At 63.4% G+C, this 43,195-nt stretch carries 45 protein-coding genes, 2 tRNA genes and 2 pseudogenes; 35 read left to right on the top strand and 14 right to left on the bottom strand.

The annotated features are described in order from the left end of the window. The 5 genes from ACR2J1_RS01435 to ACR2J1_RS01415 form a co-directional block, all read right to left on the bottom strand. Positions 1 to 257 (bottom strand): hypothetical protein (locus ACR2J1_RS01435; RefSeq protein ID WP_434017571.1); only part of this gene is annotated, 257 nt, incomplete at its 3' end. 61 nt (positions 258 to 318) lie between these two features. Further along, on the bottom strand, positions 319 to 465 hold the full coding sequence (locus tag ACR2J1_RS01430) for a hypothetical protein (protein WP_434017570.1): 147 nt from the start codon (positions 463 to 465) through the stop codon (positions 319 to 321). Positions 466 to 547: 82 nt separating this feature from the next. Further along, positions 548 to 802: a hypothetical protein gene (locus tag ACR2J1_RS01425; protein WP_434017569.1), complete on the bottom strand. Its 255-nt coding sequence runs from the start codon at positions 800 to 802 to the stop codon at positions 548 to 550. Between the two features lie 4 nt (positions 803 to 806). After that, entirely contained in the window at positions 807 to 1,313 is a 507-nt protein-coding gene (locus tag ACR2J1_RS01420; protein ID WP_434017577.1) for a sigma-70 family RNA polymerase sigma factor, read from the bottom strand. 47 nt (positions 1,314 to 1,360) lie between these two features. Beyond that, on the bottom strand, positions 1,361 to 1,570 hold the full coding sequence (locus tag ACR2J1_RS01415) for a NepR family anti-sigma factor (protein WP_434017568.1): 210 nt from the start codon (positions 1,568 to 1,570) through the stop codon (positions 1,361 to 1,363). A gap of 280 nt (positions 1,571 to 1,850) precedes the next feature. On the opposite strand from ACR2J1_RS01415, the gene ACR2J1_RS01410 reads away from it, so the two are divergent. After that, positions 1,851 to 2,660, top strand: a complete 810-nt coding sequence (locus tag ACR2J1_RS01410) for a response regulator (RefSeq protein WP_434017567.1) — start codon at positions 1,851 to 1,853, stop codon at positions 2,658 to 2,660. A gap of 82 nt (positions 2,661 to 2,742) precedes the next feature. Here the strand turns inward: ACR2J1_RS01410 and ACR2J1_RS01405 are convergent, their stop codons facing one another. Both ACR2J1_RS01405 and ACR2J1_RS01400 read right to left on the bottom strand, forming a co-directional pair. After that, positions 2,743 to 2,901 (bottom strand): DUF3309 family protein, encoded by a 159-nt coding sequence (locus ACR2J1_RS01405; RefSeq protein WP_434017575.1) that lies wholly within the window; start codon positions 2,899 to 2,901, stop codon positions 2,743 to 2,745. Between the two features lie 226 nt (positions 2,902 to 3,127). Further along, positions 3,128 to 3,325 carry a CsbD family protein gene (locus ACR2J1_RS01400; protein ID WP_434017565.1) on the bottom strand — a complete coding sequence of 66 codons (198 nt, stop codon included), beginning with the start codon at positions 3,323 to 3,325 and terminating at the stop codon, positions 3,128 to 3,130. A gap of 192 nt (positions 3,326 to 3,517) precedes the next feature. Between ACR2J1_RS01400 and ACR2J1_RS01395 the strand changes: the two genes are divergently transcribed. The 5 genes and pseudogenes from ACR2J1_RS01395 (at position 3,518) to ACR2J1_RS01375 (ending at position 7,137) form a co-directional block, all read left to right on the top strand. Next, complete coding sequence (locus tag ACR2J1_RS01395) at positions 3,518 to 3,862, top strand: response regulator (RefSeq protein WP_434017564.1); 345 nt, start codon at positions 3,518 to 3,520, stop codon at positions 3,860 to 3,862. 113 nt (positions 3,863 to 3,975) lie between these two features. Next, positions 3,976 to 4,130, top strand: a pseudogene (locus tag ACR2J1_RS01390) (DUF1328 domain-containing protein). A gap of 370 nt (positions 4,131 to 4,500) precedes the next feature. Continuing rightward, complete coding sequence (locus ACR2J1_RS01385) at positions 4,501 to 5,937, top strand: sensor histidine kinase (protein WP_434017563.1); 1,437 nt, start codon at positions 4,501 to 4,503, stop codon at positions 5,935 to 5,937. 152 nt (positions 5,938 to 6,089) lie between these two features. After that, positions 6,090 to 6,593 carry a peptide-methionine (R)-S-oxide reductase MsrB gene (gene msrB, locus ACR2J1_RS01380; RefSeq protein ID WP_434017562.1) on the top strand — a complete coding sequence of 168 codons (504 nt, stop codon included), beginning with the start codon at positions 6,090 to 6,092 and terminating at the stop codon, positions 6,591 to 6,593. A 163-nt stretch (positions 6,594 to 6,756) separates the two neighbouring features. After that, the gene (locus tag ACR2J1_RS01375) at positions 6,757 to 7,137 is read left to right on the top strand and encodes a bactofilin family protein (RefSeq protein WP_434017561.1); all 381 of its coding nucleotides are present in this window, start codon (positions 6,757 to 6,759) and stop codon (positions 7,135 to 7,137) included. A gap of 393 nt (positions 7,138 to 7,530) precedes the next feature. On the opposite strand, the gene csgH is transcribed toward ACR2J1_RS01375, so the two are convergent. Both csgH and ACR2J1_RS01365 read right to left on the bottom strand, forming a co-directional pair. Next, a complete protein-coding gene (gene csgH / locus ACR2J1_RS01370; RefSeq protein ID WP_434017559.1) occupies positions 7,531 to 7,941 on the bottom strand; it encodes a curli-like amyloid fiber formation chaperone CsgH in 411 nt (136 codons plus the stop codon). 31 nt (positions 7,942 to 7,972) lie between these two features. Beyond that, positions 7,973 to 8,404 carry a curlin gene (locus ACR2J1_RS01365; protein ID WP_434017557.1) on the bottom strand — a complete coding sequence of 144 codons (432 nt, stop codon included), beginning with the start codon at positions 8,402 to 8,404 and terminating at the stop codon, positions 7,973 to 7,975. 824 nt (positions 8,405 to 9,228) lie between these two features. Between ACR2J1_RS01365 and ACR2J1_RS01360 the strand changes: the two genes are divergently transcribed. After that, the gene (locus ACR2J1_RS01360; protein WP_434017556.1) at positions 9,229 to 9,651 is read left to right on the top strand and encodes a hypothetical protein; all 423 of its coding nucleotides are present in this window, start codon (positions 9,229 to 9,231) and stop codon (positions 9,649 to 9,651) included. 447 nt (positions 9,652 to 10,098) lie between these two features. On the opposite strand, the gene ACR2J1_RS01355 is transcribed toward ACR2J1_RS01360, so the two are convergent. Further along, positions 10,099 to 10,174 (bottom strand) — tRNA-Asn (locus ACR2J1_RS01355). 187 nt (positions 10,175 to 10,361) lie between these two features. On the opposite strand from ACR2J1_RS01355, the gene ACR2J1_RS01350 reads away from it, so the two are divergent. Next, entirely contained in the window at positions 10,362 to 10,643 is a 282-nt protein-coding gene (locus ACR2J1_RS01350; RefSeq protein ID WP_434017554.1) for a hypothetical protein, read from the top strand. 12 nt (positions 10,644 to 10,655) lie between these two features. Here ACR2J1_RS01350 and ACR2J1_RS01345 read toward each other — a convergent pair. Further along, positions 10,656 to 10,729 (bottom strand) — tRNA-Cys (locus ACR2J1_RS01345). Positions 10,730 to 10,845: 116 nt separating this feature from the next. On the opposite strand from ACR2J1_RS01345, the gene ACR2J1_RS01340 reads away from it, so the two are divergent. From ACR2J1_RS01340 to ACR2J1_RS01315, 6 genes are all read left to right on the top strand, one after another. Further along, positions 10,846 to 11,565: a protein-L-isoaspartate O-methyltransferase family protein gene (locus tag ACR2J1_RS01340; protein WP_434017553.1), complete on the top strand. Its 720-nt coding sequence runs from the start codon at positions 10,846 to 10,848 to the stop codon at positions 11,563 to 11,565. 234 nt (positions 11,566 to 11,799) lie between these two features. Then, complete coding sequence (locus ACR2J1_RS01335; RefSeq protein ID WP_434017552.1) at positions 11,800 to 13,218, top strand: TolC family outer membrane protein; 1,419 nt, start codon at positions 11,800 to 11,802, stop codon at positions 13,216 to 13,218. 150 nt (positions 13,219 to 13,368) lie between these two features. Further along, a complete protein-coding gene (locus ACR2J1_RS01330) occupies positions 13,369 to 14,391 on the top strand; it encodes a DUF2497 domain-containing protein (RefSeq protein ID WP_434017551.1) in 1,023 nt (340 codons plus the stop codon). 110 nt (positions 14,392 to 14,501) lie between these two features. Continuing rightward, entirely contained in the window at positions 14,502 to 17,231 is a 2,730-nt protein-coding gene (locus ACR2J1_RS01325) for a valine--tRNA ligase (RefSeq protein ID WP_434017550.1), read from the top strand. 307 nt (positions 17,232 to 17,538) lie between these two features. Further along, entirely contained in the window at positions 17,539 to 19,263 is a 1,725-nt protein-coding gene (gene ilvD, locus ACR2J1_RS01320) for a dihydroxy-acid dehydratase (protein ID WP_434017573.1), read from the top strand. Then, positions 19,250 to 20,272, top strand: a complete 1,023-nt coding sequence (locus ACR2J1_RS01315) for a tetratricopeptide repeat protein (protein WP_434017548.1) — start codon at positions 19,250 to 19,252, stop codon at positions 20,270 to 20,272. The genes ilvD and ACR2J1_RS01315 overlap by 14 nt, the downstream gene beginning before the upstream one ends. A gap of 15 nt (positions 20,273 to 20,287) precedes the next feature. Here the strand turns inward: ACR2J1_RS01315 and xth are convergent, their stop codons facing one another. Both xth and erpA read right to left on the bottom strand, forming a co-directional pair. Next, positions 20,288 to 21,070 (bottom strand): exodeoxyribonuclease III, encoded by a 783-nt coding sequence (xth, locus tag ACR2J1_RS01310; RefSeq protein ID WP_434017547.1) that lies wholly within the window; start codon positions 21,068 to 21,070, stop codon positions 20,288 to 20,290. Between the two features lie 83 nt (positions 21,071 to 21,153). Then, positions 21,154 to 21,486 (bottom strand): iron-sulfur cluster insertion protein ErpA, encoded by a 333-nt coding sequence (gene erpA / locus ACR2J1_RS01305; protein WP_434017545.1) that lies wholly within the window; start codon positions 21,484 to 21,486, stop codon positions 21,154 to 21,156. A 152-nt stretch (positions 21,487 to 21,638) separates the two neighbouring features. On the opposite strand from erpA, the gene ACR2J1_RS01300 reads away from it, so the two are divergent. The 15 genes and pseudogenes from ACR2J1_RS01300 to ACR2J1_RS01230 all read left to right on the top strand — a co-directional run bounded on the left by ACR2J1_RS01300 (position 21,639) and on the right by ACR2J1_RS01230 (position 37,387). After that, positions 21,639 to 22,799 carry a deoxyguanosinetriphosphate triphosphohydrolase gene (locus tag ACR2J1_RS01300; RefSeq protein WP_434017544.1) on the top strand — a complete coding sequence of 387 codons (1,161 nt, stop codon included), beginning with the start codon at positions 21,639 to 21,641 and terminating at the stop codon, positions 22,797 to 22,799. Positions 22,800 to 22,879: 80 nt separating this feature from the next. Beyond that, positions 22,880 to 24,640 carry an arginine--tRNA ligase gene (argS, locus tag ACR2J1_RS01295; protein ID WP_434017543.1) on the top strand — a complete coding sequence of 587 codons (1,761 nt, stop codon included), beginning with the start codon at positions 22,880 to 22,882 and terminating at the stop codon, positions 24,638 to 24,640. Between the two features lie 280 nt (positions 24,641 to 24,920). Further along, positions 24,921 to 26,705, top strand: a complete 1,785-nt coding sequence (locus tag ACR2J1_RS01290; protein ID WP_434017542.1) for an SPOR domain-containing protein — start codon at positions 24,921 to 24,923, stop codon at positions 26,703 to 26,705. Between the two features lie 22 nt (positions 26,706 to 26,727). After that, entirely contained in the window at positions 26,728 to 27,810 is a 1,083-nt protein-coding gene (nagZ, locus tag ACR2J1_RS01285) for a beta-N-acetylhexosaminidase (protein WP_434017541.1), read from the top strand. Continuing rightward, complete coding sequence (locus ACR2J1_RS01280; protein WP_434017540.1) at positions 27,807 to 28,631, top strand: segregation and condensation protein A; 825 nt, start codon at positions 27,807 to 27,809, stop codon at positions 28,629 to 28,631. The genes nagZ and ACR2J1_RS01280 overlap by 4 nt, the downstream gene beginning before the upstream one ends. Positions 28,632 to 28,732: 101 nt before the next feature. Further along, entirely contained in the window at positions 28,733 to 29,494 is a 762-nt protein-coding gene (gene scpB, locus ACR2J1_RS01275; protein ID WP_434017572.1) for an SMC-Scp complex subunit ScpB, read from the top strand. 47 nt (positions 29,495 to 29,541) lie between these two features. Then, a complete protein-coding gene (locus tag ACR2J1_RS01270) occupies positions 29,542 to 30,681 on the top strand; it encodes an ABC transporter ATP-binding protein (RefSeq protein ID WP_434017539.1) in 1,140 nt (379 codons plus the stop codon). Between the two features lie 90 nt (positions 30,682 to 30,771). Then, a complete protein-coding gene (locus ACR2J1_RS01265; RefSeq protein ID WP_434017537.1) occupies positions 30,772 to 31,062 on the top strand; it encodes a twin-arginine translocase TatA/TatE family subunit in 291 nt (96 codons plus the stop codon). A gap of 55 nt (positions 31,063 to 31,117) precedes the next feature. Then, on the top strand, positions 31,118 to 31,579 hold the full coding sequence (tatB, locus tag ACR2J1_RS01260; protein ID WP_434017536.1) for a Sec-independent protein translocase protein TatB: 462 nt from the start codon (positions 31,118 to 31,120) through the stop codon (positions 31,577 to 31,579). Next, complete coding sequence (gene tatC, locus ACR2J1_RS01255; RefSeq protein WP_434017534.1) at positions 31,576 to 32,370, top strand: twin-arginine translocase subunit TatC; 795 nt, start codon at positions 31,576 to 31,578, stop codon at positions 32,368 to 32,370. The genes tatB and tatC overlap by 4 nt, the downstream gene beginning before the upstream one ends. Before the next feature lie 18 nt (positions 32,371 to 32,388). Further along, positions 32,389 to 33,152, top strand: a pseudogene (locus tag ACR2J1_RS01250) (LssY C-terminal domain-containing protein). 84 nt (positions 33,153 to 33,236) lie between these two features. Further along, a complete protein-coding gene (gene serS / locus ACR2J1_RS01245) occupies positions 33,237 to 34,616 on the top strand; it encodes a serine--tRNA ligase (RefSeq protein ID WP_434017533.1) in 1,380 nt (459 codons plus the stop codon). Next, on the top strand, positions 34,613 to 35,419 hold the full coding sequence (gene surE / locus ACR2J1_RS01240) for a 5'/3'-nucleotidase SurE (RefSeq protein WP_434017532.1): 807 nt from the start codon (positions 34,613 to 34,615) through the stop codon (positions 35,417 to 35,419). Before serS ends, surE begins: the two co-directional genes overlap by 4 nt. Before the next feature lie 69 nt (positions 35,420 to 35,488). Beyond that, positions 35,489 to 36,130, top strand: coding sequence for a protein-L-isoaspartate(D-aspartate) O-methyltransferase (locus ACR2J1_RS01235; protein WP_434017531.1), 642 nt, complete (start codon positions 35,489 to 35,491; stop codon positions 36,128 to 36,130). A 102-nt stretch (positions 36,131 to 36,232) separates the two neighbouring features. After that, the gene (locus tag ACR2J1_RS01230) at positions 36,233 to 37,387 is read left to right on the top strand and encodes a peptidoglycan DD-metalloendopeptidase family protein (protein WP_434017530.1); all 1,155 of its coding nucleotides are present in this window, start codon (positions 36,233 to 36,235) and stop codon (positions 37,385 to 37,387) included. On the opposite strand, the gene ACR2J1_RS01225 is transcribed toward ACR2J1_RS01230, so the two are convergent. Then, entirely contained in the window at positions 37,388 to 38,212 is an 825-nt protein-coding gene (locus ACR2J1_RS01225; protein WP_434017529.1) for an ATP-binding protein, read from the bottom strand. It lies immediately after the preceding gene. Positions 38,213 to 38,369: 157 nt separating this feature from the next. Between ACR2J1_RS01225 and yajC the strand changes: the two genes are divergently transcribed. The 6 genes from yajC (at position 38,370) to ACR2J1_RS01195 (ending at position 43,089) form a co-directional block, all read left to right on the top strand. After that, positions 38,370 to 38,720 carry a preprotein translocase subunit YajC gene (yajC, locus tag ACR2J1_RS01220; RefSeq protein ID WP_434017527.1) on the top strand — a complete coding sequence of 117 codons (351 nt, stop codon included), beginning with the start codon at positions 38,370 to 38,372 and terminating at the stop codon, positions 38,718 to 38,720. Positions 38,721 to 38,772: 52 nt separating this feature from the next. Continuing rightward, the gene (gene secD, locus ACR2J1_RS01215) at positions 38,773 to 40,389 is read left to right on the top strand and encodes a protein translocase subunit SecD (RefSeq protein ID WP_434017526.1); all 1,617 of its coding nucleotides are present in this window, start codon (positions 38,773 to 38,775) and stop codon (positions 40,387 to 40,389) included. 10 nt (positions 40,390 to 40,399) lie between these two features. Then, positions 40,400 to 41,353, top strand: coding sequence for a protein translocase subunit SecF (gene secF / locus ACR2J1_RS01210; protein WP_434017524.1), 954 nt, complete (start codon positions 40,400 to 40,402; stop codon positions 41,351 to 41,353). Continuing rightward, positions 41,292 to 42,215: a phytoene/squalene synthase family protein gene (locus ACR2J1_RS01205; protein WP_434017522.1), complete on the top strand. Its 924-nt coding sequence runs from the start codon at positions 41,292 to 41,294 to the stop codon at positions 42,213 to 42,215. Before secF ends, ACR2J1_RS01205 begins: the two co-directional genes overlap by 62 nt. Positions 42,216 to 42,229: 14 nt before the next feature. Further along, on the top strand, positions 42,230 to 42,796 hold the full coding sequence (locus ACR2J1_RS01200; protein ID WP_434017521.1) for a hypothetical protein: 567 nt from the start codon (positions 42,230 to 42,232) through the stop codon (positions 42,794 to 42,796). A gap of 68 nt (positions 42,797 to 42,864) precedes the next feature. Then, on the top strand, positions 42,865 to 43,089 hold the full coding sequence (locus ACR2J1_RS01195) for a hypothetical protein (protein WP_434017520.1): 225 nt from the start codon (positions 42,865 to 42,867) through the stop codon (positions 43,087 to 43,089). Positions 43,090 to 43,195 lie beyond the last annotated feature (106 nt).

Below are 43,195 nucleotides of genomic sequence, written 5' to 3'. Positions count from 1 at the left end.
AAAGCGGAAGCCTTGGTTGCCACACGGTTTTTCAGCGCTGACAGAGCTTCCTTGCTGTGTACCCCAGCAGTTTCGGCGGCGAGGGCCGCGCGGCGAGCCTGGACTTTGAGATCGGCAATGAAAGCATTCAGAGAACTGGCGCTTTCGCGCTGCGGAGTGTCGCCACCCTCAGCCCGAGCGGAGGAGGGGAGCAGCAGCCCGCCGATCAAAGTCAAGATCATCATGAAACGAAACACACCGGAATGCAGTCCCGCCAAACCCTTCCTCCATCGTTAGGGATAGCCGAGTCCGATAAGATTGCCCCTCGTGAGCTTAAATTCAAGGGCTCCAGGGGAGGCTGATCCAGCCCACGGCGAAGAGCAGACCCGCAACGACACAGAGCGCGATCGAGGTCAGCAGGATCCAGAGCGTCGCGCGCGAACTTGTCGCCTGCCGTGCTTCGGTCGGATTGATTTTAGCCGCCATTATCGCCCTCCTTTTTTAAGTGCTGATATCGCTAGAATAAAAAACCAAAAAGCCACCTGCGTGCGGTCAGTGGCGGCGCGGATCAATCCGGTCCTTCTAAGGCGTGCAGCGCCGCATGCACGGCGACCAGCATTTCGGCTGGACTGCGGTTATCGGCCGGCGGCATGCCTTCCTCGGTGGCGCGTAGCAGCGCTTCCGCATCTTCCTCCCAGCGCAGGAGGATGGCCTTCTTATCCTCCGCCGTAAGCGGCGCCGTCAGGACCTCATGGGGCGCGCTGAACACCGAGGCCGGGTCGAGCATGGCCGGGTCGAGATTGACCGATGCGATTGTCGTCATGGACTTAAGCCGTCTTGGCCAAACCAAGCTTCAGCGTATCGCCGGCCGCAGCGGAAGCCGCGTCTTCGTCCATACCCAGCATGTCGCCGAGCCGGTTGCGTGCACGGTTCACCCGGCTCTTGATGGTGCCGACCGCGCAGCCGCAAATTTTGGCGGCTTCCTCATAGGAGAACCCGGCGGCGCCGACCAGGATCAAGGCCTCGCGCTGATCGTCCGGCAAGCGCACGAGCACCTCGCGAAAATCCTGCATGTCCATGTGACCATGCTGCTCGGGTTGCGTCGACAGGCGCGCGGCGTAGCCGCCATCGGCGTCCTCGACCTCGCGCCGCCGCTTGCGACGCTCCGAGAAATAGGTGTTGCGCAAAATCGTGAAGAGCCACGCTTTGAGGTTGGTTCCTTCGCGGAATGAATCGAGATGGTTCCAGGCCTTAAACAGCGTCTCCTGCACGAGATCGTCCGCGCGCTCACGGTCGCCGCAAAGCGAGACGCCAAAGGCGCGCAAATTGCCCATTTCCGCTATGAGCGCGTCGCGAAGACTGGCGGATACTTTTGGTCGCACTATTTGCCTCCGCCCCGTTCGAGCTCGTTCAGGAGTTGGAGCAGATGGTCGGGAATAGGTTCCCGCGCGACCTCGTCGAATGCCTCGCGCACGTGGCGGCCGATATGCGCCTGCAAGTTCGGTTCTAGACCTTTGTCCATGTAGCTCTCTTGCGAGGCGTGTTCAGACGGGCCGTCGCTCCCGCCGCCGCTCTCAGCTGCTTTGTCCATCTTCTTTGGTTTGCCGGGCATCTTCTGACCACGGCCCTTTGTGTCGTTCGCGCGCACTTTACTATTCCCCTCGCCGCCCAAATCGAGCGAATCTGAGAATATCGGATTCCTCGGACGCCTGAGCAAAAACCACCAGATGGTCAGATGGTTCCCTTTAACGGAACCAAGACTGAACAAACGCGTTAACTTGGGCTGTGACGCACGGATTTGAGTTGCTTCCTCAAGCTCTCTTTGCGTATTGGGTCTGGCGCTTTCCCTCCAACAACGTGTGATAGGCCTTATGTCGATCTCCCAAGCGATAGCCCCACACATTGCCTACCTCCGCCGTTTTGCGCGGGCCCTGGCCGGCTCGCAGGCAGCGGGCGATGCCTATGTTGCCGCGACCTTGGAGGTGCTTATCGAGGACCCCTCGCTCTTCGATACCGGCATCGATCCCCGCGTCGCCCTCTACCAGACCTTTGTCGGTCTCTGGAACTCCGTGGACGTGAACCTCAAGCCCGACGGGCCCTCAGGTCTGGCGTCGCCCCTCGACCGCAAGCTTGAATCGATCACGCCGCTGCCGCGGCAGGCTTTCCTGCTTTGCTCGGTGGAAGGGTTTTCACCCTCGGAGGCTTCGATGATCCTCAAGACCGGCGAGGATGAGATTGACGGTCTGCTCGACGTCGCAGGACGCGAAATCGCGGCGCAGGTCGCAACCGACGTGCTCATCATCGAAGACGAGCCGATGATCGCCATGGACCTGGAAAGCATCGTTGAGGGGCTCGGCCACCGCGTGAATGCGGTCGCGCGTACGCACAAGGAGGCCGTCAAGGCGGCGGAAAGCCATAAGCCGGGTCTCGTGCTTGCAGACATCCAGCTTGCAGATGGCAGTTCGGGTCTCGACGCCGTTAATGAGATCCTCGCCTCGTTCGAGGTGCCGGTGATCTTCATCACCGCCTATCCGGATCGGCTCCTGACTGGCGAACGCCCCGAGCCGGCATTCCTCATCACCAAGCCCTATCAGCCCGATACCGTGAAGGCGATCGTGAGCCAGGCGCTGTTCTTCGAGCGGCGCGCGCATCTGCGCGATCGTCCCTACAAAAGCGCCTAGCTTCGAAGCCCGCCAAGCGGGCGCTTTTTCACCTCAACGATGGTTTAGAAATCGGAGCGGGTCTGCACTCGCTCCGAGGCGACTAGACTTTGCCCAAGAGGACAAGGATCAGAAGAATGACGAGGATGAGTCCGACAATCCCCGACGGGCCGTAACCCCAATTGCGGCTATGCGGCCAGGCGGGAAACGCGCCGAGCAAGATCAAAATGAGAATGATGATAAGGACAGTCGTCAGCATTATTGCCTCTCCTTGAAGCCGACAGCGGCCAGAATCTACGCCGTAGGCTTGATTGAGCAGGGAGGAACACGAAAAGCCAATGCCCCCATGCTTAGCTTCTCTTATCGCGGGAATACCGCGTACGATGCGAACGGCGGTTTAAGAACTTCGAAGACGGCAAAAACACCCCGCCTCTAAGGAATGAGAGGTCCGCGGCGCGCTACGAACGCACGCCGCGGAGCGTCAAAAATTACATGTCTTTCGTCCAGGTGTCGACCTGACGCTCGGCTTCATCCTTGTCGATGCCGTAGCGCTCCTGGATCTTGCCGACCAGCTCTACGCGGCGGCCTTCGACGACATCAAGATCGTCGTCAGTGAGCTTGCCCCACTGCTGCTGAGCCTTACCACGGAGCTGCTTCCAGTTACCTTCAATGCGATCCCAGTTCATGGGGGAAACCTCCTCTTGGATTTCGCTTCAGTGAGCCCGTTTAGACTCTCAGGTTCCGGGTAACGCGCTCGCCTTGCCACTGGTTCCTGGGACGGCGTTTTGGGTCTCGCCAGCCTTGCTGCCGGACGCTAAATCCGCTGATACTAGGCCAGCAGGACCGCAAACGGCTCCAGGGGCGGGCGGGAACAACGCATGGCGGGAAAACGCATCCTTGTCGTCGAGGACGAGTTTCTCATTGCGCTCGATATTACCGGTGCGCTCGAGCAGGCGGGGTTCACGGTGGTCGGCCCGGCGGGGACGGTCCGCGACGCGCTTTCGGCGATCGCACGCGAGGAGCTGCACGGCGCATTGCTCGATGCCCATCTTGGCGGCGAGAGCGTCGGCAGCATTGCCGATGCGCTCCGCGCGCGCGCGGTGCCGTTTGCGTTCGTGACCGGTTATGGCCGCGAGCAGCTCCCGGACGCCCATAGAAGCGTGCCGCTCATAAAAAAGCCCTTCACGGACAAAGAGTTGCTCGCGGCGGTGGAGTTGTTCTGAGCTCGGCGAAGGCGCGCCGGCCATTTACTTGCCTTTTTTGCAACAAAATTGGACTTTGACGCGTTGCGTTCCTACGGCTGGTGCCGCCATCATTCATTTGGGGAGCTTGCAAAATGCTTTATTGGGCGTTGGTCTTCGCTGTTGTCGCGTTGGTCGCCGGCGTGTTCGGTTTGGCGGGATTTCGTCCGCCGCGGCCGGCGTTGCCCGCATCCTCTTCTTCATTTTCCTTGTGGTCTTCCTCGTGACGCTGGTGGCGTCGCTGCTCTGAGCGAGCGGAGCCTTGTTCGGCGTTGCGGACATGAGAAAGCCCGCAACCGGGGGAGGTCGGCTGCGGGCGTTATGTCCGATCGCTGCGGTCGAACCTCGATCAAACCCGAAGCCCGAAGACTGGTTCCTGAGCGGCGGCAGGAAATCTCCCCCCTGATTTTTCCGGCCCGAACGCCCATTTATGGGAGCGGGCGCTGTAAAAACCTATCGCCACGGGCTCCTGTAATAATCGTCGCGGTACGCGAACGATCCGGTCGGGGCCGGGGTTAGGGCTGGGGAGACGGGCGGTCGCATCAAAACTGATCAAACCGGCCCAAAAGCAGATCAATTCGGCCGAAAGCAGATCAAACCGGGGCACAGGCTCTTTTTTTATGGAACGCTGGCTTTCGTTTCTGTTCGGGACGGCCTCCTCCGCGACGCGCTCGGAAACGTGGTCGTCTGGACTGGTGGTGGTTCACGCCATCGCCGACGGCATCATCGCCGCCTCGTTCCTGCTCATTCCCGCCGCCCTGATCTATCTCTTTCGCAAGCGGCGGGAGAGCAATCCCCGCGAGACCGCGCTCGTCACCCTGTTCATCTTGTTCATTCTGGCCTGCGGGTTCGCCCACTTCGCCTCCCTGATCGCACTCTGGATTCCAGTCCAGGGCTTGGAAGGCGTGCTCAAGGCTGCCGCCGCGCTGCTCGCTTTGACAACGGCCGTCGTCCTGTGGCGGCTCACGCCGCAACTCCTTCGCCTGCCGTCGCGCGAAAGATTGCAGAGCGAAGTCGCCGCCCATTTGCGGACCTTCGAGGAACTGCAAAGCGCGCGGCATCAGCTCGAGGAGCGGGTGGAGGAACGCACCAAGGAATTGGCCGAAGCGAAACGGCGTTTCGAAATCGCGCTGCGCGGGTCGCCGATCTTCGTCTTCAGTCAGGACCGCGACTTGCGCTTCACCTGGGTTCACAACACCCCGCCGGGCCTCTCGCCGGAAGCCTTGATGGGCAAGACCGACGCCGAAGTTTTCCCCGCCGAAGCCGCGGAACCCATCATGGCGGCAAAGCGCAAGGTAATGGAGACAGGGCACTCGGAGGAGCTCGAGACCAGTTTCGAATTGTTCGGCCGCAAGCGGTCTTTCTACCTCTTGATGGAGCCGCTGACCGATGCTGCGGGCGAGTTGACCGGCACGATCTCGGTTGCCGTCGACATGAGCGAGCGCAAGGCGAACGAGGATCAGCTCCGGCTTCTCCTGCGCGAACTGACACACCGGTCCAAGAACCTGCTGGCGGTCATCAACGCCATCGCGCGGCAGACCGCGGCCCGCACCCCGTCGGTGGAGGAGTTTCTCAACCGCTTCAGCGCGCGTCTGATCGCGATCGGCTGCTCTCACGATCTCCTTGTCGCCGACAATTGGGAGGGCTCGTCGCTGCGGACCCTGATCGAGCAGCAACTAAGCGCGCATGCCGACCTCCTCGGCGGCAAGATCGCCATCGAAGGCGAAGACGTGATGCTGAAGCCGGAAGCCGTCCAGAATGTGGGGCTTGCGTTGCATGAGCTTGTCGTCAACGCGGAGAAATTCGGGTCGCTGTCGACCGAGCGCGGCAAGGTCAAGATCCATTGGCAGCGCATGGAGGATCCGGCGCAGTTGAAGCTTGTCTGGCAGGAAAGCGGCGGCCCGCCGGTGAACGTGCCGGAACGCGCGGGCTTCGGGCGCACGATGATCGAGAACGTGGTAGGGCAGGCCCTCGACGGTAAGGTGAAGCTGACCTTTCCGGCCCAGGGCGTGCAATGCGTGATCTCGATTCCCGCCTCGCAAATCGTCGCCCGCTAGACCTCTCACAGTCGTGAATTTACTAAACGCAGTCGTGATCCTCCGTGCGCGGAAGTTGAATTGCGAAAAAGCCAAGCGTGCATAGATACATGGGCAAGACCAATTCAGCGTCGGCCGCGTGGCGTGCCGGCGAATTGCGCGAGGAGACATTGATGGCGACGCGACGCGAGATTCTGTTTGGCACCGCGGTGGGTGCTGTGGCCGCGACCGCTCTTGCGGTAGGCACCCTTCGCATTTTCGGAGCCAGCGCCCACGCGGCCGAGGGCAAGTTCGAGATAACCCGCAGCAAGGAAGAGTGGAAGAAACTTCTGACGCCGCAGCAATACGCGGTGCTGCGCGAGGAGGATACCGAGCGCCCCTTCTCGAGTCCCCTCGACAAGGAGAAGCGTAAAGGCATCTTCGCTTGCGCCGGCTGCGACCTGCCGCTCTATAGTTCGGCCGCCAAGTTCGACAGCGCCACTGGCTGGCCGAGCTTCTACGCGCCGATCGAACGGGCCGTCGATACGCGCGAGGAAGGCGCGCTGGGGTTCTACCGCACCGAGGTGCATTGCAGGCGCTGCGGCGGGCATCTCGGCCATGTCTTCAATGACGGCCCCAAGCCCACCGGGCTGCGCTACTGCATGAATGGCGTGGCGATGAAGTTCATTCCGGCCTAGGGCCGCCCTAGAGAGCAGCCTGCAGAGATGCCCGAGCCCTTGGCGGTGGGTTACGGCCAATTCCCCACAGTGCAAAAAGACAATAAGGTTTCTCTCGCCAGGGTGAGGCTTGAGGCCTAGTCTCGCGCCTATAACGAAGTAACCTGCGTATGAGGGGGTATCAATGTTCGCGTTCAGTCGCCGAGGAACGGTAATTGCCGAGGGTCTAAAGATCGTCGGGAACGTCACCGCCAACGGTCTTGTCGAGGTTCGGGGTCAGATCGACGGCGAGTTGCAATGCACGTCTCTCGTGATCTCGCGTGAGGCAAGCATAAACGGAGCCGTTGCTGCCGAGCGTGTCGTGGTCGATGGCCGCGTCGAAGGTCCGGTGACCGGTCGCGACGTGGTTTTGAAATCGCGCGCGCATGTGGTCGGCGACATTCACCACGAGTCGCTCACAATCGAGAGCGGCGCCTATTTCGACGGCCGCTCCAGAAAAACCAACGGGGATGGCGAGCACGCTGCTCCTGCTGCGAACGGCAACGGCCCCGCCCGGGCGGACTGAGACCGCGTCCTCGCGTTCTGCTGGCTGCACGCATGGACCTCCATTCTTGGCGCGCTCATGAGGACGAGGCTTGGCGGATTGCTGCATGAGCGAAGCTCTCAGCGCCATAGTTGCCGGTGCCTTTCTGACTGACGGCGGCCGCGTTGTTGATGCCTTTCTGATAGACGCGGGCGTGATTTTTTTGCCTTTGAGGTCGTTCACGATACCGTAGATCTGAAGGCCCTGCCTGATGAGGTCGGCGCTGTCGCCCCTTGGGCTGAGCGAAAGGGTCAAGCTGCCGCCGGCGAAGGCCGTCGCCGGTGCGCTCACAGCGAGAGCGATGACTGCCGCGGTAAGGGCGGCCTGGATGGTGGTTGGGCTCATGGTTCGGGTTCCTTGTCTTCTGTCTGTGACCTAAAGCACGGTCCTGTTGTGAATCTGCCGCGTGCAGTCGACAACGCCGCCGTCCCACCTCACGTTGAGCTGGGCGACATAGCCTCCGGAGCGCCGGGACAGCGATATGACACCGAGTGAGCCTGGTGCATCGGGCGTGGCCTCAAACTCGCCGCTCTGGCGGATATTGGCGTGGCCTGCTTTGCCAGTCTGGGAGACCCGCATGTCGTAGAGGCCTGAGACGGGTCTCGGCACGAATACGAGACCTTCTAGCACCACGCTGCCGTCCTGGTAGTCGACGCGGATGTCGCAAGAGGGCAAGCGCTCGTGACGCTCGGACTTCGGCGCGAGGTCGCCACCGGCGGCTGCGCTCCCAGCGATACTCAGGAGCAGCAGCGGCGCAGCAAGCGATTTCTTGATCATCCTGGGCATGGGAGTGTCCTTTCTTCAGTTCAAATCCGCATCAGTCCTGAATGATCACCGAGACATTGCCCCGGCCGATCTGGGTGACATTGGCTCGGTTGCCGCGCCCGGCTTGAATCACGCCGATCGCATTGCCATTGCCGTCCTGCGTGGTGATGGCGGTATGACCAGCGCCAAACTGGGCGATGCCGACATTGCGGCGGCCGAACTGAGCCGTGTCGGCGTAGTGGCCGTAGCCGTCTTGACCGACGACGGCCCGGTTGCGATGGCCGGTCTGAGTGTTGATCGAGTTGTTGGCGTATCCGTTCTGATAGACGGTTAACCGATTGCCGTAGCCGTGCTGCGCGCCGCCGTAAGCGTTGCCGGCGCCATATTGCTCGATGGAGACATATGAGCCGGCATAGGCCGGCGTGAAGGCGGTGCCGAGGGTCAGAGCCGCTGCGCCCGCGATGAGGAAGGTCCGTAGGGTCATTGGTGCTTACTCCTTGGTCCATTTCGCGGCGCCGCGGGGATTCGCGGCGTTCGCTTGAGTAAGCTCGTCTTAGAGAAGCCGCCTTGAAGTGGCGCTGAACGCACCATTCATCGCCCGTTCAGCCTTCGCCCCATCATGCGGGCCCATCCAAAGGAAAGGCGGCGGCAGCGCAATGAAGCGCCCTGTAGTGGAGGCCAGCAATTGAGAACCACCACCACGCGGCCTCTCAGTGGTGGCTGCACCAGTGCAGGCAGTGCATTACTGGACAACGATGTGGGGAAGCCCGCGGCGAGGCGAGCTCGGGGACATCAGCACTAGTACATGCTGGGAGCCGGTCACGCAAACCCATGTCGCAAAACCTGCTGGTGCTTCTGAGGCGGCTGTTGGTGCGCCCGCTGCTGGCGCTAACTAGTGGCGCACGACAATTGCATGATGGGGCCCCGGCACTGAGACCGCTGTGATGACTCCGAATGAATGGCGTTCTGATTACCTGGTCAAGCAATTGGATTGACGCTAGATTCAATTCTGGCGGTTTTGGCGCAATCAGGATCGGGGCGAACATGAGAAACGTTGTTTCAGTGACCGCATTACTTGTCACAGCATGCCTCTTCGCGGCATGCGACCAGGCCGAAGAAACCTCTGACCAAAAGAACCAGGAACCGACTGAGCAGCAAACGACACAGCCTAAGTCGGAAGCAAAGCCTTCCGAATCGCCTGCACAAACCCCGTCCGACGCTGCCACGGAAGAACCTGCCGAGAAGCCCGCCTCTTCGGCGGAGCCGGCAGAGTTGGAGGAGTCCGCCCCCGCTGAGGAGCCAGACGCAGTGATTGAAGAGGAGGGGATGGAGGAGGAGACCATCGTTGTCCCGCCGACCGTCTCCAAGGACGCGCCGTCCGGGCCGCACAAGGGCGAGCCTGCCTCTGAATCTCAACCCCAGCCGGTGTATCCCGATGGGGAGCCGGGTGAGGCGGCAGAGTCGGAGGACGCGGTCCCCGCTGAGGAGCCCGAGGCGGAAGAGGCCTTTGGCAAATCCTCCGAAGAATCCTCTGAGACACTTGCCGTCGAACCTCGCGTAGAAGAGACCGTTGAAGAATCCCCCATGCAAGAGCCCTCCGAAAGTTCCCCCACGGACAACGCTGCCGAGACGCCTATAGGGTCCGGCGGTCCACAGCCCCTGACTCGCTCTGGGTGTGAAGAGGCCGGTATGAAATGGAACGAAAACGCAAACGTGTGCGATGCTGGATGAGGTGTCTGCGAGTCACAGGCCAGGAGATGCTAAGAGGGCATCCGGCTTCGGTCGGCGCCCTCAATTCTGAAACTGGGAGATGAGGCGAGGCCTAGACACAAAGGGGACTGTTAAGAACATATGTCCTGAGTGTGGAGAGTCGTACCTCAGTCGAGCGGCGTTGTGAGGGGCTTCGGCAGCTAGGCTGCACGCCGGAGCAGTCGAGGCGCACCGCAAGGGCTTGACGACGGCTGAGGCGTGGCACGTCCCGCCGCCGCATTGCCCACGGCACTTGACCGACCACGAGTTGCTCATGGCGTGGCCGCGACGGCAGCGCGAGCTTGATGGTGAGCTGCCCATGCTCGACGCCGGATTTGACGCCCGAGCGCCAATGCCTAGCGTAATGCCTAAAATCAAAAGTGGGGATTTGGAGTGAGGCGAAATCAGTGCTAAGTCTTTGATTTTGTTTGGCTCCCCGGGCCGGACTCGAACCAGCGACCCAGCGGTTAACAGCCGCTTGCTCTACCAACTGAGCTACCGGGGAGCAGAGCGCGCTCAATGCGAGCGTCGCAAGAGGGGGTGATAGCAAAAGGGGACGGCGCTTTCCAGACCTTTAGCGTAATTGCGGAACATCAATGCATACGGGGCATTGGACGTTGCGGTGAAAGCCCGCAATCCCTAACTGATTGCGCTGAACGCCGGGTGTGCCCCGGACCTCCGCTGGAGACCGAATGGCCCCGAAAGTCCGCCTCTTCAACCGCCACTTTCATTTGCCGCAGTCGAAACCGCTCAGGATCGGCATCGGCGTGTTGCTCGTCGCCGGAGGGCTGGTCGGCTTTCTGCCAGTGCTCGGCTTCTGGATGATTCCGCTCGGGCTCCTCGTTCTGTCGGTCGATCTTCCCATTGTGCGGCGCTGGCGCCGTCAGGTCACCGTGTGGTGGCATCGCGACCGCAAGAACGGCGCGGACACCGCGGAGAGTGTCGAAACCCCGCAAACCAAATCAGAGCGTTAGTTTTTTTGAGGTTGGAGGCCACGCCCGGAATCGAACCGGGGTGCGCGGATTTGCAGTCCGCTGCGTAACCACTCCGCCACGTGGCCAACCGGGGGGCGTCGTCGGACCGCTAACTAGATATGGAGACGCCTCCGCGTCAATAAGTGACTTTTTCCCCATGCTGTCTTCCGACAGGTTCGTCAGAAAAATGATAAGACGACGGATGGATTTCGCGACCATGCACGACGGGCAGGGAACGGCACTGGACTTCGCGCGCCAACGCAGCGGAATGATCGAACAGCAGATCCGGCCCAACGCCGTGACGGATCGCAGTCTTTTGGCCGCGATGGGCGAAGTGCCGCGCGAGATGTTCGTCTCTCCCTCGCGCCGCCTGCTCGCTTATAGCGATGAGGCGCTCGAAGTCTTGCCCGCCATCGACGGCGCGCCGGCGCGCTTCCTTTTGGCGCCGATGGTGCTCGCCAAACTCCTACAGCTCGCTGCCGTGGAGGCGACCGACCACGTGCTCGATATCGGTTGCGCGACGGGATACTCGACCGCGCTGCTGGCGGCGCTCTCTCGTGGCGTGATCGGGTTGGAATCGGAACCAACCCTTGCAGCCATCGCGGCGGACAATCTCGCGGCCCTTGGCATCGGCGATGCGGAGATCGTCGTTGCCGATCTTGCAGCGGGCTATTCCGAAGCCGCGCCCTACGATGTGATCTTTCTCAATGGCAGCGTGCCGGACGAACCCACGCGCCTGACCGCGCAGCTGAAGGAGGGCGGCAGGCTGGTCGCCGTGGTCGCGACAGTCCGCGCCGGCGGCCGTCAGGGCAAGGCCTATCTCTTCGTGAAGGTCGACGGCGAGATGAGCGGCGTGCCGCATTTCGATGCGGGCGCCCCGCCGTTGCCGGGCTTTGCGCTCCCGCCGCGCTTCGTCTTCTAGAGTGCATGACGGCGTCCACACTGTTGCTGTGATCCCACAGTACTTTGAGTTTTTTGCCGAATCGGTCGCCAGCCAACTTCGCGGGTAGGCGTGCGCACTTATGGTGCTCTAAAGTTGGCCGCAGTTGGGGGACTGGGGGTTCGCGGGCGGGAGTGCCAAAGCGTGTTCGATGATGCGGGCAGGATCGAAAAATCCTGCTCAAAAATTGCGTGGCGACGGGGCGGGGCGGCGCTGTTGTGCTTCCTGCTTGCGCTTGTCTTCTGCGACCGTCCGGCATTGGCCGAGACGTTGCAGGAGGCTTTGTCCGACGCCTATCTGATCAATCCCGTTCTCAACGCCGAGCGCGCGCGCTTAAGGGCGACGGACGAGCAGGTCGCGGTCGCCAAATCGGGCCTGCGCCCTTTCATCAGCGGCTCCGCCGATACCAACTACGTCAATCAAAACAGCACCCGCTCCCGTAGCAGCACGGCCGCCACGAACACCATCGGCGGTATTAGCCTCGATCCGTCCGCCGACGGCCTCACCAGCGATGGCGTCAATTATCCGAAGGGCTATTCGGTCCAGCTCTCGCAGCCGCTCTTCGAGGGCTTTCAGAATCTGAACGCCATTCGCCAGGCCAAGTCGACCGTGCAAGGCGCCCGCGAGAGCCTGCGCAACATCGAGCAATCCATCCTCGTTGACGGCGTGACCGCCTATGTGAATGTGGTGCGCGACACCGCCATCGTACGCCTGCGCGAGAACGATGTGACGGTGCTCAATGAGCAGCTCAAGGCAACCCGCGACCGCTTCGATGTCGGCGAGGTCACACGGACCGACGTCGCTCAGGCCGAGGCCCGGCTCTCGGAAGCGCAGGCCACCCTCAGCAGGGCACAGGCCGATTTGAAGATCAGCCATGCGGCCTACCAGCAGGTCATTGGCCACCCCCCCGGCACCCTCATCACGCCGCCCTCCATCATGCATCTGCTGCCGAACTCTATTGACGAGGCGATGACGCTTGGCGACGGCGAGCACCCTCTCATTCTTGCCGCTGTCTACGAGGAGGAGGCATCCCTCTTCGTCGTGCAGCAAATCATGGGGGAACTCCTACCGACCGTGACTTTGGAGGCGCAATACGATCGCCGCTTCGACCAGAGCCAATCCCTGGAAGAGATTGAGACCACGACGGTGACAGGGCGCGTGAACGTCCCATTCTATCAGGGTGGGGGGGTTGCGGCGCGTGTGCGCCAGGCGAAGGAAACCAACATTCAACGCAAGAAGGATGTGGAAGACGCGCGCCTTCGCATCCATGCTCAGGTGATCTCGCAATGGGGCATCCTGCAATCCTCGGGTCCCGCCATCAGATCCGCCGAGGCCGCCGTTTCCGCCAATAAGATCGCGCTGGCCGGTGTGCGTGAGGAGGAGAAGGTCGGTCAGCGCACGACCCTCGACGTTCTCGACGCCCAGCGGGAGCTTCTGAATACGCAGATCGTGCTCGTCACCGCTTTGCGCGACCGCGTCGTGGCGGAATATTCCCTCTACGCCGCCATCGGCCGCATGGACGCACAAACGCTCGGTCTTTCAGTGCCTTATTATGACCCGATCGAGCACTATGACATCGTGAAGAACAAGTGGTTCGGCCTGCGCCCGCCGGCGCCGCCGGGTCCAGACGAATAGCGGCAGCCCGCGCGCGCTAACCAAGTGCGGATCGGGGCCAACCAAACCGAGACTTGCGGGTTAACACTGTGTTAAACTTTTCCCCAAGGGCTACCCTGGTGTTGAGCGTCGGGTGCTGCGGGGGGCAAATGGCGGCAAGGAATTCTAGGTATGGGCAGTATGGAGCGGGCTCCGGAACCGACGATGGAGGAGATTCTCGCCTCTATTCGTCGCATTATCGCCGACGATGAAACGACGCCCGGGCGGCAGCGTGCCGCGCCCGAGCATCAGCCCGAGGCAGAAAATTTCGACGCCGCCGACCAACCAGCCGACACTCAGATCATCGACGATATTGCTCGCGTTCTGAGCGGAAGCGGGCAGGGCGGCGAGCCGGAAGATGATATCCTTGACCTGACCAAGGAGCTTGGCCTTACCCCGGTAGAGTCGGAGGCTCCGCCGGCCGAACAGGCGGAACCCGAGCCGTTTTTGGAAATGCTCCCCGACGCGGAGCTTCAGGCCGACGCGCCGATGGCGTTGAGCGATGCCGATTTGAGCTTCGAGGAGGCCGCCGCGGCACCCGCTGATGACGTGAGCTTCGAACAGCCCGCTCCCACGCCGTCCGCGAATGCTGAGGCCACCTCCGCGCTGGAGCAGGCCATCGCGGCGCTCCGGGCCGGGCGCTTGCAGAGTTCACAGCCGGAGCCGCAGCCGCAACTCCAGCCGGAACCGGAGCCCGCGCCCGACACGCCACCCGAACTGGTGCTGACCGAATTTGCGCAAGTCGAGCTCGTCATCGAGGAGCCCACATTTGAGGAAGAGGCCTCGGCTTCCGCGGCCGAAGAGCCGGCGCGGCCGGAACTCTCCTTCGAGGACATGGTGGCCGCGAGCGAGACGTTCCGGGCCGAACCCGAGGCGTCATGGTCGAGCGATCTGTCGGATTGGCAGACCGAGAGCGGGCCCGCGACCGAGCTCGATTTCGTTGCCGAGCGCATGGGCCGCCCGACCAACGGAGCGCATACCCCCGCTCATGCGCAGGATGCGCTTGGCGCTTCAGGCAAGACGCTCGAGGACAGCGTCAAGGAGATGCTGCGCCCGATGCTGCGGCAATGGCTCGATGAGAACATGTCGCGCGTGTTGACGGCCGCCTTGCGCGAAGAGCTGCGTGAGGGACGGATGGGCCGCGGCGAGGGCTAGCCGGCCGCGACGCTCGCCGTGTCACGTCGGCGCGCATGCAGCCGGTTGACAGCGCCAAACGCAAGAGCGTAGGACGCGAGCCGCCCGCTCTTTGTTCATCACCAAGCATCATGCTCGAAAAGACCTACCAGCCCGGCGCCATTGAAGGGCCCATCTACCGCGCCTGGGAGGATGCCGGCGCCTTCGCCGCCGGCCGGCCCGAGCGGGTCGCCGCGCGTCCCTACGCCATTGTCATTCCCCCGCCGAATGTCACCGGCTCGCTCCATATGGGGCACGCGCTCAACAACACGCTCCAGGATACGCTCGTGCGCTTCGAGCGCATGCGCGGCCGCGACGTGCTGTGGCAGCCCGGCACCGACCATGCCGGCATCGCAACCCAGATGGTGGTCGAGCGTCAGCTCATGGAGCGGCAGGAGCCGAACCGCCGCGCCATGGGCCGTGACGCCTTCATTGCCCGCGTCTGGCAGTGGAAAGAGGAGTCCGGCAACACCATTGTCGGCCAGCTCAAGCGTCTCGGCGCGTCCTGCGACTGGGACCGCCTGCGCTTCACCATGGACGAAGGCCTCTCCCGCGCGGTGCGCAAGGTTTTTGTCGAGCTCTACCGCGACAAGCTGATCTACAAAGACAAGCGCCTCGTCAATTGGGACCCCGAGCTTCTGACCGCGATCTCCGATCTCGAAGTCGAACAGATCGAGACGAAGGGTCATCTTTGGCATCTGCGCTATCCCATCGAGGGCACGCGTTTCGATCCCGACGACGCCTCGACCTATATTGTCGTCGCGACGACGCGGCCCGAGACCATGCTCGGCGATACCGCGGTCGCCGTGCACGCGGACGACGAGCGCTACAAGAATCTTGTCGGCAAGCATGTCGTCCTGCCGCTCGTCGGGCGCCGCATCCCCATCGTCGCGGACGAATATTCCGATCCTGAGAAGGGCTCCGGCGCGGTGAAGATCACGCCTGCGCACGACTTCAACGATTTTGAGGTTGGCAGGCGCCACGGCCTGCCGATGATCGGCATCCTCAGCCCCGACGGCAGCCTCCTCCTCGACAAGAATGCGGATTTCTCGCAAGGCGTTGACGACAGCCCCGAACTCACGCGCACGATTCAGGATCTGCACGGCGTCTTTCGCTTCGCCGCGCGGAAGATGATCGTCGAGCGCCTGGAGACGATGGGCTTAATCGAGAAGATCGAGCCTTATCTGCACACTGTGCCACACGGCGATCGCTCGCATTCGGTGATCGAGCCCTTTCTCACCGACCAGTGGTATGTCGACGCCGCGACCTTGGCGAAGCCCGCCATCGAAGCCGTCAGAAGCGGGCACACCGTCTTCGTCCCCAAGAACTGGGAGACGACATATTTCCATTGGATGGAGAACATCCAGCCTTGGTGCGTCTCGCGCCAGCTCTGGTGGGGCCACCAGATCCCGGCCTGGTACGGACATGACGGACATGTATTCGTCGCCGAGGACGAGGAGCAGGCCGTCTCGCTCGCCAAGGATCATTACGGCAAGCCCGTTGCGCTCACCCGCGACGAGGATGTGCTCGACACGTGGTTCTCCTCGGCGCTGTGGCCATTTTCGACGCTCGGCTGGCCCGACAAGACGCCGGAGCTCGTGCGTTTTTATCCGACCAGCGTCCTCGTCACCGGCTTCGACATCATCTTCTTCTGGATCGCCCGCATGATGATGATGGGCCTTCATGTGATGAACGAGGTGCCGTTCCGCGACGTCTACATCCATGCTCTCGTCCGCGACGAGAAGGGCCAGAAGATGTCGAAGTCGAAGGGGAACGTGATCGATCCGCTCGACCTCATCGAGAGCTACGGCGCCGATGCGCTCCGCTTCACGCTGGCCGCCATGGCGGCGCAGGGCCGCGACATCAAGCTCGCCGAGTCACGCGTGGAGGGTTACCGCAACTTCGCGACCAAGCTCTGGAACGCGGCGCGCTTTGCGCAGATGAATGGCCGTGTTCCTCATGCGGATTTCGATCCGGCGTCTGCGCGCGCCACCGTCAATCGCTGGATTGCGGGCGAGTGCGAGCGCACGGCAGCCGCCGTCACCGAGGCGCTTGAGGCCTATCGCTTCAACGACGCCGCGGGCGCCATCTATCATTTCATCTGGCACGTGTTCTGCGATTGGTATTTGGAGCTGACGAAGCCGATTCTTTTGGGCTCCGATGCGGAGGCCTCCACTGAGACCCGCGCCATGACGGCGTATGTGCTCGATCAGGCATTGAAGCTGCTCCACCCCTTCATGCCATTCGTCACCGAGGAACTGTGGGGGAAGCTGGCCGGGCCGGAAGGACGCGACACGTTCCTCATGCTCGCCCCTTGGCCGGAAGCGCGCGATCTACAGAACGCCGATGCCGACGCCGAGATCGGCTGGCTGCTGCGGCTCATTTCCGATGTGCGCTCGGTCCGCGCCGAGATGAACGTTCCCGCCGCCGCCCGCGTCCCGCTGGTCGCCAGTGGCGCGAGCGAGGCGACGAAGGCGCGCGTCGCCCGTTACGACGATATCATCAAGCGCATGGCGCGGGTCGAGGAGTTGAGCTTCGGGGAAACGCCCCCAGGGGCCGTGCAGATCGTGCTCGATGAAGCGACGCTCGCGCTACCGCTCGCCGGCGTGATCGACATCGACGCGGAGTCGAAACGCCTGAAGCGCGAGATCGATAGAGTGGGGTCGGAAATCAAGCAGCTCGATGCCAAGCTCGCCAACGAGAAATTCGTCTCCCGCGCGCCCGAGCATGTCGTCGAGGAGCAGCGCGAGCGGAAGACGGAAGCCGTAGCCGTGGCCGCCAAGCTCACGCAGGCCTTGAAGCGCCTTGAAGCCGCGCTTTAGCGATCACATCTAATTCTAATGCGACTTGTGTGCCCAGACGGTCACAAGCGCGATGCCAGCATTTGGGCTCATCGAACCGTTAAACTGGAATCTGCGCAAACTGTAACTAAATTGCCACATACTGAGGCATTTGCGCCTCGTTTGCGCCATAAAACGATGAGACATCGGCCCAGTACAAGAGTTTCGGCCGAGTAACAGCCTTCCAGGGCCTCGCTTGGGGGAGGGAGAACCGGGAAGCCAGCCGAAACGATCAGGGCGAGCAGGCGCGGAGGTAAGCGCATATCTCCTATGATCTCCGGACATGGTGATGGACGCAAAGACGTTCGATAAGTCCCGTTTGCCGAGCAGGCATGTCACTGAGGGGCCGACCCGGGCCCCCCATCGCTCCTACTATTACGCGATGGGGCTGACGCGCGGGCAGATCCATCAGCCCTTCGTCGGGGTGGCGACCTGCTGGAACGAAGCCGCCCCCTGCAACATCTCTCTGATGCGCCAAGCGCAAGCCGTGAAGCAGGGCGTCGCCGCCGCGCACGGAACGCCTCGTGAATTCTGCACCATCACCGTTACCGACGGCCTCGCCATGGGGCATCAGGGCATGAAGTCCTCGCTGCCCTCGCGCGAGGTCATCGCCGACTCCGTCGAACTCACCATGCGCGGCCATGCCTATGACGCCATTGTCGGGCTTGCGGGCTGCGACAAGTCCCTGCCGGGCATGATGATGGCCATGTGCCGCCTCAACGTGCCGTCGATCTTCATCTATGGCGGGTCGATCTTGCCGGGCACCTTCCGCGGCCGTCAGGTCACGGTCCAGGATCTGTTCGAGGCCGTCGGCCAGTACTCGGTCGGCAAGATGTCGCCGGAGGATCTCGACGAGCTCGAACATGTGGCCTGCCCGTCGGCAGGTGCCTGCGGCGCGCAATTCACCGCCAACACGATGGCCACGGTCTCCGAGGCCATCGGGCTTGCGCTGCCGTATTCGGCCGGTGCGCCAGCGCCTTACGAGATCAGGGACAGTTTTTGCATGACTGCGGGCGAGAAGATCATGGACCTCCTCGCGCTGACCATCCGCCCGCGCGACATCGTCACCCGCGAAGCCTTGGAGAACGCTGCCGCCGTCGTTGCCGCGTCCGGCGGCTCGACCAACGCGGCGCTGCATCTGCCGGCCATCGCGCATGAATGCGGCATCGACTTCGATCTCTTCGCCGTCGCCGAGGTCATGAAAAGGACACCTTATATCGCGGATCTGAAACCGTCTGGCCGCTATGTCGCCAAGGACATGTTTGAAGCTGGCGGAGTGCCGCTTCTCCTGAAAACTCTCCTCGACCACGGCTATCTCCACGGCGATTGCATGACCGTCACCGGACGCACGATGAAGGACAATCTCGCCAAGGTGGCGTGGAACGACGAGCAGGACGTTGTGCGGCCCGCGAACAATCCGCTGTCGCCGACCGGCGGCGTGGTCGGTTTGCGCGGCTCGCTCGCCCCGGACGGCGCCATCGTCAAAGTCGCCGGCATGAAAGGCGTGAAGTTTCGCGGCCCCGCGCGCTGCTTCGACTGTGAGGAGGACGCTTTCGCCGCGGTCAGCGCCAAGAGCTACAAGGAAGGCGATGTCATCGTCATCCGCTACGAGGGTCCGAAGGGCGGCCCAGGTATGCGCGAGATGCTGTCGACGACCGCCGCTCTCTATGGGCAAGGCATGGGCGACAAGGTCGCCCTCATCACCGACGGCCGCTTCTCCGGCGCAACGCGCGGGTTCTGCGTTGGCCATGTAGGACCGGAGGCTGCTGTGTGCGGCCCGATCGCGCTCCTGCGCGACGGCGACATCATCAGCATCGACGCCGACGCCGGCACGCTCGACCTCGAGGTCGGTGAGGCGGAATTGAAGGAACGAGCCAAGGCCTGGAAGGCGCGGCCGACGGCATTTCGCAGTGGCGCCTTATGGAAATACGCAAATGAGGTGGGACCGGCGCGAACGGGCGCCGTCACCCATCCTGGCGGGGAAGCGGAAGTCGCTTGCTATGCTGATGTGTAACAGGAAGGCTATCGCCGCCTTTGCGGCGTTCATGATCGTGGGCCCCGGCGTCACAGGTGCGGGCGATACGCCGCCGGGCTATGCCTCGGCGACCGAGGCCTATCGCCAGGGCATCAAGGCCATTGCCGGGGGCGAGGTGCCTGCCGCGCTTGCGGCGCTCGACTATGCCGCCGAGCGCGGCGTTCTTGGCGCGCAGCTCAAGCTTGCCCGCCTCTACGGCGCCGGCGGCGCCGTGGCGAAGAACGACGCCAAGTCATTCTCCTATTATCAGCAAATCGCCGACCAGCATGCGGAGATCACGCCGCTGAGCCCCGTCGCCAAATATGTCGGCGAGGCTTTCGTCGCCCTCGGCAAATATCATGTGCAGGGCATTCCGGAGATGGGCTTGGCGGCGAACCCGGCGCGCGCGGCGAACTTCTTTCGCCACGCCGCGAGTTATTTCGGCAACGCGGACGCGCAGTATCAGCTTGCACGCCTCTACCTGAGCGGCGAGGGCGTGCCGCAGAATGTCAGCCTCGCCGTCAACTGGCTCTCGATTGCGGCCAAGAAGCAGCACGCGGCCGCGCAGGCCACGCTCGGCGAGTTGCTGTGGCGCGGTGAGCAAGTGCCGCAGCGCCGCGCCCGCGGTCTCGCGTTGATCGCAATGGCGCACGAAAGTGCGAAGGCGAGCGGTTCCGAGCCCAAATGGATCGCGTCCCTCTACACGGAAGTTTTAGCGTCATCCAACGCCGCGACGCGCAGCAGCGCCCAATCGCTGATGCAGAGAATGGGCAAGAAGGGTGATGTGATCCTGTCGGCTCCGGACACGACCAAGCTCCAGCCTGCCAAGCCAGGCGCGCAAATTCTCATGCCCGCTTCGAGCGCCATGCCGAAGCCGGCCGCACCCGGCGCCGCCACGACCGCGAGCGCAACGCCGACCGAACCGGCGCCGGCGGTCGAGGCTGACGCCAAGGCGGCGATCGGTCTCGGCTTCGCGCCGGGCGGCGAGCCCGCGCAGCTTAAGCCCTAGACCCAGGCGCACGCTTCATACGTTGAGCTCGATCCAGATCGGAACGTGATCCGACGGCTTTTCCCACGCCCTCGGCGCGGCATCGATGTCGCATGTCACGAGCCGGTCCGCGGCCTGCGGCGAAAGCAGCAGATGATCGATGCGCAAGCCCTGGTTCTTCTGAAACGCACCGGCCTGATAGTCCCAGAACGTGAAGCGGTGCGGCTCGTCGTGGCAGGCGCGAAAGGCGTCGGTGAGCCCGAGATTGACCAGCGCCTGGAAATGCGCGCGTGTTTCCGGCTTGAACAGCGCGTCGTTCAGCCACGCTGAGGGATTGTAAACGTCTTCGGGTGTTGGGATCACGTTGAAGTCGCCCGCGATGATCATCGGCTCTTCGTTCGCGAGTAGCGTCTTGATGCGCTCGCGCAAGCGCGTCATCCAGGTGAGCTTGTAGACGAACTTCTCGGTGCCGACGGGATTGCCGTTCGGTAAATAGATATTGATGATGCGGAGTACGCCGGACGGCACCGACACGACGGCCTCCAGATAGCGCGCCTGCACGTCGCTCTCGTCGCCCGCGAGCCGTGGCGCCACCTCGTCGAACGGCAGCTTCGACAGGAGCGCGACGCCGTTGAAACCCTTCTGGCCGTGGACGGCGACATTGTAGCCCAGGTCCTCGAACATCTCGCGCGGGAAGGCCTCGTCCACGCATTTGATTTCTTGCAGGCAGGCGATGTCCGGGTTGGCGGACGCAAGCCAAGTCCGCGCCGTATCGATGCGGGCTTTGATGCCGTTGATGTTCCATGTCGCGATCTTCATGGGAAGGGCAATAGCTCAGGCCTGACGTTTCGTCATGCCCGGACTTGATCCCGGCATCCACGCTCGCAAGACGAGAGGAGGGATTAGACCGAGAAGCTGGTCCCGCAGCCGCAGGCGGCGGTGACGTTGGGATTGTTGATCTTGAACTGCGAGCCGATCAGATCGTCGACGAAATCGATCTCGGCCGCCTGTAGGAAGCCGAGCGAGACGGGATCGACCACGACGCGGGCGCCGTCTCGTTCGATGCGGAAATCGTCCGAAGCGGTTTCCTTGACCAGGTCGAAGCGATATTGGAATCCCGAGCAGCCGCCGCCTTCCACGCTGACGCGAAACAGCGTGGCGGTGTCCTCCTGCCGGAGAAGGTCGGCGATACGCCGCGCGGCGCGCTCGCTTAAGGTGATGGATGCATCGCTCATCTGATGTATAGCCCAGTTAGGGGCGGGATCGCGAAAACAGCCCGCTTTCACCAAGAAACATAGGATGCGGACACCGCTTGTCAATTGACCAGGGTCGCAAGGGTGGTTTTGCCTCAACCGGGCGCGGGCCGGCCGACGGGCCGGAGCCCGGCTTGGCGCCTTACGCCGTCGATGCCGCGACGAGCCGCGGCAGGCTCAAGGCCGAGCCGCCAAGCCCGACCCGCTCACTTTATCAGCGCGACCGCGACCGCATCCTGCATTCGACCGCCTTCCGCCGCCTGACGCATAAGACGCAAGTCTTCGTCTATCACGAGGGCGATCACTACCGTACGCGCCTGACCCACAGCCTGGAGGTCGCCCAGATCGCACGCTCCATGACGCGCACACTTCGCGTCGACCAGGATCTGACCGAAGCGCTGGCGCTGGCGCACGATCTCGGCCACCCGCCCTTCGGCCATGCCGGCGAGCGCGCGCTGGACGCGTGCATGCGCGATGCCGGCGGTTTCGATCACAACGCCCAGTCGCTCCGCGTCGTGACCAAGCTCGAGCGCAAATATGCAAGCTTCGACGGCCTCAACCTCACCTGGGAAACGCTCGAGGGGCTCGTGAAGCACAATGGTCCTCTGATCGCGGCCTACGCCCCGCCGGTGCCGGAACCCATCGCGGGCTATTGCGCCAAGCAGGATCTCGAGCTTGCGAGCTATCCGTCCGTCGAGGCGCAGGCGGCCGCGCTTGCCGACGACATCGCCTACAACAATCACGACGTCGACGACGGCTACCGCGCAGATCTTTTCAGCTTCGCCGAGCTCGCCGAGGTGCCGATCGCTGGCTGCGCTCTCGCCGAGGTGAACGCCGCCTTTCCGCAAGCCGACGCGCCGCGGCGCCTCTACGAGGTCAACCGCCGGCTCATCACCGAAATGGTGAACGATGCGACCGCCGAGACGCAGCGCCGGCTGCGCCAGCTGGCGCCGAGAGGCGCGGACGACATCCGCAGCGCTGGCGAGCCGATGGTGGCCTTCTCGCCGTCCATGAAGGCCGAGCTCGACGAGCTGCGTGCGTTCCTGACGGCGCATGTTTACCGCCACGCGCGCATCACCCGCATCATGGGCGAGGCCGAGCTCGTCGTTGCCGACCTCTTCGCGCGCTACATGGACGCCGCCGCCGCGCTTCCCGCGGACTGGCGCGAGCAGGCGCCGGCCACGGACCGCCGCCCCTTTGCCCGCTATGTCTGCGATTTCATTGCCGGCATGACCGATCGCTATGCGCTCGCCGAGCACCGCCGGCTGTTTGACGCCACCCCCGATTTACGGTAGTCGCGCCGAAGCATGATCCGGAAAAGTGGGAACCGGTTTTCGGGAAAGATCATGCTCAAACAAGTGCCTCCGGAGTTTTCATGAACGTTTTCGCAGGGTTCCACGGGCACGTTCTGGCGGCCGTCCAACAGCTGAAGCATGACGGCGTCGTGCCGATCGACGCGAGCATCGAGGGCATCACGCTCGAGGCCCCTAAGGACGGCTCCCACGGCGACCTCGCCACCAATGCTGCCATGGTCCTGGCCAAGGCTGCGGGCGCGCCGCCGCGCAAGCTTGCGGAGCGCATCGGGCCCATGATCGCCTCCAACCCCTTTATCGAAAAGGTCGAGATCGCCGGGCCCGGTTTCATCAATCTGACACTGGACCGTGGTTTCTGGCCGAGCGTGCTGCGCATGGTGCTGGAACAGGCCGACGACTACGGCCGCAGCATGTTGGGCAACGGGAACGCCGTGAACGTCGAGTATGTGTCCGCCAATCCGACCGGCCCCATGCATGTCGGCCATTGCCGCGGCGCCGTCTTCGGCGATGCGCTCGCCAATCTTCTCGGCTTCGCCGGCTACGCCGTCACCCGCGAATACTACCTCAACGATGCCGGCGCCCAAGTCGACGTGCTCGCGCGCTCGGCCTTTCTTCGTTATCGCGAGGCGCTCGGCGAGGAGATCGGCGCGATCCCCGAAGGGCTCTATCCCGGCGACTATCTCCAACCCGTTGGACAGGCCCTTGGCGATACTTACGGGCGCGACCTGCTGTCGATGCCGGAGGCGGATTGGTTGCCGCTCGTGCGTGAAGTCGCGTTGAACAAGATGCTGGACATGATCCAGGACGACCTCGCTCAACTGAATATCAGCCACGACGTGTTCTTCTCGGAGCGTTCGTTGACGCAAGGCGGCGAAGACAAGATTGCCGCGACGATCGCCGATCTCGACAAGCAGGGCCTGATACACACAGGCAGCCTGCCGCCGCCTAAGGGCAGGGTCGACGAGGAATGGGAGGACCGCAAGCAGCTCCTCTTCCGCTCCACCGCGTTCGGCGACGACATGGATCGGCCGCTCGTCAAGTCTGATGGCAACTACACATATTTTGCAGCGGACATCGCCTATCATCGCGACAAGTTCAGACGCGGCTTTAACAGCATGATCGATGTGTTAGGCGCCGATCACAGCGGGCATGTCAGGCGCATGAAGGCCGCCGTCGCGGCGATCACCGGCAACCAGGCCGAGCTCGACGTTAAACTTTGTCAGCTCGTTCGCTTGTTTCGCGCCGGTGAGCCTGTCAAGATGTCCAAGCGTGCCGGGACCTTTGTTACTCTCCGCGAGGTCGTGGACGAAGTGGGCGCTGGCCCCGTTCGTTTCATGATGCTCTTCCGGAAGAACGACGCGCCGCTCGATTTCGACTTTGCGAAAGTCACCGAGCAGTCGCGCGACAACCCGGTCTTTTATGTTCAGTACGCCCATGCGCGGGCGAGTTCCGTTCTGCGTAATGTTAGACAGCAGTTCCCCGACCTTTATTCGGGAGGGAGTGATTTGGCGCGCGCGGATCTGGACCGGTTGAATGATGATTCCGAGATCGCTCTCATTAAGCGTATCGCTCACTTCCCACGCCTCGTCGAAGCTGCGGCCGCAACTCATGAGCCGCATCGCATCGCATTCTATCTCTATGATCTTGCTGGAGACTTTCACGGTCTTTGGAACCGGGGCAAAGACTCGCCACAATTACGATTTATTTACGATAGTGACCGAGAGTTAACGCGTTCCCGTGTAGCACTCGTCGTAGCTACGCAACGCGTGTTGGCGTTAGGTTTGGGGATCCTCGGCGTTCACGCCATGCAAGAATTGCATTGAGCTGATCGGGGGGGGCAGGGGTGGTTCGAGGGAAGTAGCCATGTCCATGCACGATGACGGATACGGCCGTGAGGCTGATCCGGCCCCTGAGTCGCAGGTTGATTTTGCCGATAGGCTGAGGGCAGAAAATGCGCCGGGCGATGCGCCCTGGGGCGCGACGACGCACAACGCTACAACAAATGAGGGTTCCTACATGGGTCAAGGTGGTGCGGGCAGGCCGGGACAGCCGGCGGCGGGACAGCGCTCGATTTTCGGAGGCGTAAGTCCGGTTTTCGCGCAAATGCCGACTTATACGCCTGTTACGCGCGGAAATGAGCCGGCACCGGAGCCGCAGCCCGCTCCTAGACAGCCCGACTACACCACGCCCGACTTCAATGCTTACGCCAATCCCGCGCCCAGCCATCCTAGCGCCTACCAGGCTCCGAATCAGGCTTACGCTCCCCAGCCTGAGACCCCGTCCTACCAGCCCCAGCCGGCCCCGGCGCCGAGCTATCAGCAAGCTCCCCAAGCACAGCCGCAGAGCTACGATCCCCGCCTCTATAGTGGCCGCGGCGTTTCCGGGCAGCAGCCTTACCAGGGCCAGCAGGACTATCCGGGCGGCCACTACCAGGGAACGCAGTCGTATCAGGATGCGAGCTACGCCGAGGGCGTGGATGCAAGTTTCGAGGCCGGCAGCTTCGAGCAAAATCTAACGGATGCGAGCTACCCGGACGCGAGCTTTTCGGATGCGAGCTTCCCTGAGCCGACCTTCGTAGATCCCAACCATCCTTCCGATCCCAGCTACGGCCAACCGGCGGAGCACCAAGCCTTCGAGACCGGCGGCTATGGGGCCATGCAGAGCGGCGCCGAGCAGAGCTATCAGCAGTACGGCTATGATCCCTCGCAGCATCATGGCAGCGCTCCGCAGCACGGCCAGCAGCCCCAGGGCGACCCGCGCCGTGCCTTGCAGGCCTTCGATGCGGGTTACGATCAGCCGATGCCTCAGATCGCTTTGGGTGGCACCGAGCCGCCGCGCCCCGCAGCCCACGCCTTCTATGAGGGCGAGCGCGCCGACGCGGATTTCCTCGATGACGGTCAGGGTCCGGCGCCGGCCGCCGCGATTGCGAAATCCGGCCGCAAGCTCAATTTCACTAGCCGCAGCGCCTTCATGGTGGGCAGCGCGCTTCTTGGCGCGATCGCTCTCGGCGGTGCTCTCGCCTTCGCCTATAAGCAGAGCGGCGGGGGTCTCGGCAGCGGCGAGCCGCCCGTGGTTCAGGCCGACAACACACCCGTGAAGGAAGCCCCGGCTGACCCTGGCGGCAAGGATTTCCCGCATAAGAACAAGCTCATTTACGACCGGCTCCAGAATGGCGATCAGCCCGAGAACGAGCGTCTCGTGCCGCGCCAGGAAGAGCTGGCCGTTCCGGCTCTGCCGGCCACCGCTGAGACGGCATCCCTGTCCGGTGCCGAAGCCGGTCCGCCGCAAGTCGCAAGCGCGCCGCTTGAGGACGAAGATGGCGGCCCGCGCCGCGTAAAGACCATGGTCGTGCGCCCCGATGGCTCGGTCGTCCCGCCCGCCATGCCGCAAGGCGGCGCTGAGACAACGGCCTCCATGCCGTCGGGCGCGCCTCCCGGCATGCAGGTGGCAAGCGCCGAATCGCCTGGCACCGCAGTGGCAACGCCGCCGGCAACACCGCAAGCGGCAGCACCAACGCCCGCACCCGCGACCGCAGAGTCACCAGCCGCCGCGCCAGCCGCGCCGGCCCCGCAACAAGTGGCCGCCGTTCCAACGCCGCCCAAGCCCGCCGCCGCCGCTGCAACGGCGCCCGCCAAACCCTCGAAATATGTCGTTCAGGTCGGCTCTAAGAAGAACCAGACCGAAGCGCTCGCGACATTCGCGGACATGCAGCAGAAATATCCGACGCTGCTCGCGAGCTATCGTCCCATGGTGCAGAAAGCCGATCTCGGCTCCAAGGGCGTCTGGTACCGGCTTCGCATCGGTCCGATCGATGACAAGGGCGAGGCAACCAAGGTCTGTACCCAGCTGAAGTCGCAAGGCACCGATTGCCTCGTGATGAGCCAATAAACAGGCTCAGGACCGTAAGATCTTGACCGCGCGACGCGGGGCGGCTAGCCCCGCGTCGGTGACCCTCACAGCCTTCATCTCAAGTTGCGCAAGCACCGCTCTCAGCGACGAGGAGCGTGTCTTCTTCGCGCGCACGCGCCCCTGCGGGCTCATTCTCTTCGCGCGCAATTGCGAAAGCCCGGATCAGATCCGCACGCTTGTCGCGGCCTTCAAGGAAGCCGTCGGCCGCGACGACGTTCTCATTCTCATCGATCAGGAAGGCGGACGCGTGCAGCGCCTGCGGCCGCCGCATTGGCGCGCCATGCCGCCTGCGCGCTGCTACGGGCGTCTCCACGCCATAGATCCAGGGGCCGGGAAGAAAGCAGCCTTCGCCGGCGCGAGGCTCATCGCGCAGGAACTCAACGACCTCGGCATCAACGTGAATTGCACGCCCGTCCTCGATGTGCCGCAACAGGGCGCGCATGAGATCATCGGCGATCGCGCCTATGGCGCCGACGTTGAGACCATCGTCGCGCTCGGCCGCGCCGTCATGGATGGCTGTCTCGCTGGCGGCGTCCTTCCGGTGGTCAAGCACGTGCCGGGGCATGGCCGGGCAGGGGCCGACAGCCATCTCGCCCTGCCGCGAATCGATGCCAGCGAGGCTGAGTTGCGCGACGTTGATTTTCGGCCATTTCAGGCGCTCAGCGATGCGCCGCTCGCCATGACCGCCCATGTTCTGATCCCGGCCTTCGATCGGGAGCGACCGGCAAGCGTCTCGCCCGTTATAATAGGCGAAGTGATTCGAAATCAGATTGGATTGAATGGCTTAGTCATGAGCGATGATATCGGCATGCAGGCCCTTGGCGGCACGTTCGGTGATCGCGCGAGAGCCGTGATCGCGGCCGGCTGCGATGTCGTTCTCCATTGCAGCGGCAACATGGCCGAGATGATCGAAGTCGCCGCCGCGGTCCCTGCACTCCAGGGCAAAGCGGCAGAGCGTTTCGCGCATGCGCTCTCCGCGCTGCATGAGCCTGAGCCCTTCGATGCTACGGAGGCGATGGCGCTCGTGACGGAAGCCGCCGAGACGAAAGTGGCAGCCGCCTGCGAAACCGTGAGGCGCGCATGACGGCGCAGAATTCCACCAAAGTCGGCGCCGAGCGCGACGATGCATCCGACTGGGAGGCGGAGGAGCGCGAAGGCCTGAGCTCCGACAATACGCTCGTTGTCGATGTCGAAGGCTTCGAGGGTCCGCTCGATCTTCTCCTCGCGCTTGGACGTACGCAGAAGGTGGACCTCGCCAAGATTTCCGTGCTCGCGCTGGCGCAGCAATATCTCGACTTCATCGGCGAAGCGCGCCGCCTGCGTTTGGAGATTGCCGCGGATTATCTCGTCATGGCGGCGTGGCTCGCCTTCCTGAAATCGAAGCTGCTGCTCCCCTCGGACCAGAGCGAGGACGGCGAGCCGACCGGCGAAGAACTGGCGGCCTTGCTCGCCTTCCGGCTGAAACGCCTCGACGCCATGCGCGATGCCGCAGCGAAGCTCATGACGCGCAAGCGCCTCGGCCGCGATGTCTTCCCCCGCGGTCTGCCCGAGCCTATCAAGCTCACGCGCAAGACCACCTACGACGCCAATGTCTACGATCTGCTCAAGGCCTATGCGCAGCAGCGTGCGCGCACCGCGACGCATTCCCTGCATCTCGCGCCGCGCACGGTGTGGTCCATCAAGGAGGCGCGCTCCGAGCTTGAGCGCATGCTCGGCTTCACGCTCGACTGGGCGCCGCTCGACCAGCTTTTCGCCGAATTTCTCGTGGAGCCTGAGCTGCGGCGTACGGCGCTCGCGAGTGGCTTCACCGCCACGCTGGAAATGACGCGCGAGGGCGCGCTTGAGCTTCGTCAGTCCAAGGAGTTCGCGCCGCTTCTCGTTCGCCGCCGCAACCAGGCGGCTTGAAATGAACACGCACGACAATAAGGACGAGGTTGCTCATGACTGCGAAGCCGATGGATAGGGCCGTCGAGACGGACGACGAAGACGGCGAGCCTGAGAGCCCCATGTCGCGGCTGCCTCTGCCGTTTCCGTCCAATGTCATGGCGCTGCCCTCGGCCGACCGGCGCGAGAAGCTGCGCGTCTTGGAGGCGTTGTTGTTTGCCGCCGGCGAGCCGCTCGCCACATCTGCGCTCGCGCAGCATTTCGGCGAGGGCGACGATGTCACCGCACTTCTTGAGGAGCTCCAGGGCCTCTATGCCGGCCGCGGCGTCAATCTCGTGCGCGTCGCGGGCAAATGGGCGTTCCGCACCGCCGACGATCTCTCCTTCCTGCTCGAGCGCCAGGCCGCCGAGCAGCGCCGCCTGTCGCGCGCCGCGCTCGAGACCCTTGCCATCATCGCCTATCACCAGCCGGTGACGCGCGCCGAGATCGAGGAGATCAGGGGCGTCAGCACGTCGAAGGGCACCGTCGATGTGCTTCTGGAGACGGGCTGGATCAGGCTGCGCGGTCGCCGTCGCGCCCCCGGCCGCCCCGTCACCTACGGCACCACCGAACGTTTCCTTGAGCATTTCGGCTTCGACGCCATTCAGGATCTGCCCGGGCTCGGCGAGCTGAAAGGGGCGGGGCTTCTCGATTCCCTGCCGCCCGGCTTCTCCATGCCCAGCCCCGACGATGCCCACGACCTCCGCGAGGACGAGGAGCCCCTGGAGGATGAGCCTTTGGGTGAGGGCGAGGACGATGACGGCGAACCGATGGGCGCGTTGCCCGCGGAGGACGCCGCGCCCGGCGACGAGGCCGACGAGGACGGCATCGACGAGCGGGACTGAGCCTCGCGCGGTTGCGCGCCAGCCTTCCGAGAGCGTAGATCGTCCCCGTGTTTGAGTTCCTAAAAGTCCGCGCGCGCCCGACGGGCGACCCGTCGCATCGCCGCGGCAAGGTCGCCGTCACCTTTGCGGCGCGTCTCACCTTCGACGATGTCTCGCGCCGTTATGGCGACACGGTCGCGCTCGATCATGTCAGTCTCGACGTGGCGCCGGGTGAGATTGTGTGTCTGCTCGGTCCCTCCGGCTGCGGCAAGACCACGCTGCTTCGCCTCGCCGCGGGCGTGGAGCGGCCCTCCTCGGGCCGCGTCCTCCTCGACAACAAGGAGGTGGCCGGCCCCGACATTTTCGTGCCGCCGGAGAAGCGCGGCGTCGGCCTCATGTTTCAGGATTTCGCGCTGTTTCCCCATCTCTCGATCGTCGACAATGTGGCCTATGGCCTGAAATCCCTCACGCGCAGCGAGGCGAAGGCGGAAGCCTTCGCGAGCCTCGAGCGCGTCGGCCTCGCCCATTACGCCAGCGAATATCCGCACATCCTGTCCGGCGGCGAGCAGCAGCGCGTGGCGCTCGCCCGCGCCATCGCGCCGCGCCCGAGCGTGCTCCTGATGGACGAGCCGTTCTCCGGCCTCGATCCGCGCCTGCGCGAAAGGATGCGCGAGGAGACGCTCGTCATTCTGCATGAAACGAGCGCCACCTGCATCGTCGTCACCCACGACCCCGAGGAGGCCATGCGCATGGGCGACCGCGTCGCGCTGATGCGCAAGGGCAAGCTCTTGCAGGTCGGAAAGGCGCTGGATCTCTATCGCGCGCCCAAGAACATCTTCGCCGCGCGCACCTTTTCCGACCTCAACGAGTTGCCCGCGCGCGTCATAGGCGGCAGCGCCGCGACGGTGCTCGGCATGTTTCCCGCCAACGGCATCGCGGAGGGCGGCGCCGCCATCGTCTGCGTGCGCCAGCGCGGCGTCCGCTTCCTGCCCGCTGGCGAGGGCGTGCCCGCGCGCGTGCTCGATTCGCGCTTTCTCGGCGACATTGCCCTGGTCGAGCTTGCGGTGCAGGGGCTCGATGCGCTGATCCTGGCACGGGTGCGCGAGAGCGACGTTCCACAGCTCGGGTCGGAGATCGGCGTCAAGGTCGATCAGGGCGCCGTGCTCGTCTTCCCTGCGGACAACGGCCCGTCTCAAGCCGTTCCATAGCCGGGGCCGTGGCTTGCGGGGTTGCGGGGTTTGCTGCCATAGTATGGCGAATAGAGGGACGCTGCGCAAAGGCGTGGTTGGAGAAATTCAATGGGAATTGCGAGCTGGTGGCACATCCTCCTCGTCATCGTGCTGTTCGTGCTGTTGTTCGGCCGCGGCAAGATTTCCGAGCTGATGGGCGATGTCGCGCAAGGCATCAAGAGCTTCAAGAAGGGCATGGCGGACCAGGATGAGCCTGCCCCCGCAAGTCCTCGCGCCAAGCCGAAGCTGATCGAGCACGAGGCGGCCAAGGCGCCGCCCGCCGCCAAGCCGGCCGCGCGTGCCAAGACCACGCGCGCCAAGACGACGCAGGCGAAGACTACGCGCCGCAAATCCTCCTGACGCCAGGGCGGGGAACAGGCTCGACGCTGCCGCGAGCGTCCTCTAAAGCACGCTTATGTTTGACATCGGATGGTCGGAGCTTCTCGTCATCGCCGTCGTGGCGATCGTCGTCGTCGGCCCCAAGGAGCTGCCGCGCCTGTTGCGCACCTTCGGTCACTATGCCGGCAAACTCAAACGCGCGGCTTCCGATTTTCAGCGGCAGTTCGACGACGCGATGCGGGAGAGCGAACTCGACGAGATGCGTAACACGTTTGAGGAGATGCGGGCGGGCGGCTCGTCCATCGATTTGAACGCGCCCTTCGATCAGCCGTTGATGCTCCCGAAGGAACTGGCCGCACCCGCGTCCGAACCGGTTCCTAAGCCTGCACGGCGCGCTGCCTCGAGGCGCGCCGCAGCGTTCAAGCGCAACGCCGCGGTAAAGACCGCGTCGAACGGCAAGACCGTGCCCAAGACGAAGCAGGCCAAAGCAAAATCCGCACCCCGCAAGCCGCGCAAGCCGACGGAGCGGACGCCGTGACCGACGACGACATCGACGCGTCGAAGGCGCCGCTCATGGAGCATCTCGTCGAGCTCCGCCGCCGGCTCATCTGGTCGGTGACCGCCATTTTCGTGGCGTTCCTGCTCTGCTTCTGGTTCGCCAAGCCGATCTACAATCTGCTGTTGTGGCCCTATCGCCTCGCGGCGGGCGTCGATACCCCGATCGAGATGATCTACACCGCGCCACAGGAGTTCTTCTTCACCCAGGTGAAGCTCGCTTTGTTCGGCGCGATCTTCCTCGCCTTTCCCGTCATCGCCTCGCAGATCTACATGTTTGTCGCGCCGGGTCTTTATCGCAACGAGCGGCAAGCGTTCCTGCCGTTTCTCGCGGCGACTCCGGTCCTGTTCCTGCTCGGCGCGGCGATGGTCTATTTCGTTGCGATGCCGCTCGCCATGACCTTCTTCCTGTCGATGCAGCAGACCGACAGCGACGTGCAGATCCATCTCACCGCCAAGGTCAGCGAATATCTCAGCCTCATCATGACGCTGATCCTCGGCTTCGGCATTTGCTTCCAATTGCCGGTGCTGCTGACGCTGCTCGGCCGCGCCGGCATTGTCACCTCGGCCGGCCTGAAGAAATATCGCCGCCACGCCATTCTCGGCGTATTCGTCGTTGCAGCCGTCCTCACCCCGCCCGATCCGATCAGCCAGATCGCCATGGCGCTGCCGACGATCCTGCTTTACGAGCTGTCGATCTATGCGGTGCGTCTCGCCGAGAAGAAGCACGCCGCATCGAAGGCCAACACCACGCCGGCGGGCAAGCCGGCCTGATCGCGACCCAAGCCGCTCATGCTTGACACGAAGACTCTGCTCCTGCTGACCTTGATCTGGGCCGTGGCGTCCTATGTGATCGTGCCAAGGTTGTGGATGCTTTCCTTCCGCCGTCACCCGCTACTTGTCCCGTCGGCACGCATCACCCGCACCGGCGACGGTCATCCCGGCGACCCGGTCAATATCGCCATCGTTGGAAGCGATGCTGAAGTCGTGTGCTCGATGACCGCCGCGGGCTGGTTTCCAGCGGACCCCATCACGCTTGCGAGCAGCGTCCTCATCGCCGCCGACACCGTCTTCCGCCGCCCCGATGACGACGCGCCGGTGAGCAATCTCTTCCTGTTTGGGCGCAAGCAGGATTTGGCCTTCGAACAGCCGCTCGCGGGTGGACCCGGCGGCGGCACCATGTCCGCCTCTGGCAGTGGGACCGACTCTATAATGGCAGGCCCGGCTGGTTCGGGGCCGTGACCTACGACGAGCGGGTCGGCTTTAGCCGCACGACGGGGCAGGTCACCCATCACATCGCCCCCGACGTCGATGCGGGCCGCGACCGCCTCGTGGACGAATTGCAGCGCGCCTCTATGGTCGAGTCCGTCGAGTGGAAGGACGGCTTTCACGCAAACCTGCAAGGCCGCAACGGCGCGCCGATCCCTGCCATACCGATGGGCGCTTGGCGATTGTGTCCCTGCGCCTGCCCGCCTGAGCGGTCCTTGCCTACCCTCGTCATCAGCGCAAGCCGGGGTTCAATTTTGCCCTCTCCCCGCTGGGGAGAGGGCAGGTGAGGGGGACGCACAGCCTCCATGACAACGCGCGACGAGAGCACTATACGAAGGCACCCACAGGATCGCGAAACGCAGGACTGAGCCTTGCTCGACATCAGATGGATTCGTGACAATCAAGGCGTTTTTCTCAAAGGCCTGAACGACCGCGGCTTCGAGCCGCCGCCGGAGGCGCTGCTCAAGCAGATCCTCGATCTCGACGAGCAGCGCCGCGCCGCCATCCAGCAACTCCAGGACGCGCAGGCGCGCCGCAACGCCGCTTCAAAGGACATCGGCAAGGCAAAAGCGGGCAAGGACGAGGCGGAAGCCAAGCGCCTCATGGACGAGGTCGCCGCCCTTAAGACTAAGATCCAAGATGGCGAGGAGAAGGAGCGCGATCTCGACAAGCAGCTCCTCGATCTGCTCGCAGGCATCCCGAACCTGCCGGCCGATGACGTGCCTATCGGCGTGGACGAGAAAGCCAATGTCGAGCTGCGCAAAGTCGGCACGCCCCCAACATTCTCCTTTCAGCCGAAGCAGCATTCCGAGATCGGCGAGGCGCTCGGCCTCATGGATTTCGAGACCGCGGCGAAACTCTCCGGCGCGCGTTTCGTTGTTCTCAAAGGCGCGCTTGCGCGCCTGGAGAGGGCGCTGGCGCAATTCATGCTCGACTTGCACACGACCGAGAATGGCTACACCGAAATCAACCCGCCGCTGCTCGTGCGCGACGACACCATGTTCGGCACCGCCCAGCTGCCAAAGTTTCAAGACGATCAATTTTCCATGAGGCGCTCTTCACCACCTGACGTGCCTCCCGATGAGGTCGATCCTACCACCGGCGCAGTCGTAAAATCTGCCGCAACCCCCCTCCGTGACACGCTTTGGCTCATTCCCACAGCCGAAGTACCGCTCACCAATCTCGTGCGCGACGACATCACCGACGAGACGAAGCTCCCAATGCGCGTCACCGCCTGGACGCCGTGTTTCCGCGCCGAGGCGGGCGCTGCCGGCAGAGACACGCGCGGCATGATCCGCCAGCATCAATTCTCCAAGGTCGAACTCGTGTCGATCACCACGCCGGAGCAATCGCAAGAAGAGCATGAGCGCATGACCGCCTGCGCCGAGGAGGTGCTTAAGCGTCTCGGCCTGCCCTTCCGCACCATCGTGCTCTCCACCGGCGACATGGGCTTTGCCGCCAAGAAGACCTACGACATCGAGGTGTGGTTGCCGGGGCAGGGCGCCTATCGCGAGATCAGCTCTTGCTCCAACTGCGGGGACTTCCAGGCGCGGCGCATGAACGCGCGCTACCGAGCGAAAGAGGCGAAGGCGACGCAGTTCGTACACACGCTGAACGGCTCGGGCATCGCCGTCGGCCGCGCGCTGATTGCGGTGCTAGAGAATTACCAGGACGAGGACGGCAGCGTGCGCGTCCCGGAAGTTCTCAAGCCCTATATGGGCGGCATCGAAAGGATCGAACGCGCTCCATGACGAAAGCCACATCGAAGCTTCGCATCCTCCTCACCAACGATGACGGCATTGCTGCCCCGGGGATGCAGGTTCTGGAGAAGATCGCCGGCGATTTGAGCGACGATGTCTGGGTCGTAGCGCCAGAGCTCGACAATAGCGGTGCGTCGCATTCCCTGACGCTGTCCGAGCCACTGCGCATGACCGAGATCGGCGAACGGCACTACGCGGTGCGCGGAACGCCGACCGATTGCGTCATCATGGGCCTCAGGTTTCTGCTCAAGGACAAGGTCCCCGATCTGGTGATATCGGGCGTCAATCGCGGCCAGAACCTCGCCGACGACATCACCTATTCCGGCACGGTCGCGGGTGCGATCCAGGGCACGCTGCTCGGCATCCCGTCCATTGCCATGAGCCTTGTCACCGGCCCCGCCATGACCGACCAGGGCACGGGCGAGCCGATCTGGGAGACGCCGATGCAGCATGGCGGAGAGCTCGTGCGCAGGCTGCTCAAGATGGGTTGGCCCGACGGCGTCGTGCTCAACGTCAATTATCCGGATTGCGAGCCCGATGCGGTCAAGGGCATGCGTGCCACGGTGCAGGGCCTCCGCAATCCCGAGCTGTTCCGCATCGACGATCGGCTCGATACTCGAGGTAAGGCCTATTACTGGCTCGGCGTCGAACGGCGGAAGGCAAAGCCGCCGAAAGGGACCGACCTCTGGGCGGTGGGCTGCAAGTACATCTCCGTCACCCCACTTTGTCTCGACTATACCGACGAGCCGACGCGCGAGGCGTTCGAGACGGTGCTCAACGGGGCGCAGAAATAGAGCCTACGCCGGTGACGAGAATCGTCGGATAGTCGCCAACCGCTCCGTCGAAGGGGGTGGGCAAAGCCAATGGTGAGCGCGCAAGACCAGATCGGCCTGATCATGCAGCTCCGGCGGCGGGGCATCCGCACGACCAGGGTGCTGCGTGCGATCGAGCGCGTGCCGCGCGATCTGTTCGTGGACCAGGCTTTTGTCGATCATGCTTATCAGGACATCGCGCTCCCGATCGAGTGTGGCCAGACCATCTCGCAGCCTTTCGTCGTAGCCTATATGACGGAGAAGCTCGATCTCGACGACCGCCACAAGGTGCTGGAGATCGGCACGGGGTCCGGCTATCAGGCGGCGGTCCTGTCGCATCTCTGCCGCCGCCTCTACACGATCGAACGCTGGCGGGAGTTGCAAAAGGCGGCGGAGCGCCGCTTCGCCAAGCTCGGCATCACCAATATTACGACCATCATCGGCGATGGCTGGCTCGGCTGGCCGCCGCAGGCGCCCTTCGACCGCATCATCGTCACCGCGGCAGCGGCGGATCCGCCCCGCGCGCTGCTCGATCAGCTGAAAGTCGGGGGGCGCATGATCATCCCGCTCGGCGAATCCCGCGACTCCCAGTCCCTGGTGCAGATCGACAAGACCGAGGAGGGCCTGGTCGAGACGGCGCTCCTGCCGGTACGCTTCGTCCCGCTGGTCCACGGCCGGGTGAAACGGCCGTAAGTTCTGCGCCGCTGAATCTTTTCGTGCAGGAGGAGAGACTTAACAGCTTGTTTACGGCTCCCACGCTTTACTCGGTTGGGCAGAGTATGAGGGGCGAGGGTTATGCGACACGCAGCGTTCGGCTTGATGCTAGGCCGCTTCATTGCGACCGTCGGCGCCGTGAGCGGGGCTCTTGCCTTGGCAGGATGCAGCTCGGGCACCTCCCGCTTCGACTTTCCCTCGTTCAACCTCACCGAGTCGTCCCAGACCGCTCCCGCGGCCCAGACCGCCGACTATTCTACGACGGCCGCGTTGCCGGTTCCGCATGAGTCGGTCTATGGCAGCGAGTATCCGGCCTCGACCAACACGACCCAGCTCGCGCACGGCACGCCGTTGCCGCCGCTGCCGTCGTCCTACCGGCCGCAGGCGACGCCGGCCTCTTATACTCCGACTCCGGCGAACCCCGCGCCGCGCGCCTATCCGCGTGCCACCGCGCCGAGCCCGCAACCGCCGCTCGTGCAAAGCGCGCCCGCGGCGAAGCCTGGCCTCACCACAGCCTACCGTGTGGAGAGGGGCGATACGCCGAGCCTGATCGCCGACAAGTTCGGCGTCAGCGAGAGATCCATCATGGAGCGCAATGGCCTTGCGCGGGCGGACCGGCTCCAGGTCGGCCAGAAGCTGTTGATCCCTGGCGCCAAGAAGCAGCCTCCGCGAAAGACTGTTGCCGCCCGCGAGCCCGATCCGGCTCCGGCGCCAAAGCAAACCACGCCTGCGCCCGATGTCGCCGCGTCGCCGGAAGTCATCGGCGGTGACCCTAACAAGCCCGCGAGCAATGCCAGGGTCGCGAGCGTCGATCAGCTGCCGGCACCGGATCCGATGTCCGGCAACAGCTTCCGCTGGCCCGTGCAGGGTCGCGTCATCTCGGGCTTCGGCACCAAGCCTGATGGCGGGCATAATGACGGCATCAATGTCGCGGTGCCGCAGGGCACGCCCGTGAAGGCGGCCGAGAATGGCGTCGTCGCTTACTCCGGCAGCGAGCTGAAAGGCTACGGCAACCTCGTGCTGATCCGTCACTCCAATAATTGGGTTTCGGCCTACGCGCATAACGAGGAGCTTCTGGTGAAGCGGGGCGACAAAGTCCGCCGCGGCCAGATCGTCGCCAAGGCGGGCGCCACCGGCTCGGTCAGCCAGCCGCAGGTTCATTTCGAGCTGCGCAAGGGATCGCGCCCGATCGATCCCACGAAGTTCATGAACAATATGGCCGCCAGCGCCGACTAGCTAAAGCGGATTGCCCAATCGGCCGGCGAGGTCCTGAATATATTGCCAGGCCACACGCCCGGAGCGGCTGCCGCGGCCCATCGCCCACGCCAAAGCCTCGCTCCTCAGCGCCTCGTCTCGAATCTCGATCCTGTAATGTTCGGCGTAGCCGCGCACCATCTCCAAATACTCATCCTGGCTGCAGTGATGAAATCCGATCCACAGCCCGAACCGGTCTGAGAGCGAGACCTTTTCCTCCACCGCCTCGGCAGGATTGATGGCCGTCGAGCGCTCGTTCTCCAGCATCTCCCGCGGCATCAGATGCCGCCTGTTGGAGGTGGCATAGAAGATGACGTTGCGCGGGCGTCCTTCGATGCCGCCCTCGAGCACGGCCTTCAAGGATTTGTAGGTCGTGTCCGCCGCCTCGAAGGAGAGGTCGTCGCAGAACAGAATGAAGCGGTGGGGACTGTCACGCAGATAACCCAAGCAGCGCGGCAGCGACGCGATATCGTCGCGATGAATCTCGACGAGCTTGAGATCCCGAACCTCGGCATGCACAGCCTTGACGAGCGAGCTCTTGCCCATGCCGCGCGCGCCCCAGAGCAACGCATTATTGGCGGGAAGACCCTTGGCGAAGCGTGCGGTATTGGCAAGGAGGGCGTCGCGCATGCCGTCGATGCCCTTGAGCAGGGATAGCGGCACGCGGTTCACCTCGAAAACCGGCTGGAAGGTGTCAGGCTCGGCGTGCCATACAAAGGCGTCAGCGAGCTCAAAATCGGGTCGGCGCGGCTCGTTCGGGGCGAGCCTTTCCAAGGCCCGCGCAATCCGCTCGAAAAGGCCGGTCATGGGCTCCTGAAAGTTCATTTTGCCCCCGTTTGCAAAGGTTATGCAGCCCGCTATAGTCGCGCCACCTTCGAGGGGGGTCACGCTTTGGTTGCGGGACCGAAGGCCGCTTTGCTGAAGCAAGGGCGGCCATCCTTAAGCCAAGCACGAAAGTGGAGCAATGACCGGAACCGTCCTCGCACAGGCAGCCCCAGGCGCCTTCGACTACCTGAATAGCCTGCTCATCCCGACCGTGCTAATCGTCGGCATCATGTATTTCCTGATGATCCGGCCGCAGCAGAGGCGGCTCAAGGAGCATCAGGCCTTGATTGCAGCAATTCGACGCGGCGATACGGTCGTCACCGCAGGTGGCATCATCGGCAAGGTGAGCAAGGTTGAAGATGACGAACTGCAAATCGAAATCGCTGAGGGCGTTAGGATCAAGGTCCTGCGCGCCACGGTCTCGGAGGTGAGAGGTAAGGGCGAGCCCCCAGCCGCGCCCAAGTCAAAGGCGAAGGCCGCGGCCGACTGAGGCCTTCTGAGGTTCCCATCTTAAGAGTCTGATCTGGAGTTTACGCGCGGCCATGCTGCATTTTCAAAGATGGAAGCTGATTCTTGTGCTCGGCATCGTCATTGCCGGCGTCTTTATTGCCCTCCCAAATCTGTTCTCCGCCTCTACGGTCGCGCAGTGGCCGAGATGGGTGCCGCACAAGCAGGTCAGTCTCGGTCTCGACCTCCAAGGCGGCGCGCATCTCCTCTACCAGCTCGACGAGAAGGAGATGGTGGAGGACTGGCTCAATAATATTCGCAGCGACGTCCGCGAGACCTTGCGTAAGTCTCGCATCGGCTACACGGACCTGTCGCAGAACCTCCCCGGGCGCAGCGTCTCGGTGCGAATCCGCCAGCCTGGCGATACGGAGAAAGCGTTCACGGAGCTTAAAAAGTTGGCGCTTCCAGTGGGCAGCGATGTCTTTGGCGGCTTCTCCGGCACCGATCTCGAAGTTACGCGGCAGGGCGACGACGTCGTGACGCTCGCGGTAACCGAGGTGGGTCTGTCCCAACGTATGGATTCCGCGATCCAGGCTTCCATCGAGACGATCAGGCGCCGCGTCGACGCTTTCGGAACCACCGAGCCAAGCATTCAACGCGAGGGGCGCAATCGCGTCCTCGTCCAGGTTCCGGGCATCCAAGACGTCGAGCGGCTCAAGAAACTGATCGGCGAGACCGGCAAGCTTGAATTCCGGATGGTGGATGCGACCGCGGATGGGGCGCAAGTCGCCGCCTCCAAACAGGTCCCGCCGGGAACAGAGCTCCTTTATTCAACTGACACGCCGCCCGTGCCGTACGTCATCAAAGACCAGACATTGGTCAGCGGCGAAAATCTGGTTGACGCTCAGCCGGGCTTCGATCAGCGCACTGGCGAGCCCGTCGTCACTTTCCGGTTCGATGCTCTCGGCGCCAAGCGCTTTGCCAGGGCAACGCAGGACAATGTCGGACTGCCCTTCGCCATTGTGCTCGACAACAAGGTCGTCTCCGCGCCCGTTATTCGCGAGCCAATCCTCGGCGGCACCGGCCAGATCAGCGGCAATTTCTCAGTGCAGGAGGCGAACGATCTCTCCGTGTTACTGCGCTCCGGCGCGTTGCCGGCGAAGCTCACCATCATTGAGGAGCGGACCGTCGGCGCGAGCCTTGGCGCGGACTCCATTGCTTCGGGCAAAATCGCGGCCCTGCTCGGTCTCCTGATGGTCGCGATCTTTATGTTTGCGGGCTATGGCCTGTTCGGCTTCTTCGCGAACATCGCCGTGCTCGTCAATATCGTCTTGATCTTTGCCGTGCTGTCTTTGCTCGGTGCGACGCTCACACTTCCCGGCATCGCGGGTATCGTGCTGGTCATCGGCATCGCAGTCGACGCCAACGTTCTGATCAATGAGCGCATTCGCGAAGAAATCCGGTCGGGCAAATCGCCGTTCGCTTCGGTCGAAGCCGGCTATACCCGCGCGCTGACGACAATCATCGATTCCAATGTGACAACACTGATTTCGACCCTTGTCCTGTTCTGGCTGGGGTCGGGTCCGGTGCGCGGCTTCGCGATTACCCTCACGATTGGCATCATCACCTCTATGTTCACGGCCATCACCATGACACGTCTTATGGTGACGTACTGGTTGCGTTGGACGCGCCCTGCCTTCGTGCCGATTTAGGAACAGCAATATGTTTAGAGGCTTCCACTTCGTCCCGCCCGACACGAAGATCGACTTTGTCGGCATGCGCACCATCACCTGGGTGGTGTCCGCGCTGCTCACGGTCGTTCCCATCATTCTCGTTGCGACCGTTGGCCTCAATTTCGGCATCGATTTTCAAGGCGGAACGCTGATCGAGATTCAGACCAAGGAGGCTCGCGCCGACCTTGCCGGGATTCGCAGCAAGATCAGCGGGCTCGGCATTGGCGAGGTACAGATCCAGGAATTCGGCGCGCCAAACGACGTTCTCATTCGCATCGCCGCGCAGCCCACCGAAGCCGAGCAACAGGGCTCCATTGCCAAGGTGAAGCAAGCGCTCGGCGACGGCGTCGAATATCGCCGCGTCGAAGTGGTGGGGCCGACGGTTTCCAACGAGCTCATCGCTGGCGGCACCATCGCGGTCGTCGTCGCGATGCTGGGAATCCTAATCTATGTCTGGTTCCGCTTCGAATGGCAGTTCGCTGTGGCCGCCATTGCCTCGCTGATCCACGACGTGACCGGCACGATCGGCCTTTACGCATTGCTCCAGCTCGAGTTCAACCTGTCGAGCATCGCCGCGCTTCTGACGATCATCGGCTATTCGCTGAACGACAAGGTCGTCATTTTCGACCGCGTGCGCGAGAATCTGCGCAAATATAAGCGCATGCCGCTCGTCGCGTTACTCGACCTTTCCATCAACGAGACCCTTTCGCGCACGGTGCTTACCCATGTCACGACCTTCCTGGCCTTGGTCCCGTTCCTCCTTGTCGGGGGCGAGGCGATCTTCGGCTTCGCGCTGGCCATGTGCTGGGGCATCGTGATTGGCGCATATTCGTCGATCTTCGTTGCCTCACCGTTGCAGCTTATTCTTGGCGTGAGGCGCGATGCCTTCAGCGTCAGCGCCGAGCCTGCGAAGGGTAGGGCGGGGGCGCCTGCGCGCGCGTGATCGGGATTGGCGTGGGAGCTTGGATCAGTCCGGCCGGCGCGAGACCGTAAGACACATCGCCAGAACGGGCGACCCTGATCGCTATGCGGCGTCTTTGTTCGCACCCGCGGATGCGCGCGATGCCCTCTTTGCCCTCTATGCCTGCAATGTCGAGCTTGCCCGCATCACTGAACAGGTGAGCGAGCCGGAGCTGGGGCTGATCCGCCTGCAATGGTGGCGCGACAATCTGGAAGGCGCCACTGCGGGCGAGCGCACGGGTCATCCCGTTGCAGATGCTCTCGGCGAGGCGCTGCGCACACGTCTGATCCCATCGGAGCGCATCCTGCCGCTGATCGACGCCCGCGTCTTCGACATGGAGAGATCCTCCATGGCGGATGGCGAAAGCCTCGAAAATTATCTGTGCGATACCGCCGGCACGATTTTCGCCGTGGCGGCGGAGATGCTCGGGGGCGGCAGCGAGCGTGCGAACGATGCTGCTGCGTCTTCCGGCCTGGCCTACGGCCTCACGGGTCTCATGCGCGCGCTTCCGATTCACGCCGGGGCAGGTCGCCTATACCTTCCCGCCGATGTCCTTGCGCGCCACGGCCTGGCTCCTGAAGCTGTGCTTTCGGGCGCGGCAGACGAACGTCTTGGCCTGGTTCTCGGTGATCTGCGCAGTATGGCCAGGGCGGCTTTGGAACAGGCGCTGCCCTTGGTTGCCTCGTTGGGTACAAGGGCGCGATTGGCGTTCCTGCCGGTTGCGCTTGTCAGACCCTACCTTGCAGCTTTGCAGCGCACCGCAAGCGATCCTCTGCGCAGGATCGCCGATATCAATCCGCTATATCGCTTCTGGCGCCTCGCCACGTGGCGGTATCGCAGCTAACGAGGGGAAAAAGGATGGTAGCCGGTACGAGCAGGTCTTGGTGGCGCGCCAAGCTTCCCGACATTGGAGCAGCCGCATCGCGCTTTCCGCTCGCGGTGCTGATCGCCGCGGTCTTCGCGCTCTTCAAACTGTACCACGACGATGTCGGCGACACGGAGACGCGCATCCTCGCAGCACTGGCCGCATCCTTCCTTTGCGCGGTTGCCGTCGATTTCTATGTCGAGTCGACAGCGCAGCCACGCTCGCTACGGGTTTTACTCTGGCTCGCCGGCAGTGCGGTCATTGCGCTACTGTTCTGGCTGGCCTGGGATCTCTGGCTGATCCAATATCTGTTTCTGGCCGGACTTCTGCTTCTTCTCGCAGTGGCCGGGCAGCTAGGCCGCAGCGAACGCAACGCGTCGTTCTGGCTGTTCAATCACCGGCTTTGGCTTGGCGCGGCGCTCGCGTTGATCGCGGCCGTCCTGTTCGGAGCGGCCTCTCCATCATCGTCGAGACCTTGCAACTCCTGTTCGGGCTCGAACTCCCGTCGCGCTCCCATGACTATATCTGGACCGTCAGTCTCGGTTTCGTCGCGCCTGTAAACTATCTCGCCTTCGCGCCGCGGGCATTTTATGACCCGATCAGGGAGCGCGAGGAGTCCGATTTCACGATGCGCGCCGTCTCGGCGCTGGTCACGTTCGTCCTTGTCCCGCTGCTGCTCGTCTATACCGCCATTCTTTTCGCTTACGCCGCCAAGATCGCGTTCGAGGCCTCTCTGCCGAAGGGAACGCTCGGCAGCATGGTGGCCGGCTATCTGCTGGTCTGCGTCGCCACATTGCTGGTGGCCTACCCCATCCGCGAGAAGGTCAGTGTCCTAGGGTCTGTACCCAATTGAGGGGCTGTGATTCAGTCCTCCAGGAGGAGGAACTGAATCATGAGCGCATCATTTTGGTTGAGCGACGAGCAATGGCAAGTGATCGAGCCGCACTTGCCGATGGTCC

The sequence above is a fragment of the Methyloceanibacter sp. genome, assembly GCF_050999895.1.
In the GTDB taxonomy this organism is placed as follows: Bacteria; Pseudomonadota; Alphaproteobacteria; order Rhizobiales; family Methyloligellaceae; genus Methyloceanibacter.
This window is presented reverse-complemented; position numbering and strand designations above follow the sequence as displayed.

Coding starts and splice junctions, on each gene's coding strand:
- ACR2J1_RS01430 (WP_434017570.1), bottom strand. CDS start 465: ATGGCGGCTAAAATCAATCCGACCGAAGCACGGCAGGCGACAAGTTCG.
- ACR2J1_RS01425 (WP_434017569.1), bottom strand. CDS start 802: ATGACGACAATCGCATCGGTCAATCTCGACCCGGCCATGCTCGACCCG.
- ACR2J1_RS01420 (WP_434017577.1), bottom strand. CDS start 1,313: ATGGGCAATTTGCGCGCCTTTGGCGTCTCGCTTTGCGGCGACCGTGAG.
- ACR2J1_RS01415 (WP_434017568.1), bottom strand. CDS start 1,570: ATGGACAAAGCAGCTGAGAGCGGCGGCGGGAGCGACGGCCCGTCTGAA.
- ACR2J1_RS01410 (WP_434017567.1), top strand. CDS start 1,851: ATGTCGATCTCCCAAGCGATAGCCCCACACATTGCCTACCTCCGCCGT.
- ACR2J1_RS01400 (WP_434017565.1), bottom strand. CDS start 3,325: ATGAACTGGGATCGCATTGAAGGTAACTGGAAGCAGCTCCGTGGTAAG.
- ACR2J1_RS01395 (WP_434017564.1), top strand. CDS start 3,518: ATGGCGGGAAAACGCATCCTTGTCGTCGAGGACGAGTTTCTCATTGCG.
- ACR2J1_RS01385 (WP_434017563.1), top strand. CDS start 4,501: ATGGAACGCTGGCTTTCGTTTCTGTTCGGGACGGCCTCCTCCGCGACG.
- msrB (WP_434017562.1), top strand. CDS start 6,090: ATGGCGACGCGACGCGAGATTCTGTTTGGCACCGCGGTGGGTGCTGTG.
- ACR2J1_RS01375 (WP_434017561.1), top strand. CDS start 6,757: ATGTTCGCGTTCAGTCGCCGAGGAACGGTAATTGCCGAGGGTCTAAAG.
- csgH (WP_434017559.1), bottom strand. CDS start 7,941: ATGCCCAGGATGATCAAGAAATCGCTTGCTGCGCCGCTGCTGCTCCTG.
- ACR2J1_RS01365 (WP_434017557.1), bottom strand. CDS start 8,404: ATGACCCTACGGACCTTCCTCATCGCGGGCGCAGCGGCTCTGACCCTC.
- ACR2J1_RS01350 (WP_434017554.1), top strand. CDS start 10,362: ATGGCCCCGAAAGTCCGCCTCTTCAACCGCCACTTTCATTTGCCGCAG.
- ACR2J1_RS01340 (WP_434017553.1), top strand. CDS start 10,846: ATGGATTTCGCGACCATGCACGACGGGCAGGGAACGGCACTGGACTTC.
- ACR2J1_RS01330 (WP_434017551.1), top strand. CDS start 13,369: ATGGGCAGTATGGAGCGGGCTCCGGAACCGACGATGGAGGAGATTCTC.
- ACR2J1_RS01325 (WP_434017550.1), top strand. CDS start 14,502: ATGCTCGAAAAGACCTACCAGCCCGGCGCCATTGAAGGGCCCATCTAC.
- ilvD (WP_434017573.1), top strand. CDS start 17,539: ATGGACGCAAAGACGTTCGATAAGTCCCGTTTGCCGAGCAGGCATGTC.
- ACR2J1_RS01315 (WP_434017548.1), top strand. CDS start 19,250: ATGCTGATGTGTAACAGGAAGGCTATCGCCGCCTTTGCGGCGTTCATG.
- xth (WP_434017547.1), bottom strand. CDS start 21,070: ATGAAGATCGCGACATGGAACATCAACGGCATCAAAGCCCGCATCGAT.
- erpA (WP_434017545.1), bottom strand. CDS start 21,486: ATGAGCGATGCATCCATCACCTTAAGCGAGCGCGCCGCGCGGCGTATC.
- argS (WP_434017543.1), top strand. CDS start 22,880: ATGAACGTTTTCGCAGGGTTCCACGGGCACGTTCTGGCGGCCGTCCAA.
- ACR2J1_RS01290 (WP_434017542.1), top strand. CDS start 24,921: ATGCCGACTTATACGCCTGTTACGCGCGGAAATGAGCCGGCACCGGAG.
- ACR2J1_RS01280 (WP_434017540.1), top strand. CDS start 27,807: ATGACGGCGCAGAATTCCACCAAAGTCGGCGCCGAGCGCGACGATGCA.
- scpB (WP_434017572.1), top strand. CDS start 28,733: ATGTCGCGGCTGCCTCTGCCGTTTCCGTCCAATGTCATGGCGCTGCCC.
- ACR2J1_RS01265 (WP_434017537.1), top strand. CDS start 30,772: ATGGGAATTGCGAGCTGGTGGCACATCCTCCTCGTCATCGTGCTGTTC.
- tatB (WP_434017536.1), top strand. CDS start 31,118: ATGTTTGACATCGGATGGTCGGAGCTTCTCGTCATCGCCGTCGTGGCG.
- surE (WP_434017532.1), top strand. CDS start 34,613: ATGACGAAAGCCACATCGAAGCTTCGCATCCTCCTCACCAACGATGAC.
- ACR2J1_RS01235 (WP_434017531.1), top strand. CDS start 35,489: ATGGTGAGCGCGCAAGACCAGATCGGCCTGATCATGCAGCTCCGGCGG.
- ACR2J1_RS01230 (WP_434017530.1), top strand. CDS start 36,233: ATGCGACACGCAGCGTTCGGCTTGATGCTAGGCCGCTTCATTGCGACC.
- ACR2J1_RS01225 (WP_434017529.1), bottom strand. CDS start 38,212: ATGACCGGCCTTTTCGAGCGGATTGCGCGGGCCTTGGAAAGGCTCGCC.
- yajC (WP_434017527.1), top strand. CDS start 38,370: ATGACCGGAACCGTCCTCGCACAGGCAGCCCCAGGCGCCTTCGACTAC.
- secD (WP_434017526.1), top strand. CDS start 38,773: ATGCTGCATTTTCAAAGATGGAAGCTGATTCTTGTGCTCGGCATCGTC.
- secF (WP_434017524.1), top strand. CDS start 40,400: ATGTTTAGAGGCTTCCACTTCGTCCCGCCCGACACGAAGATCGACTTT.
- ACR2J1_RS01205 (WP_434017522.1), top strand. CDS start 41,292: ATGCCTTCAGCGTCAGCGCCGAGCCTGCGAAGGGTAGGGCGGGGGCGC.
- ACR2J1_RS01200 (WP_434017521.1), top strand. CDS start 42,230: ATGGTAGCCGGTACGAGCAGGTCTTGGTGGCGCGCCAAGCTTCCCGAC.
- ACR2J1_RS01195 (WP_434017520.1), top strand. CDS start 42,865: ATGCGCGCCGTCTCGGCGCTGGTCACGTTCGTCCTTGTCCCGCTGCTG.